46 protein-coding genes and 2 rRNA genes are annotated in these 42557 nt (G+C 63.3%); 20 read left to right on the top strand and 28 right to left on the bottom strand.

Annotation, left to right across the window (positions count from 1 at the left end):
• Nucleotides 1-103 precede the first annotated feature (103 nt).
• Nucleotides 104-754 carry an isoprenoid biosynthesis glyoxalase ElbB gene (elbB, locus tag CAK78_RS08995; protein ID WP_094697059.1) on the top strand — a complete coding sequence of 217 codons (651 nt, stop codon included), beginning with the start codon at nt 104-106 and terminating at the stop codon, nt 752-754.
• A 72-nt stretch (nt 755-826) separates the two neighbouring features.
• On the opposite strand, the gene CAK78_RS22830 is transcribed toward elbB, so the two are convergent.
• From CAK78_RS22830 to fieF, 4 genes are all read right to left on the bottom strand, one after another.
• Nucleotides 827-1036, bottom strand: a complete 210-nt coding sequence (locus CAK78_RS22830) for a cell division protein ZapB (RefSeq protein ID WP_005307594.1) — start codon at nt 1034-1036, stop codon at nt 827-829.
• Between the two features lie 237 nt (nt 1037-1273).
• Nucleotides 1274-2554: a hypothetical protein gene (locus CAK78_RS08985; protein WP_094697058.1), complete on the bottom strand. Its 1281-nt coding sequence runs from the start codon at nt 2552-2554 to the stop codon at nt 1274-1276.
• A 21-nt stretch (nt 2555-2575) separates the two neighbouring features.
• Entirely contained in the window at nt 2576-3355 is a 780-nt protein-coding gene (gene cysE / locus CAK78_RS08980) for a serine O-acetyltransferase (protein WP_010635504.1), read from the bottom strand.
• A gap of 8 nt (nt 3356-3363) precedes the next feature.
• The gene (gene fieF / locus CAK78_RS08975; RefSeq protein ID WP_010635505.1) at nt 3364-4275 is read right to left on the bottom strand and encodes a cation efflux pump FieF; all 912 of its coding nucleotides are present in this window, start codon (nt 4273-4275) and stop codon (nt 3364-3366) included.
• 86 nt (nt 4276-4361) lie between these two features.
• On the opposite strand from fieF, the gene CAK78_RS08970 reads away from it, so the two are divergent.
• The 3 genes from CAK78_RS08970 to trmL all read left to right on the top strand — a co-directional run bounded on the left by CAK78_RS08970 (nt 4362) and on the right by trmL (nt 6948).
• Nucleotides 4362-5057 carry a response regulator gene (locus CAK78_RS08970; protein WP_010635506.1) on the top strand — a complete coding sequence of 232 codons (696 nt, stop codon included), beginning with the start codon at nt 4362-4364 and terminating at the stop codon, nt 5055-5057.
• A complete protein-coding gene (locus tag CAK78_RS08965; protein ID WP_094697057.1) occupies nt 5054-6409 on the top strand; it encodes an ATP-binding protein in 1356 nt (451 codons plus the stop codon). Before CAK78_RS08970 ends, CAK78_RS08965 begins: the two co-directional genes overlap by 4 nt.
• Before the next feature lie 68 nt (nt 6410-6477).
• Nucleotides 6478-6948: a tRNA (uridine(34)/cytosine(34)/5-carboxymethylaminomethyluridine(34)-2'-O)-methyltransferase TrmL gene (gene trmL / locus CAK78_RS08960; protein WP_176452729.1), complete on the top strand. Its 471-nt coding sequence runs from the start codon at nt 6478-6480 to the stop codon at nt 6946-6948.
• A gap of 28 nt (nt 6949-6976) precedes the next feature.
• Here the strand turns inward: trmL and dinF are convergent, their stop codons facing one another.
• The 4 genes from dinF to lexA all read right to left on the bottom strand — a co-directional run bounded on the left by dinF (nt 6977) and on the right by lexA (nt 10584).
• Entirely contained in the window at nt 6977-8398 is a 1422-nt protein-coding gene (dinF, locus tag CAK78_RS08955; RefSeq protein WP_094697055.1) for an MATE family efflux transporter DinF, read from the bottom strand.
• On the bottom strand, nt 8388-9014 hold the full coding sequence (locus CAK78_RS08950; RefSeq protein WP_176452728.1) for an SCO family protein: 627 nt from the start codon (nt 9012-9014) through the stop codon (nt 8388-8390). Before CAK78_RS08950 ends, dinF begins: the two co-directional genes overlap by 11 nt.
• 210 nt (nt 9015-9224) lie before the next feature.
• The gene (locus CAK78_RS08945) at nt 9225-9512 is read right to left on the bottom strand and encodes a hypothetical protein (RefSeq protein ID WP_094697053.1); all 288 of its coding nucleotides are present in this window, start codon (nt 9510-9512) and stop codon (nt 9225-9227) included.
• Nucleotides 9513-9960: 448 nt separating this feature from the next.
• Complete coding sequence (gene lexA, locus CAK78_RS08935) at nt 9961-10584, bottom strand: transcriptional repressor LexA (RefSeq protein ID WP_005307564.1); 624 nt, start codon at nt 10582-10584, stop codon at nt 9961-9963.
• A gap of 204 nt (nt 10585-10788) precedes the next feature.
• Here lexA and plsB point away from each other — a divergent pair, with 204 nt between their 5' ends.
• On the top strand, nt 10789-13212 hold the full coding sequence (gene plsB, locus CAK78_RS08930; RefSeq protein WP_094697052.1) for a glycerol-3-phosphate 1-O-acyltransferase PlsB: 2424 nt from the start codon (nt 10789-10791) through the stop codon (nt 13210-13212).
• Between the two features lie 61 nt (nt 13213-13273).
• On the opposite strand, the gene ubiA is transcribed toward plsB, so the two are convergent.
• Both ubiA and CAK78_RS08920 read right to left on the bottom strand, forming a co-directional pair.
• Nucleotides 13274-14137, bottom strand: a complete 864-nt coding sequence (gene ubiA / locus CAK78_RS08925) for a 4-hydroxybenzoate octaprenyltransferase (protein ID WP_094697051.1) — start codon at nt 14135-14137, stop codon at nt 13274-13276.
• Entirely contained in the window at nt 14134-14670 is a 537-nt protein-coding gene (locus CAK78_RS08920) for a chorismate--pyruvate lyase family protein (protein WP_094697050.1), read from the bottom strand. Before CAK78_RS08920 ends, ubiA begins: the two co-directional genes overlap by 4 nt.
• Before the next feature lie 145 nt (nt 14671-14815).
• Here CAK78_RS08920 and CAK78_RS08915 point away from each other — a divergent pair, with 145 nt between their 5' ends.
• Both CAK78_RS08915 and CAK78_RS08910 read left to right on the top strand, forming a co-directional pair.
• The gene (locus tag CAK78_RS08915; protein WP_005307553.1) at nt 14816-15250 is read left to right on the top strand and encodes a flagellar basal body-associated FliL family protein; all 435 of its coding nucleotides are present in this window, start codon (nt 14816-14818) and stop codon (nt 15248-15250) included.
• 104 nt (nt 15251-15354) lie between these two features.
• Nucleotides 15355-15525 carry a hypothetical protein gene (locus CAK78_RS08910; protein WP_005307551.1) on the top strand — a complete coding sequence of 57 codons (171 nt, stop codon included), beginning with the start codon at nt 15355-15357 and terminating at the stop codon, nt 15523-15525.
• A gap of 4 nt (nt 15526-15529) precedes the next feature.
• Here CAK78_RS08910 and CAK78_RS08905 read toward each other — a convergent pair whose 3' ends face one another.
• From CAK78_RS08905 to CAK78_RS08890, 4 genes are all read right to left on the bottom strand, one after another.
• On the bottom strand, nt 15530-15865 hold the full coding sequence (locus CAK78_RS08905) for a DUF2799 domain-containing protein (RefSeq protein WP_042007337.1): 336 nt from the start codon (nt 15863-15865) through the stop codon (nt 15530-15532).
• Nucleotides 15866-16000: 135 nt separating this feature from the next.
• Nucleotides 16001-16123, bottom strand: a complete 123-nt coding sequence (locus tag CAK78_RS23085) for a hypothetical protein (RefSeq protein WP_254924736.1) — start codon at nt 16121-16123, stop codon at nt 16001-16003.
• A gap of 74 nt (nt 16124-16197) precedes the next feature.
• Nucleotides 16198-17178: an acrylyl-CoA reductase (NADPH) gene (gene acuI / locus CAK78_RS08895; RefSeq protein WP_094697047.1), complete on the bottom strand. Its 981-nt coding sequence runs from the start codon at nt 17176-17178 to the stop codon at nt 16198-16200.
• A 29-nt stretch (nt 17179-17207) separates the two neighbouring features.
• A complete protein-coding gene (locus tag CAK78_RS08890) occupies nt 17208-18230 on the bottom strand; it encodes a LacI family DNA-binding transcriptional regulator (RefSeq protein ID WP_017766511.1) in 1023 nt (340 codons plus the stop codon).
• Nucleotides 18231-18482: 252 nt separating this feature from the next.
• Between CAK78_RS08890 and CAK78_RS08885 the strand changes: the two genes are divergently transcribed.
• The 3 genes from CAK78_RS08885 to CAK78_RS08875 are packed head-to-tail and all read left to right on the top strand — an operon-like array spanning nt 18483 to nt 20563.
• Nucleotides 18483-18926 (top strand): PTS sugar transporter subunit IIA, encoded by a 444-nt coding sequence (locus CAK78_RS08885; RefSeq protein ID WP_094697046.1) that lies wholly within the window; start codon nt 18483-18485, stop codon nt 18924-18926.
• 32 nt (nt 18927-18958) lie between these two features.
• A complete protein-coding gene (locus tag CAK78_RS08880) occupies nt 18959-19246 on the top strand; it encodes a PTS sugar transporter subunit IIB (protein WP_016349013.1) in 288 nt (95 codons plus the stop codon).
• 60 nt (nt 19247-19306) lie between these two features.
• Nucleotides 19307-20563 (top strand): PTS ascorbate transporter subunit IIC, encoded by a 1257-nt coding sequence (locus CAK78_RS08875; protein WP_094697045.1) that lies wholly within the window; start codon nt 19307-19309, stop codon nt 20561-20563.
• 65 nt (nt 20564-20628) lie between these two features.
• Here CAK78_RS08875 and waaA read toward each other — a convergent pair whose 3' ends face one another.
• Together waaA and waaF are read right to left on the bottom strand one after the other, a co-directional pair.
• Nucleotides 20629-21894, bottom strand: coding sequence for a lipid IV(A) 3-deoxy-D-manno-octulosonic acid transferase (gene waaA, locus CAK78_RS08870; RefSeq protein WP_094697044.1), 1266 nt, complete (start codon nt 21892-21894; stop codon nt 20629-20631).
• A 1-nt stretch (nt 21895) separates the two neighbouring features.
• Nucleotides 21896-23011: a lipopolysaccharide heptosyltransferase II gene (gene waaF / locus CAK78_RS08865; protein WP_094697043.1), complete on the bottom strand. Its 1116-nt coding sequence runs from the start codon at nt 23009-23011 to the stop codon at nt 21896-21898.
• Nucleotides 23012-23252: 241 nt separating this feature from the next.
• Between waaF and CAK78_RS08860 the strand changes: the two genes are divergently transcribed.
• Nucleotides 23253-24041: a glycosyltransferase family 2 protein gene (locus CAK78_RS08860; protein WP_094697042.1), complete on the top strand. Its 789-nt coding sequence runs from the start codon at nt 23253-23255 to the stop codon at nt 24039-24041.
• 85 nt (nt 24042-24126) lie between these two features.
• On the opposite strand, the gene CAK78_RS08855 is transcribed toward CAK78_RS08860, so the two are convergent.
• Nucleotides 24127-25170: a glycosyltransferase family 9 protein gene (locus CAK78_RS08855; RefSeq protein ID WP_010635522.1), complete on the bottom strand. Its 1044-nt coding sequence runs from the start codon at nt 25168-25170 to the stop codon at nt 24127-24129.
• Nucleotides 25171-25392: 222 nt separating this feature from the next.
• On the opposite strand from CAK78_RS08855, the gene coaD reads away from it, so the two are divergent.
• Nucleotides 25393-25875, top strand: coding sequence for a pantetheine-phosphate adenylyltransferase (coaD, locus tag CAK78_RS08850; RefSeq protein WP_017783649.1), 483 nt, complete (start codon nt 25393-25395; stop codon nt 25873-25875).
• Nucleotides 25876-25924: 49 nt separating this feature from the next.
• Here coaD and CAK78_RS08845 read toward each other — a convergent pair whose 3' ends face one another.
• From CAK78_RS08845 to radC, 6 genes are all read right to left on the bottom strand, one after another.
• Nucleotides 25925-26806, bottom strand: coding sequence for a VirK/YbjX family protein (locus tag CAK78_RS08845; protein WP_094697041.1), 882 nt, complete (start codon nt 26804-26806; stop codon nt 25925-25927).
• A 178-nt stretch (nt 26807-26984) separates the two neighbouring features.
• On the bottom strand, nt 26985-27797 hold the full coding sequence (gene mutM / locus CAK78_RS08840) for a bifunctional DNA-formamidopyrimidine glycosylase/DNA-(apurinic or apyrimidinic site) lyase (protein WP_094697040.1): 813 nt from the start codon (nt 27795-27797) through the stop codon (nt 26985-26987).
• 29 nt (nt 27798-27826) lie between these two features.
• Complete coding sequence (locus CAK78_RS08835) at nt 27827-28282, bottom strand: hypothetical protein (protein WP_005307503.1); 456 nt, start codon at nt 28280-28282, stop codon at nt 27827-27829.
• Between the two features lie 93 nt (nt 28283-28375).
• Complete coding sequence (gene rpmG, locus CAK78_RS08830) at nt 28376-28543, bottom strand: 50S ribosomal protein L33 (RefSeq protein ID WP_005307500.1); 168 nt, start codon at nt 28541-28543, stop codon at nt 28376-28378.
• An 11-nt stretch (nt 28544-28554) separates the two neighbouring features.
• Nucleotides 28555-28791 (bottom strand): 50S ribosomal protein L28, encoded by a 237-nt coding sequence (gene rpmB, locus CAK78_RS08825; protein WP_005307492.1) that lies wholly within the window; start codon nt 28789-28791, stop codon nt 28555-28557.
• A gap of 136 nt (nt 28792-28927) precedes the next feature.
• Nucleotides 28928-29602 (bottom strand): RadC family protein, encoded by a 675-nt coding sequence (radC, locus tag CAK78_RS08820; RefSeq protein ID WP_094697039.1) that lies wholly within the window; start codon nt 29600-29602, stop codon nt 28928-28930.
• A gap of 147 nt (nt 29603-29749) precedes the next feature.
• Between radC and coaBC the strand changes: the two genes are divergently transcribed.
• From coaBC to CAK78_RS08800, 4 genes are all read left to right on the top strand, one after another.
• Nucleotides 29750-30952: a bifunctional phosphopantothenoylcysteine decarboxylase/phosphopantothenate--cysteine ligase CoaBC gene (coaBC, locus tag CAK78_RS08815; protein WP_094697038.1), complete on the top strand. Its 1203-nt coding sequence runs from the start codon at nt 29750-29752 to the stop codon at nt 30950-30952.
• Between the two features lie 40 nt (nt 30953-30992).
• Nucleotides 30993-31451 (top strand): dUTP diphosphatase, encoded by a 459-nt coding sequence (gene dut / locus CAK78_RS08810; RefSeq protein WP_005307478.1) that lies wholly within the window; start codon nt 30993-30995, stop codon nt 31449-31451.
• A gap of 68 nt (nt 31452-31519) precedes the next feature.
• Nucleotides 31520-32116 (top strand): nucleoid occlusion factor SlmA, encoded by a 597-nt coding sequence (gene slmA, locus CAK78_RS08805; RefSeq protein WP_005307475.1) that lies wholly within the window; start codon nt 31520-31522, stop codon nt 32114-32116.
• A gap of 200 nt (nt 32117-32316) precedes the next feature.
• Complete coding sequence (locus tag CAK78_RS08800; protein WP_094697037.1) at nt 32317-33153, top strand: mechanosensitive ion channel domain-containing protein; 837 nt, start codon at nt 32317-32319, stop codon at nt 33151-33153.
• Nucleotides 33154-33292: 139 nt separating this feature from the next.
• Here CAK78_RS08800 and CAK78_RS08795 read toward each other — a convergent pair whose 3' ends face one another.
• A complete protein-coding gene (locus CAK78_RS08795; RefSeq protein WP_094697036.1) occupies nt 33293-33481 on the bottom strand; it encodes a holin in 189 nt (62 codons plus the stop codon).
• 431 nt (nt 33482-33912) lie between these two features.
• On the opposite strand from CAK78_RS08795, the gene pgi reads away from it, so the two are divergent.
• Entirely contained in the window at nt 33913-35562 is a 1650-nt protein-coding gene (gene pgi, locus CAK78_RS08785; protein WP_094697034.1) for a glucose-6-phosphate isomerase, read from the top strand.
• Between the two features lie 156 nt (nt 35563-35718).
• Here pgi and ilvC read toward each other — a convergent pair whose 3' ends face one another.
• Nucleotides 35719-37200 carry a ketol-acid reductoisomerase gene (gene ilvC, locus CAK78_RS08780; RefSeq protein WP_019840082.1) on the bottom strand — a complete coding sequence of 494 codons (1482 nt, stop codon included), beginning with the start codon at nt 37198-37200 and terminating at the stop codon, nt 35719-35721.
• A gap of 201 nt (nt 37201-37401) precedes the next feature.
• Here ilvC and ilvY point away from each other — a divergent pair, with 201 nt between their 5' ends.
• Nucleotides 37402-38295, top strand: a complete 894-nt coding sequence (gene ilvY / locus CAK78_RS08775) for an HTH-type transcriptional activator IlvY (RefSeq protein ID WP_010635531.1) — start codon at nt 37402-37404, stop codon at nt 38293-38295.
• On the opposite strand, the gene CAK78_RS08770 is transcribed toward ilvY, so the two are convergent.
• Nucleotides 38284-39156, bottom strand: coding sequence for a substrate-binding periplasmic protein (locus tag CAK78_RS08770; protein ID WP_094697033.1), 873 nt, complete (start codon nt 39154-39156; stop codon nt 38284-38286). The two genes, ilvY and CAK78_RS08770, sit on opposite strands and share 12 nt — an antisense overlap.
• Before the next feature lie 171 nt (nt 39157-39327).
• Between CAK78_RS08770 and CAK78_RS08765 the strand changes: the two genes are divergently transcribed.
• Both CAK78_RS08765 and CAK78_RS08760 read left to right on the top strand, forming a co-directional pair.
• Nucleotides 39328-39519: a hypothetical protein gene (locus tag CAK78_RS08765; protein ID WP_005307455.1), complete on the top strand. Its 192-nt coding sequence runs from the start codon at nt 39328-39330 to the stop codon at nt 39517-39519.
• Between the two features lie 72 nt (nt 39520-39591).
• Nucleotides 39592-42156 (top strand): bifunctional acetate--CoA ligase family protein/GNAT family N-acetyltransferase, encoded by a 2565-nt coding sequence (locus tag CAK78_RS08760; RefSeq protein ID WP_094697032.1) that lies wholly within the window; start codon nt 39592-39594, stop codon nt 42154-42156.
• Nucleotides 42157-42256: 100 nt separating this feature from the next.
• On the opposite strand, the gene rrf is transcribed toward CAK78_RS08760, so the two are convergent.
• Together rrf and CAK78_RS08750 are read right to left on the bottom strand one after the other, a co-directional pair.
• Nucleotides 42257-42371, bottom strand: a 5S ribosomal RNA gene (rrf, locus tag CAK78_RS08755).
• An 84-nt stretch (nt 42372-42455) separates the two neighbouring features.
• A 23S ribosomal RNA gene (locus CAK78_RS08750) occupies nt 42456-42557 on the bottom strand; the annotation flags it as partial.

Here is a 42557-nt window from a genome sequence, read left to right as displayed (position 1 = left end):
CCCTAGCACAGCAAGATGACTTGACCAGCAGAGGACGAACGATAACCATACAAAAGTACAACAATCCATCCTGGCTCACATTTTCAACAACGAGGAGTCTGTCATGAAAAAAGTGGCCGTGATCTTGAGTGGCTGTGGCGTCTTTGACGGGGCCGAAATCCACGAGGCCGTCATCAGTTTGCTGGCGCTGGCCAGGCAGGGCGCCGCCGTGCAGTGCTTCGCGCCCAATGTTCCGCAGCTCCATGTCGTCAACCACCTGAGCGGGGAAGTGAGCGAGGGAGAGAGTCGCAACGTGCTGATCGAAGCCGCCCGCATCTGCCGCGGCCAGATCAAGGACGTGGCCGAGCTGGATGCCGCCGACTACGATGCCCTGCTGGTGCCGGGCGGCTTCGGCGCCGCCAAGAACCTGTGCGACTTCGCCATCAAGGGAGCCGAGTGCCAAATCCAGCCGGATGTGCTGAAGGTCTGCCAGAGCTTTGCCAGGGCCAACAAGCCGGCGGCCTACATCTGCATCGCACCGGCCATGATCCCGCTCATCTACGGCGCCGGCACCCTGGCCACCATAGGCCACGACGAGGGCACCGCCAACGCCATCGAGGCTATGGGGGGCAGCCACCTCAACTGCCCGGTCAACGAGTTCGTGGTGGATCAGGAGCGCAAGGTGATCTCCACCCCCGCCTACATGCTGGCCAGCAATATAGTGGAAGCCGCGGACGGCATCGAGAAGACCGTCAAGCAGCTGCTGGCACTCTGATTGCCAGACTGACCCAAACAAACGGGCCGCTCATGGAGCGGCCCGTTTTCAATTCTCGCGTATAGCGACGGATTAGATGCTTTCGCCCATCTGATCCATCTTGCCCAGCAGGGCACGCAGACGCTCTTGCCAGGCAACGTGCTCGTTGCGCAGCTGATGGTTCTCGTCTTGCAGCTTGCTGTTCTGCTCTTTCAGCTCGTCCAGCTCCATCTTCAGCAGGGAGATGTTGTCGACGGCGGATTGTACTTTGGATTCGAGTTGCTCAAGGACTTCTAGTGACATATGCATACCTGTATGTTCAATTGCGATGCCCCACAGAGGGCGATTCAAGCGCGTGAAGCCAGCATACCCTGATGGCATCGGCACAAACAAGCCGGTGCGCTGTAAAATGCGCCTTCCATGGATGTATTGACTAAATATGCGTCTATTTTTCTCGCATCCTGCGCCGGGGCCACGGCAGGGCCCGCACAAGCCGCCATCGCGCCCGATCTGCTCCCCTATTCACATCCACCGGACGCCTCAGCTGTGCAGGGCGATATAGGCCCCCAGCAGCAGGCAGGCGACCCCGTACATCAGCAGACCGTAGAGCAGGTTGCCGCGCAAAATGGCCCCGGCACTCAGATTGTAACGGGAGGCCAGCGCCAGGTTGGAGCCGGAGAGCGGGCTGGTGCCGGTGGCCAGCCCCCACCCCAGCAAAAAGGTCATGCCAAGCAGGCTGGGATCCGGCGCCAGCGGCCACAGCAGCGGCGCCAGCCCAGAGATGCTGATGAGCGGGTGTACTCCGACGATGGCCACCAGCAGAATCAGCAGCAGGGTGAGCGAGGCCTCCAGCCAGCCGAAGTGATGGAAGAAGGGCAAGCCGTGGCCGCCGCCCAGCTCAAGCACCGACAGGGCGCTGTTGATGCCGGCAGCCAGCAGGCCTGCCCCCAGAAACAGCACAATCTGGCCGCCGATGGCGGGGAAGCGCTCAACCACCTGCCGCTTGAGGGCAGGCCCTCGCCCCGTGCTCGGCATAAAGGCAAACGCCAGCAGCGGCGCCACCAGGGCGATCACCGCCAGGATGCCGAGATCCGGCCAGACCTGCTTGATCAGCAGCACCAGCCCGGCCAGGGCGACCGGCAGCCCCAGGGTCTGCAGCCGCAGCGGATAGCCGGCAAAATCCGCCACCCCCAGCCGCTCCACCTGCCAGGCGGTCAGCCCCATCGCCAGCAGGGTCGCCACCACCCCGAACGGCAGGATGCGCGACAGCTGCAGACCGGGGGCATAGGTGAGCGCCACCGCCATGGCGACGAAGAAGGGGGACCAGAAGGCCGCCGCACAGAAGATCCGGCTCAGCACCATTACCTGACGCCGCTCCAGGGTGCCGTTGCGCTCCAGCCGATCGCCGATGATGAACAGCACCGAGAGGTTGATGACGGCCCCCAGCAGGTTGAGGCTGGCCATGGTGCTCCACAGCCCCTTGCGCCCTTGCCATGAGGTGGTGCCGGTCAGCAGGCCCGAGGTGGCGAGATTGAGGGTGCTCACCGCCGCAAACATGGTGAGCATGTTGATGTTGGGCAGCAGCCAGTCCGCCGGCCGGAGGCTGGCGCCTTGCCAGCAGGAGAAGATCAGCAGCGCCAGTGCCGCCCCGTACAGGGCCAGCGCCTGACGGCGCGCCGCCCCCACCAGCCAGGGCCAGGTGAGCAGGGAGGCTCCCCAGGCGGCGATGGCCGCCGGCCAGGGGGAGAGCCCCAGATAGAGGTGCAGCAGGTTGAGCAGCCACATCCCCAGGATCAGATAACCCGACCAGCGCTTGGCCATCGACTCGCCTCGGTCAGGGGATCAGAGACACTGATCCATGTCCAACGACGGCTTGTCGCACTCCGGACGACCCACGATCTTGGCGGGCACGCCCGCCACTGTGGTGTGCGGTGGCACCGGGTTGATCACCACGCTGCCGGCGCCGATCTTGGCGCCCATGCCCACTTCGATGTTGCCGAGCACCTTGGCGCCCGCCCCAATCATCACCCCTTCCCGGATCTTGGGATGGCGATCGCCGCTCTCCTTGCCGGTACCACCCAGGGTGACGCTCTGCAGGATGGAGACATCGTCTTCGATAACCGCCGTCTCACCCACCACTATGCCGGTGGCGTGGTCAAACATGATGCCCTTGCCGATGCGGGCGGCCGGGTGCACGTCCACCCCGAACACCACGGAGATCTGGTTCTGCAGGTAGAGCGCCAGCGAACGACGCCCCTGGCGCCACAGCCAGTTGGCGACCCGGTAGCCCTGCAGGGCGTGGAACCCCTTGAGGTAGAGCAGCGGGGTGGAGAAGAGATCGACCGCCGGGTCGCGCTCCTGCACCGCGCAGATGTCGGCGGCGACCATGGTCAGCAGCTCGGGCTCGCTGCGCAGGGCCAGCTCGATCACCTCGCGCAGGGCGATGGCGGGCATGGTGGCGCTGTCGAGCTTGTTGGCCAGCTGGAAGCTGAGGGCCGAACGCAGGTTCTTGTGATTGAGAATGGTGGAGTGGAAGAAGCTGGCCAGCATGGGCTCTTCGGTCGCCATGCTCGCCGCTTCTTGCTGAATTTTTTGCCAGGTTCTGGCAACCAGATCATCCATGTTGCAGCCTACTGTTGTTCTGAGGGAGTGCCTTGCTGTTCCTTGTGCACCACGGAGATGGGGTCCATGTGGATGATGACATCCATGCGCTCGAATGCCTGACGAACCGCCAGTTCGGCTTCATCGGCAATCTGATGGGCCTTGACCAGAGGGAGCTGATCGTCCAGTTCCAGATGCAACTGCACGAAGCGGGTCGGACCGGACTGGCGGGTGCGCAGATCATGCACCCCGTGTACACCTTCGACAGCACAGCAGAGGGCCATTATTCTCGCTTGTTCCTCGGCTGGCAACTGACGATCGAGCAGCGCCTGCACCGATTCATAACCTATGTGCAACGCCCCCCACAGCAGGAACAGCCCGATCAGGATGGCAAACAGGCCGTCGGCCCAGTACCACCCCTGCCCCGCCAGCACCAGTGCCAGCAGCACGCCGCCGTTGAGCAGCAGATCGGAGCGGTAGTGCAGCATGTCGGCCTTGATGGCCACGCTGTTGGTCTTGCGGATGACGAAACTCTGGAAGCTGACCAGCAGCAGGGTCAGCACGATGGAGCCACCGCTGACCCACAGACCCGCCTCTAACCGTTCCAGCGGCGCCTGCTTGAGCAGGGAGGAGATGCCGTGCATCACCAGCAGCAGCGCGGAGCCCGAGATGAAGGCAGACTGGATCAGCCCGGCCAGCGACTCCGCCTTGCCATGGCCGAAGCGATGCTCGTCGTCGGCCGGTGACAGGGCATAACGGATGGCCAGCAGGTTGATGATGGAGGCGCTCACGTCCATGAAGGAGTCGGTGAGGGAGGCCAGCAGGCTCGAGGAGTCGGTCATCAGCCAGGCGATCAGCTTGCCGGTGATCAGCAAGGTAGCGGTGGTGACGGCGGCCATGCTGGCCAGCGTCACCCAGCGAGAATATTGTTGATGGCTCAAAACCGGCTTTCCTCTTGCGGTTAAAAAACTATTATACCCTGACCCCGGCGTCAGTTTGGCGCGAAAAATCAGCGGAATGACTTCAGATGCACAAAATACTCCTGGTCGACGACGATCTCGAGCTGACCCAGTTGCTCACCGAAATTCTGACCCTAGAAGGCTTCCAGGTGACCGTCGCCGAGGACGGCGAAGAGGGGTTGCAGCGGCTGGCCGAGCAGCACTTCAATCTGGTGCTGCTGGACGTGATGATGCCCAAGCTCAACGGCTTCGCCATGCTGACCCGGCTGCGCAAGACCCACGACACCCCGGTGCTGATGCTGACCGCCCGCGGCGACAGCCAGGATCGGGTCAACGGGCTGGAGGCCGGGGCCGATGACTACCTGGCCAAGCCGTTCGATGACAGGGAACTGCTGGCCAGGGTGCGCGCCATCCTGCGCCGTACCCAGGGCAGCCAGCCCCAGCGCGGCGGCAGTTCGGACGAGGTACGTTTCATGGATCTGGTGCTGCAGCCCGGCCTGCAGCAGGCCAGCTGCCACGGCGATCTGCTGGAGCTGACCGCCACCGAATTCGGCCTGCTGGAGTGCCTGTTGCGCAATCCGGGCCAGATCGTCAGCAAGAGCCAGCTCTCCGAACTGGTGCTCGGCAAGAAGCTGGAACCCTTCGATCGCGCCATCGACATGCACCTGAGCAACCTGCGCAAGAAGCTGCCTGAGCGCACCGACGGTCAGCCCCGCTTCAAGACGGTGCGCGGCCGGGGTTATCTGTGGCTGGAGCAGGCATGAAAAGCACCCGCACCTTCAACGGTCTCTCCACCCAGATCTTCCTCTGGTTCTGGTTCATGCTGTTGCTGGTGGTGGCCGCCGTGGTGATCCTGCCGACCCTGGATCCCCGCAACATCATCCCGCTGCCGGCCCATGAGATCGCCCGTCTCAACAACAATCTGAAGGCGCTGCAGAAGGGGGCGGATCCCAATCAGGATTTCGATCTGGCCCAGGCCATCGACGCCGCCGGCCTGCTGCCGGTGGACAACATCTACCTGCGCGATGCCAAGGGGCAGATGCAGTCCAGCACCCGCCTGAGCAAGTTCGTGGTCCGTTTCATGCTCGATTCGGACAACCCGGCCAAGCCCATGCTGGGCAGCGAGCACAAGCGGGCCATCGCCGGCCCCTTCCAGATGGAGCATCGCGGCCAGATCTACCACATCTACTTCGGCCTCAACGTCGAGAACTCCTATCTGTTCCTGTTCATCCAGATCCTGGACCACCCGATCCAGATCCTCGGCATCGCCATGCTGGTCAGCACCCCGCTCTGCCTGCTGCTGGCCTGGCGGCTGACCCGTCCCATCCTGCAGCTGCAGCAGTCGGTCTCCCGACTGGCGGAGGGCAATCTGGAGGCGCAGATCCCCAACCTGGGGCGGCGGGACGAGATAGGCCAGCTGGCTGATCACGTCAGCCACATGGTCGATACCCTCAAGAACATGATCCAGAAGCAGAAACAGCTGCTCTCCGACATCTCCCACGAACTGCGCAGCCCGCTCACCCGCATCCAGCTGGCGCAGGCGCTGATCCGCCGCAAGCAGGGGGACAGCAACGAGCTGGCCCGGATCGAATCGGAGATAGGCCGGCTCGACAAGCTGATCGGTGACCTGCTCGATCTGTCGCGAGTGCAGCAACATGTGGAGGCGCCGGTGGTGATGCCGCTGGCCGATCTGCTGGAGCCCATCCTGGACGACGCCATGTTCGAGGCAAATCAGAGCGGCAAGCAGCTCAGGTTGCCGCCGCTGCCCACCGACTCCCTGCGGATGTGGCCCGCTCTGCTGGCCCGGGCGCTGGAGAACCCGCTGCGCAACGCGCTCAAATATGCCCGCGAGTTCATCAAGGTGGACTGGTACCGGGAGGGGCGGGAGTGGGTGATGACCATCCGCGACGACGGCCCCGGCGTACCGGTGGCGCAGCAGGAGCAGCTGTTCCTGCCCTTCTTTCGGGTGGATGACGCCCGCAACGCCAAGACCGGCGGCACCGGGCTGGGACTGGCCATTGCGGCGGAGGCCATCTTGCGCCACGGCGGCACCATCCGCGCCAGCAGCAACCACCCGGCCGGACTGACCATCACCATCCGCCTGCCCATCGGCTGAGCAGGCCCTTTTCATCCGCCCGGGCGCTGGGTATGCTGGCGCCCTTTTCGCCCCATCAGGACGCCGTCATGCTCGACATCGTGCTCTACCAACCGGAAATTCCGCCCAACACCGGCAACATCATCCGCCTCTGCGCCAACACCGGCTATCGGCTGCACCTGATAGAGCCGCTGGGGTTCGAGTGGGATGACAAGCGGGTGAAGCGGGCGGGGCTCGACTACCACGAGTTTGCCGAGGTGAAGCGCTGGCCAAGCTTCGAGGCCTTTCTGGCGGCGGTGGCGCCGACGCGGGTATTTGCCTGTACCACCAAGGGGCGCACCGCCCACTCGGCAGTGCAGTTTGCCGCCGGGGATGCCCTGTTGTTCGGACCCGAGAGCCGCGGCCTGCCCGTCGAGATCATCGAGAGCCTGCCGTTCGAGCAGCGGCTGCGCATCCCCATGCTGCCCCAGAGCCGCAGCATGAATCTCTCCAACGCGGTGGCGGTATTCGTCTACGAAAGCTGGCGCCAGCTGGGCTACCCCGGCTCGCTGCAGGTCTGAACCAGATCTGCCTGGCTAGATAGCGGGCTCAGGAGGAGGCCTGCTGCGCCTCCCCCGCCCCGTGGGGTGAGTGGAGCAGCCGACCATCGCGCTCCAGCTGCCAGCAGAGCCAGCCCAGCGTCACGCCCCGCCCCGCCATCAGGGCCGCCATCGCGGCCCACAAGGCCGCCACGCCCCAGCCCTGACAGAGCCACCAGACCGGGAAGAAGCCGCCAAGGGCCGCCACCAGCATGCTGTTGCGCATCTCCCGGGCCCGGGTCGCCCCGATGAAGACCCCGTCCAGCAGGAAGCACCAGACCGCCAGCAACGGCATGGCGATGAGCCAGGGCAGCTGCGCGTTGGCCGCGGCGATCACCGCCGGCAGATCGGTGATGTGTGCGATCAGCTGGCTGCCCCCCACAGCAAACAGCAGGCTGAAGCCCAGCGCAATCAGCAGCGCCCAACCGAGGTTGAGGCCGATGGCCTCCCGCAGTCCCTGCCGATCCCGCCGCCCGATGGCGCGCCCCACCATGGCCTCCACCGCATAGGCGAAGCCGTCCAGCCCGTAGGAGATGAGCATCAGGAAATTGAGCAGCACCGCATTGGCGGCCACCGCCACGTCTCCCAGCCTGGCCCCCTGCAGGGTCATGAAGGCGAAACAGAGTTGCAGACAGAGGGAGCGGATAAAGATGTCCCGGTTCAGGGCCAGCAGTCGCAGCAACGCGGGCCACTGGCGCCAGCGCTGCCAGGCTCCCTGCCATGCCGTCGGCGCCAGCCGGCGCAGGTGACGGCTCACCAGCCAGAGTCCCAATCCGAGCGCGCTGTAGTCCGCCAGCAGCGAAGCGCCAGCCACCCCCTTCACCTGCCAGCCCAGCCCCAGCACGAACCAGGCATCGAGCCCCATGTTGACCAGGTTGGTGAAGATCAGCAGCAGCATGGGGCTGCGCGCATCCTGCATGCCCAGCAACCAGCCCATGATCACCAGGTTGCAGAGCGCCGCCGGGGCGCTCCAGATCCGTACCGAGACGTACTCGGCGGCATAGTGCTGCACCTCGGCGGAGCCACCGCTGAGGGCGATGAGGGTGGGGAGCATCGGCAGCAACAGCAGCAACAACGCCAGCCCCAGGGCGATGGCGAGCCCCAGCGCCCTGGCCAGGGTGTCGAGCTGGCCGGCCGGGCTGCTGGCGCCATGGGCCTGGGCGGTCAGGCCGGTGGTGGACATCCGCAGAAAGCCGAGCAGCCAGAACAGCAGGTTGATGAGGGTGGCCCCAACCGACACGCCACCGAGGAACCAGGCCTGGCCGAGATGACCGATCACCCAGGTGTCCACCAGCCCCAGCAGTGGGGTGGTGACATTGGAGAAGACCATGGGCAGGGCGAGGGCAAACACGGCGCGATGGCGGCGCCCGTCTCGCCACCAGACGGGGGTCAACATGCAGGAGGACGTCCGTTGCTCATCACTATTCGCCATCCAGCCGCACTATCCTGGCAAAGTCCGACACCATGCTCGCCATCACCACCCTGGGCACCCCGTCCTCGCTCAGACGGGGGCGAAACACGGCTTCCAGTTTGCCGGCCGGATTGATCAGCACGATGGAGGCGGAGTGGTCGATCAGGTAATCCTTCTCCCCCTGGTCGGCGATGGAGTAGATGAGCCCCAGATTGCGCACGAAGGGAAACAGCTTGTCGTGGGGGCCGGTCGCTGCCTTGAACTCCGGGTTGAAGAAGGCGGTATAGGTCTTGAGGCGGGCCACGTCGTCCCGCTGGGGATCAGCCGAGATGAACACCACCTGGCTGCTCGGAGCTATTTTTTTCAGCTCGGGATAGACGGAACGCAGATCCGCCAGGGTGGTCGGGCAGATGTCGGGGCAGAAGGTGTAGCCGACGAACAGGAAGGTCCAGTGGCCGGTCAGGCTGGCCGGCACGAACGGCTGGCCATCCTGATCGGTGAAGGCAAACGGGTTAATATCCCGCCCCGCCGGATAGTAGTCGGCGTGCTCGGGCAGGGAGGGCTGGCTCCAGTAATAACCGCCCATCATGCCCCCGACCAGCAGCAGAAACAGCAAGGGGTAACGTGGTTTCACCATAAAAACAAACCCTTTACGTCGACATGCCCGCCAGCCGGGCCAGATTGAAAGGGCTATTGTAACCCAGTGAGCACCGGGCCGACCACTCCCTTGTCACAGATGCCCGTTCGCTGGCCAACTTCGGTCAGAAGGTGACGCCGGGGTCTGCTAAGCGACGCCGGATCGCCCAAAACGACAGCCCCACCGGGAGGTGGGGCTGTTGCAACGGGGTCAGGGTTGTTGTCGGCGCCGCTCGTGCAGGCGGCGGCTCGAGGCGCGCAGCGGGATAACAGGGGCAGTCCAGAGATCCTCGGCCACTCCCTGCTCGTGGTGGCTGTGAAACAGGCGCACCAGACGGACGATCTTGTCCTTCGGGCACCCCAGCCAGATGGTCCAGCAGGCGCCCTTGTGGTGTACCCAGAGCGCGTAGAAACGGGTCATCCGGTTACCCTTGATGAAACGGGTGATGGAAGAAACGGGCGATGCCAGACCCGGATCCCATGGCGAGCTTGAAGCCATACCTGTCCTCCTTGATCAACAGGTCACGTCGACCGCCACCGTTCACCACCGCAAGGGGCGACCCGATGACTGCCGCGTGTCGACTGCGCGAGTGTGCCGCTGCTGTGCCGACTGCCGGCACCCTGCTGGCCACACTCTCCCTTCTATCCCGCTGACGCCTCTGCCCCCGGGCGAGGCACACATGCTGCCTGCACCGGGCGCGAAGCGCTTGTTATTCCCTGCTGCCCTCGGGGTTCCTGCCACCAGCGACGCGAAGCTGCGCGTCTTGCCGAGCATCGGGGGGCGGCTCACGCCAGTGAGCCAGCCTTACCAAATGATATATCTGAAATGAATCGCCTGCGGCGAGCGCCCGCAGACAAAAGTGCCGGGTATCAGGATCTGATTGAAATCACGGGGAAAGGAGCGCAGAAACAACAAGGCCTCCCATGGGAGGCCTTGTTGGCACGGATTACATCCAGTCGGCGTTGCGAATGACACCGACCGCCAGTCCCTCGATGGTGAGGTGCTGGCTGGCGAGATCCACCTCGATGGGGGAGAGCTCTTCGTTCTCCGGCAGCAGCCACACCTGGCTGCCCTTGCGCTGGAAGCGCTTGACGGTGACATCCTCGTCGAGCCGCGCCACCACCACCTGACCGTTGCGCACCTCCTGGGTCTTGTGCACCGCCAGCAGGTCGCCATCCAGAATGCCGATGTTCTTCATGCTCATGCCCTGCACCCGCAGCAGGAAGTCTGCCCGCGGGTGGAACAGGGCGGGATCCACCTGGTAGTGGCTCTCGATGTGTTCCTGGGCCAGGATGGGCTCGCCGGCAGCCACTTTGCCGATCAGCGGCAGACCGCTCTCTTCCAGCTGCTCTTCCTCTTCAAGCAGCAGGCGGATGCCGCGGGACGTGCCCGGCATGATCTCGATGACCCCCTTTTTGGCCAGGGCCTTCAGATGTTCCTCGGCCGCGTTGGCCGACTTGAAACCAAGCTTCTGGGCAATCTCGGCGCGAGTCGGCGGCATGCCGGTCTCGTTCATGTTCGCCTTGATCAACTCCAGCACTTCGGCCTGGCGGGGAGTAAGGGGTTTCATAGCATGGGCACCTGTCTTTTTATACAGCACACTGGCAGTATATACAGTGCAGTGGCCAAGGCAAGCCGCAGCTGACATTTGTCGCGGCCCTCTGTTCATTTGCCATGGTTTTGATCCCGCGCAGCCGACTCATCGTACCTCTCGGCGACAAGCAGTCGGTGATTTGCTATGCTCACGCCGCATTTTTTTGGAGAGCAGACGCACATGTCCCTTGGACAGAAGATTTCCAGAGCCATCTTGCAATGGCCGGTCAGCGGCTTGGTCAATCACAAGAGCCTGCCGGAAAACCCCATCACGGAACTCAAGCTGGATCCGGCCAGACCCATCGTCTATGCCCTGAAGACCAGCTCGATCACCGACCTGATGACCCTGCAGCAGTGCTGCGAGGATCTCGGTCTGCCCGGCCCCTTCACGCCGCTGGAGCTGAATGGCCAGCTGCTGCCGCGCTATGTCTGTCTGGATCGTCCGCCTCCCCTGTTCGGCAAGCGCAGCAAGCCGCTCCCCTTCTTGCAGGAGTTCCACCAGTTGCTGGATTTGCACAAGCAGGATCCGGCGCTGGACATCCAGGTGGTGCCCGTCACCCTGTTCTGGGGCCGTGCCCCGGGTCGGGAAGGCGAGGAGGCCTCCGGCTGGAACATCATCAGCAGCCTGGCGCCGAACCGCCTCAAGAAGGCGCTGATCGTTATCCTGAAAGGACGCGAGAACCTGGTGCGCTTCTCTCCGCCGCTCTCCCTGCGCTACATGGCGGACAAGCATGGCACCGACGAGGCCATCGCCCACAAGCTGGCGCGGGTGGCCCGCACCCACTTCAGCCGCCAGCAGCTGGCCGCCACCGGGCCCAAGCTGCCCAACCGCAACCTGCTGTTCAAGCAGCTGCTCGACTCTGGCGTTATCCAGCAGGCCATCGAGGAGGAGGCCCAGCGCGAGGGGATCAGCCTCGATAAAGCCCAGAAACGGGCTCACGGCTACATGGACGAGATCGCCTCCAACTTCTCCTACCGGTTGATCCGGCTCGGCGAGAGCTTCCTCGGCTGGCTGTGGAACAAGCTCTATCGCGGCCTGTCGGTCAACGGCGCCGAAAAGGTGCGCCAGCTGGCTCAGGAGGGTCACGAGATCGTCTACGTGCCCTGCCATCGCAGCCACATGGACTATCTGCTGCTCTCCTACGTCATCTATCACCAGGGTATGGTGCCGCCCCACATCGCGGCCGGCATCAACCTCAACTTCTGGCCGGCGGGCCCGATCTTCCGCCACGGCGGCGCCTTCTTCATCCGCCGCACCTTCAAGGGCAACCCGCTCTACAGCACGGTGTTCCGGGAATACCTCAATCTGCTGTTTGCCAAGGGCTACTCGGTGGAGTTCTTCACCGAGGGCGGCCGCTCCCGTACCGGTCGCCTGCTGCCACCCAAGACCGGCATGCTGGCGATGACCCTGCAGGCCATGATGCGCGGGCTGGATCGGCCGCTCACCTTCGTCCCCGTCTACCTGGGTTATGAGCACGTGATGGAGGTGAACACCTACCACAACGAGCTCAAGGGGAGCCGCAAGGAGAAGGAGAGCTTCCTGCAGGTGCTCGGCATCCTGCGCAAGCTGCGCAACTACGGCCGCGGCTTCGTCAACTTCGGCGAGCCGCTGACCCTCAACAGCTACCTCAACGAACACGTGCCGACCTGGAAGGAGCACATCGGCGAGGAGGAGCGCCCCGAGTGGATGGCGGGCACCGTCAACCAGCTGGCCGAGCTGCTGATGACCCGCATCAACGGCGCCGCCGCCGTCAACGGCCTGACCCTGAGCGCGCTGGCGCTGCTGGCCGCCGAACGCCACGCCCTCACCCGCGACGAACTGCAGGCCCAGCTCAACACCTATCTGGACCTGCTCAAGCAGGTGCCCTACAGCCCGCACAGCACCATGCCGGCCGAGGATGCCAAGACCCTGCTGGATCAGGCGATGGAGCTCAACAAGTTCGAGGTGAGCGAGGACAAGCTGGGGCAGATCATCAGCCTCGACCGCTATCAGGCGATCCTGCTGACCTACTACCGCAACAACATACTGCACCTGTTCGCCATGCCCTCCCTGGTGGCAGCCCTGATCGAGCGTTGCGAGGGGATCTCCCGCGGCGAGATCGTCGCCCGCTGCATCGACATCTACCCGCTGCTCAAGACCGAGCTGTTCCTGCGCTACGAAGAGGATGAGCTGCCGGAGCTGGTCGATGCCCTGCTGGCCGAACTGCAGCGCCAGCAGCTGATCGAGGCCCGCGACGGCGGCTTCTGGGTCAATCCGGTCAATCAGACCCGCCTGCTGCTCTTGGCCGAGAGCATTCAGGAGACCCTGCAACGCTACGCCATCGTGCTGACCCGGGTGCTGGCCCAGCCCCGTATCGAGGCGGAGCAGCTGGAGGCGGACGGCCTGATGATGGCGGAGCGCCTCGGCACCCTGCACGGCATCAACGCCCCCGAGTTCTTCGACCAGAAGCTGTTCAGCACCCTGATCCACACCTTGCGCAGCGAAGGCTACCTCGACCCGGGCTGCAAGCCGGATCTGGGCCGCTTCCAGGCGCTGGCCGACAACATAGTGCCGCTGCTCAGCACCAAGATCCGCCGTACCATTCAGGCGGGCAACCGGACCTGAGCCGGGACACATCAATGAAAAAGGCCGCATGTTGCGGCCTTTTTCATGGGGGAACGCGAGCTCACAGGTAGTTGATCACCACCCCGGCGAAGATCAGCGCCCCCACGTAGTTGTTGTTGAGGAACGCCTGGAAGCAAGCCTCCCGCGCCCGCTCGCGGATCAACCGCTGCTGATAGACGAACAGCGCCGCCGCCGCCAGCAGCGACCAGTAGTAGCTGGATCCCAGCTCGCTCAGCTGGCCCACCAGCAGCAGGATCATCAGGGTCAGCAGCTGCAGCGCGCCTATGATCCGCTTGTCGTGGCGGCCGAACAGGATGGCACTCGACTTGAGTCCGAGCTTGAGGTCATCGTCCCGGTCCACCATGGCGTACTCGGTGTCGTAGGCGATGGTCCACAGCAGGTTGGCGAGAAACACCAGCCAGGCCACGGCCGGCAGGGCGTTGGCCTGGGCCGCGTAGGCCATGGGAATGGACCAGGAGAAGGCCATGCCGAGCACCAGCTGGGGGATCGGGATGTACCGCTTCATGAAGGGATAGCAGACCGCCAGCAGCAGGGCCGCGAACGACAGGCCTATGGTGAGCGGGTTCATGGTCAGCACCAGGGCGAACGAGATGAGCGCCAGCACGGCGAACAGCGCCAGCACCTCCCGCGGCTTGACCTTGCCCATGGGCAGCGGCCGGCCGGCGGTACGCTTCACGTGCCCGTCGAAGTTGCGATCCGCATAGTCATTGATGACGCAACCGGCGGAGCGCATCAGAAACACCCCCACCACGAACACCAGCAGGGTCCAGAGATCCGGCAGGCCATCGGCCGCCAGCCACAGCGCCCACAGGGTCGGCCACAGCAGCAGCAGGGTACCGATGGGCTTGTCGATGCGAGCCAACTGCACGTAGGCCAGTCCCCGCTCCTTGGTTAACAGATTCACTCCAGCTCCTTGTTGCATGACAGAGAGGGCAAGAAGAGTTCATGGACCAGCAGTGGCCATTGCCCCAGAAACAGACGGGAACGGCGTCCCCAGACGATGCCGGCCGGGCACCAGGGATTGCTCGCAATCTCGAAACAGGCCAGTTGCAGGTGATCGCGCCGGGCAGGCTCGTCGCCGAAGATACGCTCACCCAGAGGCTGCTCGCCCAGCTCGCGCAAGCCGCTGTCCGGCAGTGCGGCCTCGGCGAACAGGGTCCAGCCCAGCAGGGCCGGCCCCCGATCGCCGTGCAGGATCACCTCGCGGCACAGACCTGCCGGGTGATCGGCGGCCACCAGCTGCTGTTCGTCGGCATCGAGGGGGACGCTGCGGTTGCCGAGCAGTTGCACCGAAAAGTGGTGATTGTAGCGGCGCAGGCGCCGGGTCATGGAGTCCGCCTCCAGCAACCAGGGCAGCAAGGCCTCGGGCGGCTCGCACTGCGCGGGAGTCCGCCAGGGCTCCAGCCGGACAAGGGGAACAGTCAACTCGGACTTCACAGCTTCACCATCCGGAGATTTCCGTTATCAGGTTAAAATCCGGTTTATTATCCGTAAATCAATCGAGAATTGTAAGAACATCCGTGCTTGACGGCCCCGATGGCAACATCAAAAATGGGGTATCTCTTGCTGATGAGCCATCCATATGAAGCTATTCAAATTTCTGCTGGTGTTGTTGCTGAGCTGCGGTGCACTCCAGGCCTATGCCTCCGAAGGGGGGGAAGCACCCGCAGAAGGAGAAGCGGCGGCGGCCAAGCCGGGATTCCTCTACCACCTGCTGGATCCCGACATCATCACCAACTACCTGAGCGACGGTAAAACCCTCGGCTACGTCCGGGTGACGGTGGAGCTGATGGCCGAGAACGAGGCCGACCTCAAGCTGCTGGAGCAGCATGATCCCCTGATCCGCGACGCCATCATCCGCCTGATGGGCAGCAAGACCGCCGATCAGATCAAGTCCCTGGTCAGCCGCGAAGACCTGCGCAAGGAGTGCGAGACCCGGGCCAACGAGCTGCTGGTCAAAGAGAGCGGCAAGAAGGCGATACGCGAGCTCATCTTCACCAAATTCCTCTATCAGTAATGTCCCCCATCACGAGCGGGCCATGCGATCATCCGGGCCCGCTCGCTGTTTTAGAAATGAAAATTGATTACACTAGGGCCCACTGAGTTGTCGAGGTAGTCGAGATGGGCAACAAGACCCTGTGTGAATGGCGTCGCAGCGAGATCCCGGCCGATCTCAAGACCCTGCGCAAAATCGTGCGCAAACCCAAGTTCGTCTGCGGCAAATGTGCCCGCAGCGCCAACGACAAGAGCTACCTGTGTCAGCCGCTGCGGTTGAAAGAGAAAGAAGCCTGACCGGCTATTGATCGGTCCAGCCCTGGCGCCCCTGCTCGAACAACCGGCGCGCCTGGACGTCGTTGGGGCAGACCCCGCGGTACTCCTCACCGGAACGGCCCGCCAGATAGAGATGTTCCGGTCGGCAGTACCAGGCCAGCCCCTTCTGGTGTCCCTGTTTCCACTGCTCGGCATCCACCTTCTCGCCGCACTGGGCCTGATGGAACTCGACCCGCTCGGCGGTCAGGCCCAGCTTGCCATCCGCCTCCCCCACCTCGCTCCATACCTTCTCGCACGGATCATCCGAATGGGAGGCACAGCCCCCGAGCAGGGCGGCAAACACTATCACCGAGAGTCGCATAGTCATCCTTGAGTGTCGTTTGGGCAGTTCATTCTAGCCAGCCCGCCGCCGGCCTCCAAGTACCCGTCCCCATTCCTGTGAGCCGCCCAAAAAAACAGGCGGGCCCGAGGCCCGCCTGTGTATTCAATACGCGGATTACTGGTCGTCGAGAGGGTCGTCATCCTGCCAGCTCTCGTCTTCCCATTCATCCAGCTCGTCCTCCCAGGATTCCGGCTCCCACTCGTCGTCGAGGTCGTAATCCTGCTTGTGTCCACCCATGCTCATTCTCCTTGGATAGTGCACCCGCACTCAAAGTCTATCCAGAAAAATGGGGCTCGCCAGTCAGCGGGAGTTCAAAGTTTGACCAGGGTGCGTCCCGCAATCTTGCCCTGGGTGATGGCCTCGGCGGCCTCCACCACCTGCTCCAGCCCGATCTCGGTCACCGCCTGCGCGAAGAAGCTGGCGGGCAGATCCCGGGCCAGTCGCTGCCAGGCCAGCTGGCGGCGTGCCAGCGGGCACATTACCGAGTCGACCCCCTGCAACCGTACGTTGCGCAGGATGAAGGGCATCACGCTGGTGGGCAGATCGAAGCCGCCCGCCAGGCCGCAGGCCGCCACGGCGCCGCCGTAGTTCACCTGGGCCAGCAGCTTGGCCAGTACCTGACTGCCGACGGTATCGACAGCCCCGGCCCATAGCTGCTTCTCGAGCGGCTTGGCGGGCTCCAGCAGCTCGCTGCGCGGCACGATGCGGCTGGCACCGAGCGCGGTCAGCAACTCGCCCTGCTCCTCGGGACGACCGGTCAGCGCCGCCACCTGATAACCCAGCGCGGCCAGCAGTGCGACCGCGGTGGAGCCCACCCCGCCGGCGGCGCCGGTCACCAGGATCTCGCCGCTCTGCGGGGTCACCCCCGCCTCTTCCAGCGCCAGCACGCAGAGCATGGCGGTCAAACCGGCGGTGCCGATGCACATGGCCTGCCGCTCATCCAGCCCGGCCGGCAGCGGCACCAGCCAGTCGGCCTTGACCCGCGCCTGTTCGGCCATGCCGCCCCAGTGCCCTTCCCCCACACCCCAGCCAGTCAACACTACCTTGTCGCCCGGTTGATAGCGGTCGTCGGCAGATTCGAGCACGGTGCCGGCGAAGTCGATGCCGGGCACCAGCGGCCACTGGCGCACTATCTTGCCCTTGCCGGTGATGGCCAGCCCGTCCTTGTAGTTGATGGAGCTGTAACTCACCGCCACCCGCACTTCGCCTTCCGGCAGCTGGCGCTCGCCCAGCCGGGTCAGGGTCGGTACCGTCTTGCCGTCTTGGTTTTCCAGTAACAGAGCCTTGAACATGGTTGCCTCTCTGATGAGTGTGAAAAGGGTCAGCTGCTTTGCCGCTTCTGCAGCTGGAAGTCGAGGGTCAGCGCCGAGCCCATGACGGGTTCACCGGCCAGCTGACGCAAGATGAGATCGGCCGCCTCCTGCCCCATCCGCTGATAGGGGATGCGGACCGAAGTGAGGGCCGGATAGCAGGCGCGCGCCACGTCCAGATCGTCGAAACCGGCGATGGCGAGCTTGCCCGGCACGTTCAGGTGGCGGCGCTGGCATTCGAACAGCACCCCGGCCGCCAGCTCGTCGTTGACGCAGACCAGCGCATCCAGTTCGGGCCAACGCAGCAGGAACTCCCCCAGCATGGCCGCCCCGGTGCTGAAGCTGGGTCGCTCCGAGGTGTTGATGATGGCGTCGGGGGAGAGGTAATTGTCCAGCAGCGCCTTCTGCCAGCCCTGCATGCGCTGCTGCAGCATCCACTGCTCCTGGCGGGCGCAGAGAAAGCCGATATTGCGGTAGCCGCGCTCGATGAGGTGACGGGTCAGCTGATAGCCGGCATCGAAGTTGGAAACCCCGACGTTCATGTCGATGGGGCTGCGGGCCATGGCCCCCACCTCCACCACCGGCAGGCGGGCCGCCTTCAGCCGCTGGCGGATGGTCTCGCCGGGATCGCTGCCAAACAGCACCACGGCCGCCGGATTGTGCTGCAGGAAGCTGGTCAGCAGGCTCTCTTCCTGCTGTTTGAGGTGCTGGGCATCCCCCAGCATGATCTGGTAACCCTCCCGGCGCAGGCTTTGCTGCAGTCCGGCAATTACCTCGCCGCAGCCGCAGTCGGTCAGGCTGGGCACGATCACCACTATGGTCTGGGAGGTGGCGGATGCCAGCGCCCCCGCCGCCCGGTTGGGGATATAGCCGAGTTCGTCCACCGCCGCCTCGATGCGCTCGCGCATCTTGTCGGATACCAGCTCGGGGGTGCGCAGGGCGCGCGACACCGTCATGGCCCCCACGCCGGCCAGCTGGGCCACATCGTTGAGGGTCACCCGACCCGTGCTACGGCGTTTCTTCGCTTCTGACATCCTTTCCCTTCCTCGGCATACGGGTGCTCACTTTAAGGCAAAAGCGGGGCACTGACTATTTGCTCAAACCGGATTTTACCCCCTTTGAGGCCGACAAGGGGCAGGATGAATCCCTTCTGTGAGAGAAATGATAGCGCTATCACAGATCGATGTTAGCGCTATCTGGTAGCGCTAACTTTCGCGATCAGGCTCACAGTTATCAGCCGGCAAGATCGCTAGATTGGCGCCATCTTATCCAGCCCGGACACTGCCATGCTGACCCAATTGCTGACCGAGGAGGTCATTTCCATCGAAGCGGGCGCCCGCGACTGGCGCCACGCCATCGAGCTGGCCACCGCCCCCCTGCTGGCCAACGGCACCATCGAGCCCTCCTATATGGCGGCGCTCTACCGCTCCCACGAGGAGCTGGGCCCCTACTACGTGCTGGGCCCGGGGCTGGCCATGCCCCACGCCCGCCCGGAAGACGGCGTCAACCGGCTGGGACTGGCGCTGACCGTGCTGAAGGAGGGGGTCAACTTCGGCTCCGAGGGCAACGACCCGGTCCGGCTGCTGGTCACCCTGGCCGCCAGCGACAGCAACTCCCACGTGGAGACCATCGCCCAGCTGGCCGAGCTGTTCATGAATGAAGAAGACGTGGCGGCCATCATGGCGGCCACCAGCAAAGACGACATCCTGCGCATCCTGGCGCGTTATTGAGTGGCGCCCTGCGCCCGACAGAGGAAGAGAACATGAAGATTCTGGTTGTATGCGGACACGGCCTGGGCACCAGCCTGATGATGGAGATGAGCATCAAGAGCATTCTCAAGGAGCTGGCCGTGACGGCCGAGGTGGATCACCGGGATCTCGCCTCCGCCGGCAGCGAGAGCGCCGAGATCTTTGTCGCCACCCGCGACATCGCCGAACAGCTGGTCAGCATGGGGGTCGACGGCCGGCTGGTCTCCCTGGACAACATGGTCGACAAGGCCGCCATGAAAGAAAAACTCGCCATCGCCCTGCGCGAGCTGGGCGCACTCTAACCCTTTTGCGACTGTCTGGGCGGCCGGTGAGCCGCCGCTTCCATCTGCTTGGAGCTGACCATGGAATTTTTCAATTTTCTGATGTTTGACGTGCTGTCGGAGCCGGCCGTGCTGGTCGGTCTGATCGCCCTCATCGGCCTGATCGCCCAGAAGAAACCGGTGACCGAATGCATCAAGGGCACGGTCAAGACCATCATGGGCTTCGTCATCCTGGGGGCCGGCGCCACCCTGGTAGTGAACTCGCTGGGCGACTTCGCCACCATCTTCCAGCACGCCTTCGGCATCAAGGGGGTGGTACCCAACAACGAGGCCATCGTCTCCATCGCCCAGCAGTCGTTCGGCAAGGAGATGGCGATGATCATGTTCTTCGCCATGCTGGTGAACATACTGATCGCCCGGCTCACCCCGTGGAAATTCATCTTCCTGACCGGTCACCACACCCTGTTCATGTCGATGATGGTGGCGGCCATCCTCTCCGCCGGCGGCATGAGCGGCATCCCGCTCATCGCGGTGGGCAGCCTGGTGGTCGGCGTGACCATGGTGCTGTTCCCGGCCCTCGCCCACCCCTACATGAAGCAGATCACCGGTTCCGATGACGTGGCACTCGGCCACTTCTCCACCTGCTCCTACGTGCTGGCCGGCTGGATCGGCGCCAAGTTCGGCAACAAGGCCCACAGCAGCGAAGAGGTGCAGGTGCCCAAGAGCCTGCTGTTCCTGCGCGATACCCCGGTGGCCATCTCCTTCACCATGGGGATCATTTTCCTCATCACCTCCGCCTTTGCCGGCCCCGAGTTCGTCGCCAGCGTCGCCAAGGGCAAGCACTGGTTCATGTTCTCCCTGATGCAGTCCATCACCTTCGCCGCCGGGGTCTACGTGATCCTGCAGGGGGTACGGATGGTCATCGCCGAAATCGTGCCGGCCTTCAAGGGGATCTCCGACAAGCTGGTGCCAAACGCCAAGCCGGCGCTGGACTGCCCCATCGTCTTCCCCTACGCCCCCAATGCGGTGCTGATCGGCTTCCTGTCGAGCTTTGCCGCCGGGCTGGTGGGCATGGTGCTGCTCTATCTGCTGGGGCTCACCGTCATCATTCCGGGCGTCGTGCCGCACTTCTTCGTCGGCGCTGCGGCCGGGGTGTTCGGCAATGCCACCGGCGGCCGTCGCGGCGCCATGCTCGGTGCCTTCGCCAACGGCCTGCTGATCACCTTCCTGCCGGTATTCCTGCTGCCGGTGCTGGGGGATCTCGGCTTTGCCAACACCACCTTCAGCGATGCCGACTTCGGCGTGGTGGGGATCCTGCTTGGCCTGATCGTGCGCTGAGCCGGTCTCTGAAATGCAAAACGGAGCGCGAAGCGCTCCGTTTTTTTATGCCCACCACTCCCGACTCAGTCGCTCTCCAGGCTGGCGAGGCAGTGAGACAGGGTGCGCGCCAGCGCCCCCTGGTTGCGCAGCACCACGGCGCGGGCCTGCTCGCCCATCTCCCGGCGCCGGCTCTCGTCGGCCAGCAGCGCGCTCACCTGTTCCCCCAGCTCGGCGGCATCGGCCACCACGGCGGCGCCACCCTGGGCCACCAGCTGGCGGGTGATGTCGCTGAAGTTAAAGTAGGCGGGGCCGCTCAGGCAGGGTTTGCCGAGCGCAGCCGGCTCCAGCAGGTTGTGGCCACCCACCTTGACCAGGCTGCCGCCGACGAAGGCCACATCGGCCGCCGCCAGCATCAGCGGCAGCTCGCCCATGGTATCGCCCAGATAGATCTTGTCGCGCTCGCCGACCGCACCGCCTGCCGTACGCCGCACGCAGCCGTAGGGGGCGCACAGCGCCATCACCCGCTCGAACCGCTCGGGGTGGCGCGGCACCAGGATCAACAGGGCCGACGGCTGCGCCGCGAGCACCCGATCGAAGGCGACCAGCACCTGCTCGTCCTCCCCCTGATGGGTGCTGGCGGCGATCCAGACCGGCCGCTCCGCCCCAAGCAACTGGCGCAGGGCGCGGCCCTTGGCCTGCACCTGCTCATCGAGCTGGATGTCGAACTTGATGGAGCCGGTCACCGCCAGCCGCTCGCGCCCCAGCCCCAGCCGATGGAAGCGATCCGCGTCGTCCTGGTGCTGGCAGAGCAGGTGGGTCAGCGGCCGGCTGAGGGCATCGAAGGCGCCCTGAAAACGGCCATAACGCCGGCAGGATCGCTCCGAGAGGCGGGCATTGATGATGGTCACCGGCAGGTGGCGCGCCTCGCAGGCCGCCAGCCAGTTCGGCCACAGTTCGGTTTCCATCACCCAGAGCGCGCGCGGTTTGACGGCCTTGAGGAACGCCGCCACCGCCCAGGGGTAGTCGAGCGGCGCGTAGCGGTGCTCCACCAGATCCCCCAGCCTGGCGGCCTGCTCGGCGCCGGTGCGGGTGGTGGTGGTGAGCAGGATCGGCAAGAAGGGCCGCTCGGCCTTGAGGGCGCGGATGAAGGGGCTGATGGCCAGCGTCTCCCCCACGCTCACCGCATGGATCCAGAGCGGCGCCTCCTGCCCGGTGGCGGGTGTCCGCCCCAGGTGCTCGGCCCAGCGCTTGCCAAAGCCGGGCTTGCCCTTCTTCGGCTTGTAGAGCGCCAGCAATGCCAGCGGCAACCCCAGGTGGATCAGCAGGTTGTAGAGCAGCCGATAGCCCATGCTAGTGCGGCTCCCCGCGCTTGCCCGGCTCGGCGACAAAACGGGGCGGTTCGCCGGGCGGCAGCGCCAGCGGCGGGGCCGGCGTCTCGCTGCACTCCAGCCGGCGGCCAGCCTCGATGACCTGCTCCGGCATCAGCTCGATCAGGCACTTGAGGTGGCCGAACTTACAGGTGCGCTTGAAGCAGGGTCGGCACTCGATGTCGGTGTGGACGATCTCGACCCGGTCCGCCAGCGGCGGGGTATAGAGCGGCGAGGTGGAGCCATAGACCCCGATCAGCGGCCGGTTGAGGGCGGCGGCAACGTGCATCAGGCCGGAGTCGTTGGCGATCACCCGCCCGGCCAGCGCCATCAGGTCGATCGCCTCGTACAGGCTGGTCTTGCCCGCCAGCACGTGGCAGTTGGGACGCGACAGCGGGTTGATCTGGTCGCGAATGGTGTTGGCCACCGCCGCATCCTTGCCAGAGCCGAAGATCCACACCTGCCAGCCCTCGTCGAGGTGTTTTTGCGCCACCACGGCGTAGTGGCCCTCCGGCCAGCGCTTGGCCGGGCCGAACTCGGCCCCAGGGCAGAGCACCAGCACCGGACGGGCGCGATCCAGCCCGAGCCGCGCCAGCGCCTTCTCCTGGTTGACGAGATCGACGTTGAGAGCCGGCTGGGGGATGGTCGGGATATCGGCCCGGCTCTTCATCTGCGTCTTGGGATAGGCCAGCGCCAGGTAGGCCTCCACCATCAGCGGAAAGGCGGACTTGTTGCTGCGCATGTCGTTGAGCAGGCCGAAGCGATGCTCGCCCTTCCAGCCGGTGCGCACCGGGATGCGGGCAAACCAGGGGATCAGCGCCGACTTCATGGAGTTGGGCTGGATGATGGCCTGATCGTACTTTTCGGCCGCCAGCTGCTTGCCGAGCCGACGGCGGGCTCCCAGCTTGAAGTCGCCGTGGCCAAGCGGCATCGGGATGGCCTTGTCCACCTCCGGCATCCGCTCCAGCAGGGCACCACACCAGGCGGGCGCCATCACGTGCAGCTCGCTGTCGGGGTGGTTGGCCTTGATCGCCTTGTAGAGGCTCTGGGACATCACCATGTCGCCGACCCAGGAGGGGCCGATCACCAATATTTTCATCTCGCACTTCTCCAGGGCCACGCCCTGCGGTTAATCGTTGCTGGCCGAGATTATGCCTGAAGAATGGCCCGAGAAATAACAGAAGATCCCGCTGCCATACATCCTGGCGCCAAAAAACAACCCATTTGAAACCGACGCGTATCCCGCCGCCGGAACCATGCTCCGCCTGCCGTTTTAGGCTAGAATGGGCGCCAATTTGAGCATGGCCCGCCAGTCGGGCGCCAACAAGAGCCTTTAATCCGTGAACAAACCGACTCTGGCGGCTGTCCTTATCGTCAAGAATGAAGCCGAAAACCTGCGCCCCTGCCTCGCCTCCCTCGATGGACTGGTCGACGAGATCGTCATCATGGACTCCGGCAGCCAGGACGAGACCCCGGCCATCGCCGCCGAATTCGGCGCCCGCTTCTTCGTCAACCCGGTGTGGCCGGGCTTCGGCCGCCAGCGCCGCCTCGCCCAGTCCCACGTGCAATCCGACTGGGTGCTGTGGCTGGATGCGGACGAACGGCTCACCCCCGAGCTGAAAGCCGCCATCGCCGCCGTCATGGCCAACCCGGCCAGCGACACCATCTACTCGATCCCGCGCCTCTCCTGGGTGTTCGGCCGCTTCATCCGCCACAGCGGCTGGTACCCGGACCGGGTGCTGCGCCTCTATCCCAAGGATCTCACCAGCTACAACGAGGTGCTGGTGCACGAGAAGGTGGAAGTGCGCGCCAACATGAAGATCGTCAACCTGCACGGCGACCTGCTCCACTTCACCTATCGGGATCTGGAACACTACCTGGTCAAGTCCGCCGGCTATGCCCGCGCCTGGGCCGATCAGCGCACCGCCCGCGGCAAGAAGGGCTCCCTCGGCCAGGGGCTGGTGCACGCGCTGGGCTGCTTCCTCAAGATGTACCTGCTCAAGGCCGGCTTCCTCGATGGCAAGCAGGGGCTCTTGCTGGCCATACTGTCGGCCCACTCCACCTTCGTGAAGTACGCCGACCTCTGGATCCGCCAGCAGCCACAGGCACCGGAACAGGCGAACAAGTAAACCGCCGCAGACGGGCGCTGCCAGCGAGCCCCCCATACGAGACAGGGCCCTTGAAGGGCCCTGTCTGCATTTGCGCTATCCGCTATCACTGCTCGCTGCGCCAGAACGGCGGTGCCCAGCGGGCGATCGCCGCCGCCATGGTCTTGGGATCGAGCTGGCTCATGTCTTCCGGGTGATCGCTGTCTTCCGGCGGGCTGAACGCCAGGTGGCGCCCCTCGCTGTTGAGCGGACGCCAGCGCAGTGGCGTTGCCGAACGGTGCGCCGGGAAGAAGCCGATGGTGGGCACATCCAGCGCCGCGGCGATGTGCAGCGGCCCTGTGCTGCCCGCCACGAACAGGGCGGCGTTGGCCATCACCTGGCAGAACTTGGGCAGCCCCTCCTCGGAGCGGTAGATCCAGCCGTTGCCACCGTGGGCCAGCAGCTCGGCCGCCAGCTGTTCGGCGATCTTCTCTTCCCCCGGCCCCGCAGTCAGGATGCACTGCAGCTCGGGACAGGCCTGGTTGAGCTTGATGATGAGACGGGCGTACTGCTCGATGGAGAGGTTGTTGGCCGAGCCGCCGCTGCCGGCATGCACCATCAGCCAGGGGCGGCCGGCATCGAGCCGCAGGCGGGCGGCGACCTGCTCGCGCACCTGTTGCAGGCTCTTCGCATCGAAGCTGAGGTAGGGGCCCTGCGGCTCCACCGCGCTCACCTGCTGGTCGGCGAGGAAACGGCGCACCAGATCCAGGTTGTATTCGTACTCCGGCTTCTGGGAGCGGGAGCGGCGCTGGATCAGGCGCTGGTTGTAGAGCACCTGGGCCAGCTTGGTGGCCGGCGCCAGCCGGTAGGGAATGTGCGCCTTCCACACCAGCATGGCGTTGCGGGAGTTGGAGAAGAGGCAGATGGAGGCATCGAAGGCGGCCGCCTTGATGCGTGCCTGCAAGGCACGTTGCTGTTCCTTGTCGGCCCGTGAGCCCGGATCCAGGATGATCTCGTCAATCCAGGGGCAGAGGCGGGCCAGCGGTGCCGTATAGGCGGGAACCAGGGCAGTCACATGACACTCCATGGAGCGCTTGAGCATGGCAAAACTCGGCCAGGCCAGCATGAAGTCACCAATCTTGTCATTGCGGACTACCAGAATACGTTTCATAAAAAATCCCTTTGCTCCCTGTCACCAACGCAAGGAGGCTTGATGCGCGATGCGGTATTCTTGCCTGATGTATCGCTATTCTCAAGCGAAGACGCCCGTCGGTGCCGATTTGACGCGGCAAAGCCACCATCGGGGCGCCAAAACTCGCCCCATTGCGGTCGCGCCAATCCCCCAACAGACCCTATAATGCGACCAAATTTCCCGGTTGCAGGAATCAGCAGCATGACCAACAAGGTAATCTATCCCGGCACCTTCGATCCCGTCACCAACGGCCACACCGATCTCATCGGCCGGGCCGCCAGACTGTTTGACCAGGTGGTGGTCGGGGTGGCCAACAGCCCGAGCAAACGGCCGCTGTTCGATCTGGACGAGCGGGTTCAGCTGGCCCGCCAGGTGACCGCCCACCTGCCCAACGTCAAGGTGGTCGGCTTCTCCGGCCTGCTGGTGGACTTTGCCAAGGAGCAGCAGGCCAATGTGCTGATCCGCGGTCTGCGCGCCGTCTCCGACTTCGAATACGAGTTTCAGCTGGCCAACATGAACCGCCGCCTGATGCCGGAGCTGGAGAGCGTGTTCCTCACCCCGGCCGAGGAGAACTCCTTCATCTCCTCCACCTTGGTGAAGGAGGTGGCCCTGCACGGCGGCGACATCCGCCAGTTCGTCGACCCCATAGTGGCGGCCGCCATCAAGGCCAAACAGACCAAGTAACAACGAAACAGGCTACCCGAGGGTAGCCTGTTTGCAGTTCATGCCTGCCTCAGCCCGCCAGACGCGGGCCCAGCAGCTGCTGGCCTGCCAGGGTCAGCTGATCGAGCCACTCGTAGCGGCGCCGGTACATGGCCCGCTTCTTGGAGGCGATCTCCTCCAGCGGCTTGCGCTGGGCGGGCTGCAGCCGCACGAAGTTGCTGTCCAGATCGGTGGCGCCGAACTCCTGCCACAGCTCGTCATAGTCCGCCTGCAGACAGGCCTTCTTCTTCTTGCTGTAGCGACGGGCCTGATAGATGTGGGCCTTCATCCGCACCGCCGAGATATGCTCGGCCTGCATCGCCTCGGCCAGCTGCATCACCAACATCACCACCAGCGACTTGGGCCGCAGACCGTGGCCCTCCTTGGTCAGCGCACGCACCTTGTCCTGCGCCTGCTCGATGCAGGGCTCCGGGCCCTGTACCGAACCGATCACCACCGCCAGCCGGTTGGGGGTGCCTGCCAGCGAGAAGGCGCAGCTATAGAGCCGCTTGCCCTGCGGGTCGACGATGGAGAGGGCCAGCTCCGCCTCGCGGCGGAAGGTGCCGTCGTGGCGCAGCACGATGCGGCAGCCGCTCTCGGGATAACGGCCCAGCTCGATGCCATCCCCCAGATAGAGCGGGTCGATCAGATCCGGGTAGCGGGCCAGCATCAGCCGGTAGTGGTTTTCCAGCATCTCGGCCCGCTCGGTCGCGGTGGAGCCGGCAAAGCGATAGGGCCGCATCGGCTTGTCGAGCAGCTCGGGATAGTGGGCAGGCAGGGCCTTGAGCGGTTCGGCCTGAAACAGCTCGAACACCCGGCTCAGCTGCTGCCGATAGAGCAGGCTGCGCAGCACGAACTTGGCGCGATTGAAGGTCTTGCGGGCGCTGTCATCGGGATAGAGGAAGCGCGCCATTTTTTGGGCACAATAGTGCCCCTGCCGGGACAAATGGTCCCAGTCTATTGATTTAGCTGTCATTTTATTGTCTCAAACCGCCTGAACGGCCGAGATAGTAGTGACGGGCGAGCAAATATTCAACAGACTGGAAATACTCTCTTACAACTTGGCCGTTTCAGGCCGAAAAAACCGCGATTCAGCGCTGACAGTGGGAGCAGAACACGGTCGTGCGCTGTCCCAGCCGGATTTCGCTGAGCAAGGTGTGGCAGTGAAAACAGGGCTGACCGCCCCGCCCGTACACCTGCAACTGCTGCACGAAATAACCCGGTTTGCCGTCTGCACTGGTGAAATCCTTGAGGGTGGTGCCCCCCTGCCGAATCGCCTCGGCCAGCACCCGCTTTATCTCCCCGACCAGGGTGCCCAGCCGCTCGGCACTGATGTTGCCCGCCGCCCGCTTGGGATGAATGCCGGCGGCATAGAGCGCCTCGTTGGCGTAGATGTTGCCCACCCCGACCACCACCTGGTTGTCCATCAGGAAGGTCTTGATGGCGGTGCTGCGCCCCTTGGCGCGCTCACGCAGGTAATCGGCATTGAAGGCGTCGGTGAGCGGCTCTGGCCCCAGCTTGGCCAGCAGCGTATGCGCCTCGGCCGGCTCGCGGGTCCACAGCAGGGCACCGAAGCGGCGCGGATCGTTGAGCCGCAGCAGCTTGCCGTTCTCGAGCTCGATATCCACGTGATCGTGCTTCTCGGCCGGGGTGCCGATGTCCAGCACTCGCAGGCTGCCCGACATGCCCAGATGGAGGATGGCGGTACCGAAGTCGGTCTCCAGCAGCAGGTACTTGGCGCGGCGGCTGACCCGGTGGATGGTGAGGTCCACCAGCTCCTGGATCTCTCCCGGCACCGGCCAGCGCAGGCGGCCGTCCCGCACCACCACCCGGGTGACCTTGATGCCGGTAAGCCAGGGCGAGATGCCCTGGCGGCTGACTTCGACTTCCGGTAATTCAGGCATGGGATCCTCGTGCTGACGCTGAAAAAGGGTTAGGGTGCAGGACGCAGCAGGCTGCGGTACTGCTCCTGGCTCAGGCTGAGCCAGGTCGAGGGTGGCAGCAGGGCGGCAAACTTGCCGTCATCCTGATAGAGCCCCACCTCGATGGGGTCGCTCTGGCCGGCGACCCAGATCTTGAGGGTAACCGGATTGCCGCGCACGGCTTCACCGGGTGGCAGCAGCCAGCCCTGCCAGGCCTCGATGTGCGCCGCCAGTTGGGTACTGTCGAGCCCCAGATCCGGCCCGCTGCGCCAGCCCTGCCCGATGCGCTCTATCTGCCAGCTCGGCCCCTGCCAGGTGAGCACCACGGCGCTCTCAGGCAGCAGCGGACGCGCCCGCTTGGCGCTGTTTTCCTGCTGGGCGATCTCCAGCCGGTGCAACAGGGTGATCACGATCAGCACCACCACGATGATCACGTTGTTCCAGCCTCTGCGGCTCAATTTGAACATGACAAGCCTCCCTTCGAACCGGCAGTGTACTGAATTCCAGCCATAAAAAAACCCGGCACTAGGCCGGGTTTTTGGGAATGCAGCATCAAGCAATTACTTGATTTTGCCTTCCTTGTAGATCACATGCTGACGAACAACGGGATCAAACTTTTTGATTTCCATTTTTTCGGGCATGGTGCGCTTGTTTTTGGTAGTGGTATAGAAGTGACCAGTACCGGCGCTGGAGTTCAGGCGAATCTTCTCGCGAATACCTTTAGCCATGATCTAATTCCTTATACCTTAACACCGCTGGCGCGCAGTTCAGCCAGAACCACTTCAACGCCACGCTTGTCGATGATACGCATGCCTTTTGCGGATACGCGCAGGCTTACGAAGCGTTTTTCACTCTCAACCCAGAAACGGTGAGTGTGCAGGTTCGGCAGGAAACGACGCTTGGTAGCGTTGTTAGCGTGCGAACGGTTGTTACCAACTGCCGGGCGCTTGCCGGTTACTTGGCATACTCTAGACATGTCAGTCTCTCCAAATCTTACTTCATTGCTCGAGCAAATATCTGCCCCGCTGGCCTTCGATTGCGGGGCAAACAGAAGGCGGCATTTTATACAGCATCCGTGATCAAAGATCAACTAATACGGCGCCAGAGCACAGTCATAACCAACCGCGCTCGGCGAAAGAAACCGTGATGCCATCACCGATCACCAAGTGATCCAGCACTCTGATATCGATCAGGGCCAAGGCGGCCGTGATCCGATCCGTGATCTGGCGGTCGGCCCTACTGGGCTCGGCGACGCCGGACGGGTGATTATGCGCCAGAATCACGGCGGCTGCATTATGTTTGAGTGCGATCTGCACGATTTCTCTGGGCCAGACGCTCGCCGAGTCGAGGGTACCGTAAAAAAGTTCAACGAATTGAATCACTCGGTGCTGATTGTCGAGCAGCAGCAGGGCAAACACCTCCCGCGGCCGATCTCGCAGCTGGGCCTGCAGATAGTCCCGGGTCAGCTGGGGCGAGGTGAGCGCATCCCCCCGTTGCAGCTGCTGCGCCAGATGGCGTTTGCCCATCTCCAGCACCGCCTGCAGCTGGGCATATTTGGCCGGGCCGAGGCCATGCGCCTCGCAGAAGGCACGTCGGTCCGCCCCCAGCAGATTGCGCAGCGATCCGAACTGATTCAACAGGTTGCGGGAGAGATCTACCGCACTCAGGCCACTGACCCCGGAGCGCAGGAAGATCGCCAGCAGCTCGGCATCGGACAAACCGCCCGGGCCGTGACGCAGCAGCTTCTCACGGGGTCGTTCATCCTCTGGCCACTCCTTGATGCTCATTTGTCTCTCCTTTGCGCTATTGAGAGAAAACATAGCAAAGAAATCACGGGAGCCCGGCCACAAGACCCCCATGTCAGCCTCTGTCGTCGACTGCAGCCTGTGGTATCTTAGCCGACCAGTCAGAGTGAGCCGGAAGAGAAACAGCAGATGAGATTGGCCGATAAACGCATCCTGTTGGGTGTCAGCGGCGGGATCGCCGCCTACAAGAGTGCCGAGCTGGTACGCCGCCTGAAAGATCAGGGCGCCGAGGTACGGGTGGTGATGACCCGCTCCGCCAAGGAGTTCATCACCCCCCTGACCCTGCAGGCCGTCTCCGGGCACCCGGTGGCCGACAGTCTGCTGGATCCCGCCGCCGAGGCGGGCATGGGTCACATCGAGCTGGCCAAGTGGGCCGATCTGGTGCTGATCGCCCCTGCCAGCGCCAATCTGATGGCCCGCATGGCCGCCGGCATGGCCGACGAGCTGCTCACCACCCTCTGCCTGGCCACTCCGGCACCGGTCGCCCTGGCGCCGGCCATGAACCAGCAGATGTACCTCAACGCCGCCACTCAGGCCAACCTCAAGACTCTCGCCAGTCGCAGCATACTGCTGTGGGGGCCGGATTCCGGCAGCCAGGCGTGCGGTGACGTGGGCCCGGGCCGGATGCTGGATCCCCTCGAGCTGGTTGAACGCTGCTGCCAGCAGCTCAGCGCCGAGCCGCTGCTGGCCGGCGTCAGACTACTGCTCACCGCAGGCCCGACCCGTGAAGCGCTCGATCCGGTGCGCTACATCAGCAACCACAGCTCCGGCAAGATGGGCTATGCCATCGCCCGCGCCGCCCGTGAAGCAGGTGCCGAGGTGACGCTGGTGAGCGGCCCGGTGGCACTGGCCACCCCGGCCGGCGTCACCCGCATCGACGTCGAGAGCGCCGAGCAGATGCACCAGGCGGTCATGAGCCGGGTCGGCGAGAGCGACCTCTTCATCGGCTGCGCCGCCGTCGCCGATTATCGCCCCGCCCAGGTGGCCGAGCAGAAGATCAAGAAGACCGGCGACAACGACCAGATGCAGCTGACCCTGGTCAAGAACCCCGACATCATCGCCGCCGTGGGAGCCTTGTCAGACAAACCCTTCACCGTCGGATTTGCCGCAGAAACCGTGGATGTGGAACAATACGCCCTCGACAAACTGCAGCGTAAGCGGCTGGACATGATCGCCGCCAACGACGTATCCCGTGCGGGCCAGGGCTTCAATGCCGATGACAACGCCCTCACCGTGTTCTGGCAAGGGGGTCAAGCCCCTCTGCCCCTGGCCGATAAGCTGACGCTGGCTCGTCACCTGATTGCCCTGATTGCACGCCATTACCGGCGCTGAGCCAGTCAATCGACCACCTCCACTCCAATAAAAACGATTTATGACAACACAAATTGAACTGAAGATTCTGGATGCCCGCATCGGCACCGACTATCCGCTGCCTGCCTACGCCACACCGGGCTCCGCCGGCATGGATCTGCGCGCCCTGCTGGATGCCCCGCTGACCCTGGCACCGGGTGATACCACCCTGGTACCGACCGGGCTGGCCATCCACATCCAGGATCCGGGCCTGTGCGCCACCATCCTACCCCGCTCCGGCCTCGGCCATAAGCACGGCATCGTGCTGGGCAACCTGGTCGGCCTCATCGATTCCGACTACCAGGGCCAGCTGATGGTCTCGGTATGGAACCGCGGCAAAGAGGCGTTCACCATGCAGCCCGGCGAGCGCATCGCCCAGCTGGTGATCATGCCGGTGGTTCAGGCCAGCTTCCAACTGGTCGATGAGTTCAATCAGAGCGAACGGGGTGAAGGCGGTTTTGGTTCTTCTGGTCGCCAATAACAGACCACACCGGCCCGAGCGGCGGTGCCTAATAACAGAATCAGGCCATTGTTTTTTTAGGGGAATCCATGGCAAGCAGTAATCAGAAACAGAGTCGGCGCGATCAGATCCTGCAGGCGCTCGCCCACATGCTGGAGACCAGCCCAGGCCAGCGCATTACCACGGCCCGTCTGGCGGCCGAGGTGGGGGTCTCCGAGGCTGCCCTTTATCGACATTTTCCCAGCAAGGCGCGGATGTTCGAGGGGCTGATCGACTTTATCGAAGATTCCCTGCTGTCACGGGTCAACCTGATCATGGCCGAAGAGAAGGACACCATGAGCCGCTGTCACCACATACTGCAGCTGCTGCTGGTGTTCGCCGAGCGCAATCCAGGCATTACCCGCATCCTCAATGGCGATGCCCTCTTGGGTGAGCACGACCGGCTGCGGGATCGCATCAGTATCCTGTTCGACAAGCTGGAGACCCAGATCAAGCAGGTACTGCGGGAGAAACGGCTGCGCGAAGGCCAGGGCTTCCAGCTCGACGAGACCATGCTGGCCAACCTGCTGCTGGCCTATACCGAAGGGCGTATCAGCCAGTTCGTCCGCTCCGAGTTCAAAATCAAACCCACCGCTGGCTTTGAAGATCAGTGGCAGTTTATCCGCAGCCAGCTGCTGCAGAGCTGAGCAGTACGCCCGGCGACAATGCATTCGCAATCAGCCGCGGCAACGCCGCACCAGGTGAGTTGCAGTAAAGAGGGAGGCCTTGGCCTCCCTTGTTTTTTGTGGCACAAAAGAGGCGGTGAGCACCAGATGCGACCCGGACTGTCGCATGCCAATGTTAGATTCATGCGTCATAAACCTTTTATCGCCTGACAGGACACCCTATGGAACCCGAAATCATTACCGAAGCGCAGACCTGGCTGGTCAACAACCAGGGCCTGCTGATCGAGTATGCCGTCAACATCGCGGCCGCCCTGCTCACCCTGCTGGTCGGCTACATCGCCGCCAACCTCATCAGCGGCGCCGTGGTCAAGGTGATGCAGTCCCGCAAGCTGGACACCACTGTCACCCACTTCGTCGGCAGCATCCTCAAATACGCCATCCTGGTGTTCGTGGTGATCGCCGCACTGGGCCGGGTCGGGGTGCAGACCGCCTCCTTCGTCGCCATTATCGGTGCCGCCGGTCTGGCCATCGGTCTGGCGCTGCAGGGCTCGCTCTCCAACTTCGCCGCCGGCTTCCTGCTGATCATCTTCCGCCCCATCAAGGCAGGCGAGTTCATCGAAGTGGCCGGCACCGCCGGTGTGGTGCAGTCGGCGCAACTGTTCACCACCACCCTCACCTCAGGTGACAACAAGATGGTGGTGGTGCCCAACTCCGCCATCCTCAACGGCACCATAGTCAACTACTCGCGCATGGATACCCGCCGCGTCGACATGACCTTCGGCATCGGCTATGGCTCGGATCTCCGCAAGGCCAAGCAGATCCTGGAGCGGCTGGTTAACGAAGAGCCGCGCATCCTCAAGGAGCCGGCAGCCACCATCGCCGTCGCCGCGCTGGCCGACTCCTCGGTCAACATCATTGTGCGCCCCTGGGTCAAGACCGGCGACTACTGGGGAGTCTGGTTCGACTTCCACGAGAAGGTGAAGCTCACCTTCGATGCCGAGGGCATCGAGATCCCCTTCCCGCAGATGGTCATGCACATGCAAAAGCCACAGGCGTAAACGCGGTTTTGCAGCCACCCACAATGCCAGCCTTCGGGCTGGCATTGTCGTCTCTGGCCTCGGCAGGGGTGAACACCACCATAAAAAAAGCCGGCCACAACGGGCCGAACTTTGTTTTCAGCATACCGGTGGCGTCGGCTTACACCAGCCGACGTGCCACCCGGTTCAACAGCGGTTGCACCAGCACATATCCCCCCAGCACGGCACCGATCACCGCCAGTACCCGCAGCGGCAAAGTAGGTGCCGCACTGCTTAGTACCAGGGTCAACAGGCCGATGAGGCCGGTGGCGATCAGGCTAAGGGCAAACAGGGACAACACAGCTTTCATAGCGATCTCCTCATTCCAGACTGTGGCCATCCCTGGGAGATCTAGTCCATACGACACCCATGCTAGCCATCTCGGGCCACCGACAATTTGCGCCTGCGCATGAAATGAGCAAAAAGGCGTCTGTCGAATACTCTTTTGACTGCCAGGCCAAACTGCCACCCCGCTCGCAGCATGCCCTCGCCCTGAAAGCCCTTTCAATGGCCACAAGCCCGACCAAGTATGAGCAAACGCAAGATCCGGCTGCCATGGGTGACTCATAATCGCAGCGTTTTGGTTGTAAACTCGGTCGATGGCAGACAATTGGTAAAGCTCTGTTACACGGGCCGCACCATGGGCTCGGTATAATGGGTCCGGTATAGTGCTCGAATAATAAGGTTTGGCGGGAGCCTTGCCTGCAAGGTTCATACACAACTTGGAAGACTGATAATCCTATGAAAAACATCAATCCAACCCAGACCCAGGCCTGGCAGGCGCTGGAAGCCCACTTTGCAGCGAACAAAGAGACCCGGCTCAAGGATCTGTTCGCCCAGGATCCCCAGCGTTTCGACAAATTCTCCCTCACCTTCGGCGGCGACATCCTGGTCGATTACTCGAAGAACCTGATCACCGAAGAAACCCTCAAGTTGCTGGTTAATCTGGCCAAAGAGACCGATCTTCGCAGCGCGATCGATGCCATGTTCAACGGCGACAAGATCAACATGACCGAAGGCCGCTCGGTACTGCACGTGGCCCTGCGCAACCGCTCCGACCGCCCCATCGAGTGTGACGGCAAGGATGTGATGCCGGAAGTGAACGCCGTACTGGCCAAGATGAAGGGCTTCTGCGAGAAGATCATCAGCGGCGAATGGAAAGGCTACACCGGCAAGGCGATCCAGCACGTGGTCAACATCGGCATCGGTGGCTCTGATCTGGGCCCTGTGATGATTACCGAGGCGCTGCGTCCCTACAAAAACCACCTGCAGATGCACTTCGTCTCCAACGTCGATGGCACCCACATCGCCGAGACCCTGAAGAAGATCGATCCGGAAACCACCCTGTTCCTGGTGGCCTCCAAGACCTTCACCACTCAGGAGACCATGACCAACGCCCTGACCGCCCGTGACTGGTTCATCAAGATCGCCGGTGACAAGGCTCACGTTGCCAAGCACTTCGCTGCGCTCTCCACCAACGGCAAGGCCGTGGCCGAGTTCGGCATCGATACCAACAACATGTTCGAATTCTGGGACTGGGTTGGCGGCCGCTACTCCTCCTGGTCTGCCATCGGCATGCCCATCGCCCTGTCCGTCGGTTTCGACAACTTCGAAGCCCTGCTGCAAGGCGCCTTCGAGATGGACATGCACTTCGCCACTGCCTCCTATGAGCAGAACGTGCCTGTGCTGCTGGCGCTGATCGGCCTGTGGTACAACAACTTCCATGGTGCCGAATCCGAAGCCATTCTGCCGTACGATCAGTACATGCACCGCTTCCCGGCCTACTTCCAGCAGGGCAACATGGAGTCCAACGGCAAGTACGTGGATCGCAACGGCAAGCCGGTTGACTACCAGACCGGCCCCATCATCTGGGGTGAGCCGGGCACCAACGGCCAGCACGCCTTCTACCAGCTGATCCATCAGGGCACCAAGCTGATCCCCTGTGACTTCCTGGCACCGGCCATCAGCCACAACCCGATCGGCGACCACCACCCGAAACTGCTGGCCAACTTCTTCGCCCAGACCGAAGCGCTGGCCTTCGGCAAGAGCAAGGAACAGGTCGAAGCCGAGTTCCTGGCCGCCGGCAAAACCCTGGAGCAGGTCAAGGATCTGGTGCCGTTCAAGGTGTTCGAAGGCAACCGCCCGACCAACTCCATCCTGTTCAAGAGCCTGACCCCGAAGACGCTTGGCTCTTTGATTGCCATGTACGAGCACAAGATCTTCGTACAGGGCGCAATCTGGAACATCTTCAGCTTCGACCAGTGGGGTGTGGAGCTGGGCAAACAGCTGGCCAACAAGATCCTGCCGGAGCTCAACACTGCCGAGGCTGTCACCAGCCACGACTGCTCCACCAACGGCCTGATCAACACCTGGAAAGCGTGGAAAGCCTGATTTAGCCGGCCTTTCTGAATGCAAAAGCCCCGCTCGATGAGCGGGGATTTTTTATGGCTGTCGGGCTGGTTTTGCTGGCTGGCCGGTCGGGTGTCCAGCCCGACCGGCGACAGGGATCGTCACCCCCGCCCCCTTATCATCCTGCCCGATGCCGGCTTAACCGCCGACGGCGATGCGCTTCATGTCCTTCATGTAACCGCGCAGTACCTGGCCGATCGCTTCGATGGGGTGGTTGCGAGTCGCCTCGTTGGCCGCCAGCAGCGCCAGGTTGTCGACGCTCTGCCCTTCCGCCTTGCTGGCACCCAGGTCGCCCGCTTTCAGGGTCGGCATGAAGTGCTCGCGCAGCAAGGGCACGGCGGCGTTGGCGAACAGGTAGTTGCCGTACTCGGCGGTGTCGGAGATGACCACGTTCATCTCGTACAGACGCTTGCGGGCAACTGTGTTGGCGATCAGCGGCAGCTCGTGCAGGGATTCGTAGTAGGCAGACTCCTCGTAGATGCCGGAGGCCACCATGGTCTCGAACGCCAGTTCGACACCCGCCTTGACCATGGCCACCATCACCACACCATTGTCGAAGTACTCCTGCTCGGCAATCTTGCCTGCAAACGCCGGGGCGTTTTCGAAGGCGGATTTACCGGTCTCTTCGCGCCAGCCGAACAGCTTGGCATCGTCCTCTGCCCAGTCGGCCATCATGCCGCGGGAGAATTCACCGGCGATGATGTCGTCCATGTGCTTCTCGAACAGCGGACGCATCAGGGTCTTGAGCTGCTCGGAGAGCTCGAAGGCGCGCAACTTGGCCGGGTTGGACAGGCGGTCCATCATCAGGCTGATGCCACCCTGTTTCAGGGCTTCGGTGATGGTCTCCCAGCCGAACTGGATCAGCTTGCCGGCGTAGGCCGGGTCTGTGCCCTCGGCAACCAGTTTGTCGTAACAGAGCAGGGAACCGGCCTGCAGCATGCCGCAGAGGATGGTCTGCTCGCCCATCAGGTCGGATTTCACTTCCGCCACGAAGGAGGATTCCAGCACGCCGGCACGGTCACCGCCGGTGGCAGAGGCCCACGCCTTGGCGATGGCCATGCCTTCACCCTTGGGATCGTTCTCCGGGTGAACGGCGATCAGAGTCGGTACGCCGAAACCGCGCTTGTACTCTTCGCGCACTTCGGTACCCGGGCACTTGGGCGCGACCATCACGACCGTGATGTCGGAGCGGATCTGCTGACCCTCTTCCACCACGTTGAAACCGTGGGAGTAGCCCAGTGCGGCGCCCTGCTTCATCAGCGGCATCACGGTTTTGACCACGTCGGAGTGCTGCTTGTCCGGAGTCAGGTTCAGCACCAGATCGGCGGTCGGGATCAACTCTTCATAGGTACCGACCGCAAAGCCGTTGTCGGTGGCTTTCTGCCAGGAGGCGCGCTTCTCGGTGATGGCGGCCTTGCGCAGGGCGTAGGAGATATCCAGCCCGGAGTCACGCATGTTCAGGCCCTGGTTCAGACCCTGGGCACCACAGCCCACAATCACCACCTTCTTGCCCTTCAGCACGTTGCAGCCGTCCGCGAACTCTTCGCGCTGCATGAAACGACACTTGCCCAGCTGGGCCAACTGCTGACGCAGGTTCAAGGTGTTGAAATAGTTAGCCATGGTGATTGCTCCGTTCGATTGATTCCATGCCGGATGGCAGCGTTGTCGAAACCACTATAGCGCGGGACACTTATTGCCTGAACTGATATATTCGAAACAGTACGTTGCAATAATTGAAACGTTAACCCTTCATGATCACATGGCGGTGCTAACTACCCACAGCTGGATATCGGACAGACATCCAGCGCCAGGAGCTGAAAGATGGACCTTCGCAATCTCGAGCTGTTTCTCCACCTCGCCGACTCCCTCCATTTCGGCAAGAGCGCCGATGCCATGGCGGTCAGCCCCTCTACTCTCAGCCGCGCCATCCAGCGGCTGGAGCAGGAGACCGGCTGCGTGCTGTTCGAGCGGGACAACCGCTCGGTGCGGCTCACTGTGGCGGGCGAGAAGCTGCGCGAGTTTGGTGGAGAGCTGCTGCAGGAGTGGCGCCAGCTCAAGCAGGAGCTCAAGCGCAGCGATGAACCGCTGCAGGGCCGACTGAGGGTGTTCTGCTCGGTCACCGCCAGCTACTTCCTGCTGCCCGAGGTGCTGGAGCGCTTTCGCCGCCGCTATCCCCAGCTGGAGATCAAGCTGGAGACCGGCGACCCGGCGCTGGCGGTGGACAAGATCCTGGCCGACGAGGCCGACCTCGCCATCGCCGCCCGCCCGGATGCCCTCTCCTCCAAGCTGGAGTTTGCCAGCCTGCAGCAAGTGCCGCTGGTGTTTATCGCCCCCCGCACCGCCCCCCAGCAGAACCAGTGGTTCTCCCAGGGCGAACCTGACTGGGAGCGGCTGCCGCTGATCCTCTCGGAACAGGGGCTGGCCCGCAAACGCTGCGATCAGTGGCTGCGCAACAAGGGGATCGCCCCCAACATCTATGCGGAGGTGGCGGGTAATGAAGGAATAGTCGCCATGGTGGCACTCGGCTTCGGCGTGGGGCTGGTGCCGGCGGCGGTGATCGACCACAGCCCCATGGGTGAGAAGGTACGCATCGTCGAGCCCAAGCCGGCACTCAAGCCATTCGATGTCGGTATCGCGGTGCTCAAGAAGCGGCTGGAAGAGCCGCTGATCCGCGCCTTCTGGGATACGGCGCGGGGTCAGGGCTCACTGCGCTGACAAGGCGGGCAATACAGGCGCATAGATGAGCGAGGGATCCTGCATCATGGCGCGGCTGCCGGCCGGCAGATCCGGATTGCTCAGCTCCAGCATCACCCGTCGATCGAGCTGCAGCCGCCGGATGGTGCTGCCAAAACCCGCCTCGAATACCCGCTCATAGTCACCGGACTGGCGGGCCCGCTGCAGACCCAGCTCGATGCGCTTGGCCAGTTCCGGATACCTGGGCGAGACGAAAAACAGCAGCGCCAGCGGATAGCGAAACACCAGGTGGGGCTCGATGGCCAGCTCCGGGTGCTGCTTGAGCTCATCCTCGATCTCGATGACCGAGCGCAGAAAGCAGTCGAAGCGCCGCTTGCGCAGCATGTTGAACAGGGCCTCATAGAGACCGCCAACCACCACATCGAGGCCGTTCTCCTTGAGCAGACGGGTATCTGGCCAGGATCTGTGCTGGCCGATGCGAAGCCCGGCCTGCTGCCAGTCAGCCAGCGATCGTATGTTGGCAAACCGCCCCTCGTCCCCCTGCCGAACGAGGCACACCCGCCAGCCCAGCAACCCTTTTGCCAGCGGAACATGGATGGCCAGCAGGGTACGCTCGCGCTCCTCGTCGGGCGCAAACACCCCGACCTGCACCAGTTCGCCCCCCTGCAACTCCTTGACCGCCCGACCCTGCTCCATCGGCGGGCTGGCAATCAGCCGATAGGAACCGTATTCCGGCACGGTCAGATCGAGGGAGAGTCGCAGCAGACCAGCCACGGCGGGATTGGGGTGATCAAGCAGCAGATTCCAGGCCCTGATGGGAGTCTCGGCCGCCTGCACACTGCCAGCCAGCAGAATGACGCACCACAGCCAGCTCCTGATCATTGCACTCCTCCCCTTGTCACTTCCTCACTATAACCTCTCCTTCTCTACCGCCGGGCGCATGGCAGCACGGATATGTGAGCGACTCGATGTCAAATATGACAGTAGCTACGGCAAGGGGCAGATCAGAGACTAGACTGAACGTTCAACCTGAGTGGAAAAGGGAGTCCCGCCATGATGTCCAATCTGATCGAAATCAACAGCTCGCTGCTGTTCGACGAGTACCTGCAAAGCCTGGGGGTACCCTCAACCTTGCTGGATCAGGAACAGGACATCTATCTGCAGGAGCACCACCTGGCAGCGGTACGCCAGATCCAGGGTGAACTGAGGTTTTACCTCCGCGCCAACGCCCTCACCAAGCAGTGATCCGCAGCCTGTCACAGAACCGGCGCTGAATGCATATTACACTGGCACCATCCGCCACCCACGGGAGTGCCCATGAAACCAAGCGGCCTGGATCGGCTCTTCAAACCCCAGTCAATCGCCGTCATCGGCGCCTCGACCGACCCGCAGAAGGCCGGTCACATGGTCATAAGGCACCTGCTCGCCGGCCAGTTCAAGGGCCCCATCCTGCCGGTCAGCCCGCACAGCAAGGCCATTGCCGGCGTGCTGGCCTATCCCGACATCGACAGCCTCCCCCTTGCCCCGGACCTCGCCATCGTCTGTACCCGGCGGGAACGGGTGCTGACCCTCATCGAGGCGCTCGGCAAACGGGGAGCGGGTGCCGCCATCATACTGGCGGCCGATTTCGCCCCGCCGGAGCGCGAACAACTGCAGCGACTGAGTCGGCAATACGGTATCCGCCTGCTCGGCCCCAACAGCATGGGGATGTTGTTGCCGGGTCAGGGCATCAATGCCAGCTTCTCACCAATTGCCGCCAAGCCCGGTCAGGTCGCCTTTCTCTCCCAGTCGGCCGCCGTCAGCACCACCATTCTGGATTGGGCCAAACAGCATGAACTCGGCTTCTCGGCCTTCATCTCCCTTGGCGATCACTGCGATATCAACTTCGGCCAGCTGCTGGATCAGCTCTCCCGCGACAGCGTGACCCGCGCCATCTTGCTCTACATGGACAAACTGCAGGATGCCCGCCATTTTCTCTCGGCCGCCCGTGCCGCCGCGCGCAACAAGCCCATCCTGGTGCTCAAGAGTGGCCGCCATGAACCGGACAACGGGCTCGACAACGTCTATGACGCCGCCATCCGTCGCGCCGGCATGCTGCGGGTACGGGATACCCACGAACTGTTTGCCGCCGTCGAGACCCTAAGCCACTCCCTGACCCTCAAGGGGGAGCGGCTCGCCATCATCTCCAACGGCCGTGGCCTGGCCAATATGGCGATCGACAAGTTGCTGGAGCGGGGTGGCAAGCTGGCGATGCCGCCCCGGGACATCGGCAGCGATGCCGACATCAGCGACTATCAGCAGGCACTCGACAACCTGCTGCAAGGGGATGAGGCTGACGCCATCCTGCTCATCCATGCCCCTTCGCTCACCGCCCGCGGTGCCGCCCTGGCCCGCAGCCTCATCGACTACGTCAAACAGCATCACAGGGCCAGACGCTTCAATATCCTGACCAACTGGGCGGGGGAATACTCGGCCCAGGAGGGACGCAGGCTGTTCAGCGAGGCGGGATTCCCCACCTACCGTACTCCGGAAAGCGCGGTTGCCGCCTTCATGCATATGGTGGAGTACCGCCGTAACCAGAAGCAGCTGATGGAAACCCCCGCATCGCTGCAGGGTGACAGGCTCGACGTCGACCCGTGCCAACTGCTGATCCGGCAGGCGCTGGAACGTAAACAGCTCACCCTCGACACCCATCTGGCACACCCCATTCTGCAGGCCGCTGGGCTCTCCACCCTGCCGACCTGGATCGTCTCCGATGCCATCGAGGCCACCCTGACCGCGGAGCAGATCGGCTATCCGGTCGCGGTCAAGCTGCGCTCGCCGGACATACTCCACAAGTCGGCCGTGCACGGCGTCATGCTCAACCTGCGCACCTCGGCCGAAGTCGCCCAGGCTGCGGACGCCATTCTGGATCGAGTCAGGCAGCACGACCCCGGTGCCCGCATCGAAGGACTGCTGGTACAGCGGATGGCGCGGCGCAGTGGCGGCCTGGAGCTGCGGATCCGGCTGCAACAAGACCCGGTGTTCGGCCCCGTCATCCTGCTCGGTGAATCAGGGGCAGAGCCACAGGAGATGATGGCGGCCCTGCCGCCACTCAACCAGGCGCTGGCACGCTACCAGATCATAGGGGCGCTCAAGAGCCGCAAGATCCGCGAGCAGGCCAGTCCGGAACGACTCGATATCGATGCCCTCGGCCAGGTGCTGTGCCAGCTGTCGGAGCTGCTGCTCGCCTTCCCCGAGATCCAGCTGCTGGATCTGCACCCGCTGCAGGCCTGCGGCGCCGAGATGGTGGTGCTGGACGCCAGCCTGACCCTGCAACCCCATGAAGAAGGCAGCTGCAGGCTGGCTATCCGTCCCTATCCCACCGAGCTGGAAGAGGGGGCCTGGCTCAAGGATCAGAGCCATGTGCTGCTGCGCCCCATCCGACCGGAGGATGAACCTGCCCACAAGCAATTTGTCCTCAAGGTATCGGATGAAGACAGGTACAAGCGTTTCTTCGCCGATGTGGGGGAGCTGGGGCACGAGGAGCTGGCCCGCATGACCCAGATCGATTACGACCGGGAGATGGCCTTTGTCGCCGTGGGACAGGATGGGGAACGAAGAGATCAGATTTTAGGGGTGGTTCGCGCCATTTCGACGCCGGATCTGAGCGACGCCGAGTTTGCCATTCTGGTACGGTCCGATCTGAAGGGGTTGGGGCTTGGCAAATTGATGATGGAGAAGACTGTGCGTTATGCCAGAGAGCGCGGCATTGGCCAGTTGTCGGGCATGACCATGCCCAGCAACCGCGGCATGATCAACCTGGCCAAACGGCTTGGCTTCAAGATCGATATCCAGCTGGAAGATGGGGTAGTCAATATGGAGCTGCCCTGTGTCTATTAGGGCAGGCATAAAGCAGAAAAGTCAGCGGTTTATGGCCATAAATTGCTGATTTTTGATAATAAAAAAGCCCGCTCAGATGAGCGGGCTTCTTCAATTGGGTGCTTGGCAGTGTCCTACTCTCGCATGGCGAATGCCACACTACCATCGGCGCTACAGCGTTTCACTTCTGAGTTCGGCATGGGGTCAGGTGGTTCCACTGCGCTATTGCCGCCAGGCAAAAATCTTCAATCTGAAAAAGCTGATTTTGTTCTTCGTTCTCGGTATCTGCTACAAGCCTTCGAACACTTCTTGGGTGTTGTATGGTTAAGCCTCACGGGTAATTAGTATGGGTTAGCTCAACACGTCGCCGCGCTTACACACCCCACCTATCAACGTTGTGGTCTCCAACGGCCCTTTAGGAC

The sequence above is a fragment of the Aeromonas sp. A35_P genome (assembly GCF_002259925.1).
Classification (GTDB): domain Bacteria; phylum Pseudomonadota; class Gammaproteobacteria; order Enterobacterales; family Aeromonadaceae; genus Aeromonas; species Aeromonas dhakensis.
Note: the sequence above shows the minus strand (reverse complement) of the source record. Positions and strands in the feature narration are given on the sequence as shown.

Coding starts and splice junctions, on each gene's coding strand:
- elbB (WP_094697059.1), top strand. CDS start 104: ATGAAAAAAGTGGCCGTGATCTTGAGTGGCTGTGGCGTCTTTGACGGG.
- CAK78_RS22830 (WP_005307594.1), bottom strand. CDS start 1,036: ATGTCACTAGAAGTCCTTGAGCAACTCGAATCCAAAGTACAATCCGCC.
- CAK78_RS08985 (WP_094697058.1), bottom strand. CDS start 2,554: ATGGCCAAGCGCTGGTCGGGTTATCTGATCCTGGGGATGTGGCTGCTC.
- cysE (WP_010635504.1), bottom strand. CDS start 3,355: ATGGATGATCTGGTTGCCAGAACCTGGCAAAAAATTCAGCAAGAAGCG.
- CAK78_RS08970 (WP_010635506.1), top strand. CDS start 4,362: ATGCACAAAATACTCCTGGTCGACGACGATCTCGAGCTGACCCAGTTG.
- CAK78_RS08965 (WP_094697057.1), top strand. CDS start 5,054: ATGAAAAGCACCCGCACCTTCAACGGTCTCTCCACCCAGATCTTCCTC.
- trmL (WP_176452729.1), top strand. CDS start 6,478: ATGCTCGACATCGTGCTCTACCAACCGGAAATTCCGCCCAACACCGGC.
- dinF (WP_094697055.1), bottom strand. CDS start 8,398: ATGGCGAATAGTGATGAGCAACGGACGTCCTCCTGCATGTTGACCCCC.
- CAK78_RS08950 (WP_176452728.1), bottom strand. CDS start 9,014: ATGGTGAAACCACGTTACCCCTTGCTGTTTCTGCTGCTGGTCGGGGGC.
- CAK78_RS08945 (WP_094697053.1), bottom strand. CDS start 9,512: ATGGCTTCAAGCTCGCCATGGGATCCGGGTCTGGCATCGCCCGTTTCT.
- lexA (WP_005307564.1), bottom strand. CDS start 10,584: ATGAAACCCCTTACTCCCCGCCAGGCCGAAGTGCTGGAGTTGATCAAG.
- plsB (WP_094697052.1), top strand. CDS start 10,789: ATGTCCCTTGGACAGAAGATTTCCAGAGCCATCTTGCAATGGCCGGTC.
- CAK78_RS08915 (WP_005307553.1), top strand. CDS start 14,816: ATGAAGCTATTCAAATTTCTGCTGGTGTTGTTGCTGAGCTGCGGTGCA.
- CAK78_RS08910 (WP_005307551.1), top strand. CDS start 15,355: ATGGGCAACAAGACCCTGTGTGAATGGCGTCGCAGCGAGATCCCGGCC.
- CAK78_RS08905 (WP_042007337.1), bottom strand. CDS start 15,865: ATGCGACTCTCGGTGATAGTGTTTGCCGCCCTGCTCGGGGGCTGTGCC.
- CAK78_RS23085 (WP_254924736.1), bottom strand. CDS start 16,123: ATGGGTGGACACAAGCAGGATTACGACCTCGACGACGAGTGGGAGCCG.
- acuI (WP_094697047.1), bottom strand. CDS start 17,178: ATGTTCAAGGCTCTGTTACTGGAAAACCAAGACGGCAAGACGGTACCG.
- CAK78_RS08890 (WP_017766511.1), bottom strand. CDS start 18,230: ATGTCAGAAGCGAAGAAACGCCGTAGCACGGGTCGGGTGACCCTCAAC.
- CAK78_RS08885 (WP_094697046.1), top strand. CDS start 18,483: ATGCTGACCCAATTGCTGACCGAGGAGGTCATTTCCATCGAAGCGGGC.
- CAK78_RS08880 (WP_016349013.1), top strand. CDS start 18,959: ATGAAGATTCTGGTTGTATGCGGACACGGCCTGGGCACCAGCCTGATG.
- CAK78_RS08875 (WP_094697045.1), top strand. CDS start 19,307: ATGGAATTTTTCAATTTTCTGATGTTTGACGTGCTGTCGGAGCCGGCC.
- waaA (WP_094697044.1), bottom strand. CDS start 21,894: ATGGGCTATCGGCTGCTCTACAACCTGCTGATCCACCTGGGGTTGCCG.
- waaF (WP_094697043.1), bottom strand. CDS start 23,011: ATGAAAATATTGGTGATCGGCCCCTCCTGGGTCGGCGACATGGTGATG.
- CAK78_RS08855 (WP_010635522.1), bottom strand. CDS start 25,170: ATGAAACGTATTCTGGTAGTCCGCAATGACAAGATTGGTGACTTCATG.
- coaD (WP_017783649.1), top strand. CDS start 25,393: ATGACCAACAAGGTAATCTATCCCGGCACCTTCGATCCCGTCACCAAC.
- CAK78_RS08845 (WP_094697041.1), bottom strand. CDS start 26,806: ATGGCGCGCTTCCTCTATCCCGATGACAGCGCCCGCAAGACCTTCAAT.
- mutM (WP_094697040.1), bottom strand. CDS start 27,797: ATGCCTGAATTACCGGAAGTCGAAGTCAGCCGCCAGGGCATCTCGCCC.
- CAK78_RS08835 (WP_005307503.1), bottom strand. CDS start 28,282: ATGTTCAAATTGAGCCGCAGAGGCTGGAACAACGTGATCATCGTGGTG.
- rpmG (WP_005307500.1), bottom strand. CDS start 28,543: ATGGCTAAAGGTATTCGCGAGAAGATTCGCCTGAACTCCAGCGCCGGT.
- rpmB (WP_005307492.1), bottom strand. CDS start 28,791: ATGTCTAGAGTATGCCAAGTAACCGGCAAGCGCCCGGCAGTTGGTAAC.
- radC (WP_094697039.1), bottom strand. CDS start 29,602: ATGAGCATCAAGGAGTGGCCAGAGGATGAACGACCCCGTGAGAAGCTG.
- coaBC (WP_094697038.1), top strand. CDS start 29,750: ATGAGATTGGCCGATAAACGCATCCTGTTGGGTGTCAGCGGCGGGATC.
- dut (WP_005307478.1), top strand. CDS start 30,993: ATGACAACACAAATTGAACTGAAGATTCTGGATGCCCGCATCGGCACC.
- slmA (WP_005307475.1), top strand. CDS start 31,520: ATGGCAAGCAGTAATCAGAAACAGAGTCGGCGCGATCAGATCCTGCAG.
- CAK78_RS08800 (WP_094697037.1), top strand. CDS start 32,317: ATGGAACCCGAAATCATTACCGAAGCGCAGACCTGGCTGGTCAACAAC.
- CAK78_RS08795 (WP_094697036.1), bottom strand. CDS start 33,481: ATGAAAGCTGTGTTGTCCCTGTTTGCCCTTAGCCTGATCGCCACCGGC.
- pgi (WP_094697034.1), top strand. CDS start 33,913: ATGAAAAACATCAATCCAACCCAGACCCAGGCCTGGCAGGCGCTGGAA.
- ilvC (WP_019840082.1), bottom strand. CDS start 37,200: ATGGCTAACTATTTCAACACCTTGAACCTGCGTCAGCAGTTGGCCCAG.
- ilvY (WP_010635531.1), top strand. CDS start 37,402: ATGGACCTTCGCAATCTCGAGCTGTTTCTCCACCTCGCCGACTCCCTC.
- CAK78_RS08770 (WP_094697033.1), bottom strand. CDS start 39,156: ATGATCAGGAGCTGGCTGTGGTGCGTCATTCTGCTGGCTGGCAGTGTG.
- CAK78_RS08765 (WP_005307455.1), top strand. CDS start 39,328: ATGATGTCCAATCTGATCGAAATCAACAGCTCGCTGCTGTTCGACGAG.
- CAK78_RS08760 (WP_094697032.1), top strand. CDS start 39,592: ATGAAACCAAGCGGCCTGGATCGGCTCTTCAAACCCCAGTCAATCGCC.